Consider the following 56,541-nt stretch of genomic DNA (forward strand, 5'->3'; position numbering starts at 1 on the left):
GACCGGCGTACGGCCCGGCGGCAGTTCGTCGATCACCGAGGTGTCGAGATCGGCGTAGGCGGTCATCGCCAGCGTGCGTGGGATCGGTGTTGCCGTCATGATCAACTGGTGCGGGTGAAAACCCTGCTGCTGGCCTTTTTCCCACAGCGCCAGCCGCTGATGAACGCCAAAGCGGTGTTGTTCGTCGATAATTACCAGCGCAAGACCGTTAAACTGCACCTGTTCCTGGAAAATGGCATGGGTGCCCACCACCATTTGCACCTGACCGCTGGCAATTGCCTCTTGCTGTGCCTGGCGCGCTTTGCCTTTTTGCTTGCCCGCCAGCCAGCCCACTTCCACGCCGAGCGGCGCAAACCAGTTACGGAAATTGTTAGCGTGCTGCTCTGCCAGCAGTTCGGTGGGTGCCATCATCGCCACTTGTTTGCCATTGGCTATCGCCCGCAGCGCTGCCAGCGCGGCAACCAGCGTTTTACCGGAGCCCACATCGCCCTGCACCAGGCGCATCATCGGCATATCCAGCGTCATATCGCGCTCGATCTCCGCGACCACGCGCGCTTGTGCGCCGGTTGGTTTAAACGGTAGCGACGCCAGCAGGCGGTTTTTCAGTTCATCTTTGGCGCTGAGTGGTTGCGCATGATAACGCTGCGCGCCGGCACGCAACGCCAGCATACTGAGGTTGTGCGCCAGTAATTCTTCAAGGATCAAACGGCGCTGCGCCGGGTGCTGCCCGCTTTCCAGATCGCTTAATTGCAGTGACGGCGGCGGGCGATGCAGCGTATGCAGCGCCTCTGGCAGGCTCATCATGCCTTGCGCCAGCTCCGGCGGCAGCAGTTCGCTGATGGCGCACGTCGCCAGTAGTTCCAGCGCCTGGTCGGTGAGCTTGCGCAGTGTCGCTTGTTTGATACCTTCGGTGGTGGGGTAAACCGGCGTCAGGGTTTCCTGCAATTCCGGGGTGCTGAGATCGCCCTGTACACGGTATTCGGGATGGATCATTTCCGCGCCATACTTCCCGCGTTTCGCTTCGCCATAGGCCAGCACACGGCGACCAGTGGCGAGGCTGTTTTTCATCGCCGCGTTGAAGTTGAAAAAGCGCATGGTGAGAATGCCCGTGCCGTCGCTAATCTGGCAGGTCATCATCCGGCGACCGCCGAAGGTGATATTACAGTTCAGCACCTCGCCCTCCACCGTGGCGTAAACGCCCGGCAGCAGGTCTGTAATCGGATAAAGCTGGGTGCGATCTTCGTAGCGCAGCGGGAGGTGAAGCAGAAGATCCTGAACGGTATGCAGGCCGATTTTCGCCAGCTTGCTGCTCTGCGCCGCGCCGACACCGGTCAGCGAACTTAATGGCACCGCATCGAGCAGCTTACCTTTCATCGGTTATCCCGCCGCCTGCATGGTTGCCCACCACGTCGGGTCGGCTTCGATTTGGCCTTCCGTATTTACGTGGGGGTAAGGCAGGCCCTTGCGTTTCGCGACTCTCGCCAGCACCGGGTAGCCCCCCTCAAACAGCAGGCGTTGCTGAACTTCATCCGGCAACATGCTGTTTTCACGCTCATACATACCGGCGTTTTGCCGCTGGCGCTGTGCTTCGTAAAGGATCAAGGCAGACGCCACGGAAACATTCAGCGACTGCACCATGCCGATCATCGGGATGATAATGTCCCGATCCGCCAGATCCAGCGCTTCCTGAGTGATCCCGGTTTTCTCCTGGCCCATCAGAATGCAGGTCGGGCGGGTGTAATCGATCTCGCGGAAATCAACGGCGTTATCAGATAAGTGGGTCGCGAGGATCTGCATGCCGCGCGCTTTCAGCACGCCGACAGCATCGCCAATGGTACGGTGGGTTTTCACTTCAACCCAACTGTTGCTGCCCGCAGCAGAGGAGGCCATGGTGCGCATACGGTTGCCCGGCCAGACGGCGTGAACTTCATGCACGCCGACGGCGTCCGCAGTACGGATAATGGCGGAGACGTTATGAGGTTTGTGAACCTGCTCCATGCAGACCGTCAGGTCCGGCTGACGCCTGGCGAGCATCTCGCGAATACGCGCATAACGCTGAGAATTCATAAAGTTAGTTTCGGTTGCGGGTGACTTTAATCACATCCGGCATCACGCGGATTTTGCGCATGATATTCGCCAGATGGACGCGATCGCGCGCCGTCAGACGGATAAACGCGCTGTAGACGCGGCCATCTTTTTCTTCGGTATTCAGGCTTTGAATGTTCGAAGAGGCCGTATTAATCGCTGCTGTCAGATTCGCCAGCGCGCCCTGATGGTTGAACATATCCACCTTGATCTCGGTGATAAATTCCTGCGCGGTCTCTTTATCCCACTCGACAGCCATGAATTTCTCTGGCTCTTTCTGGTAGCCACGAATGTTGCGGCAGGACTCATGGTGAATAACCAGCCCTTTGCCGGGGCTGACGTGCGCGACAATCGGGTCGCCAGGAATGGGGCGACAGCATTTGGCAAAGGTGATCAGCACGCCGTCTGCGCCTTTAATCGGCAGATGACCGCCGTTTGCGCCAGTCGGTGTTGGCGTGCTCTGTACGGCTTCCCCTTGCTGCAGGTTTTTGGCAACAACAACGCTCATGGCGTTGCCAAGACCAATTTCTGCCAGCAAATCGTCGAGCGACGCGAGCTTCATGCGATCCAGTTCGCGCTGCACATGTTCCTGCGGGATTTCGGCCAGTTTACGGCTTCCGCCCAGCGCGTGATTCAGCAGACGGCGGCCGAGGCTCACCGAGTCGTCACGCTTGAGGTTTTTCAACATCTGGCGGATTTTGGCGCGTGCTTTCGAGCTGACGACAAAGTTCAGCCATGCGGCATTCGGGCGCGCGCCCGGTGCGGTGATAATTTCTACCGTCTGGCCGCTGGAAAGCGACTGCGACAGCGGATACGGCTGGCGGTCGACGCGCGCGCCAACGCAGGCATGGCCGATATCCGTGTGTACCGCGTAGGCGAAATCCACCGGTGTGGCGCCTGCGGGCAGCTCGACAATGCGGCCTTCCGGAGTGAAAACATAAATCTCATCGGGGAAGAGATCAGATTTAACGCTCTCGATAAATTCAAACGAACTACCGGCGCTCTGCTGCAGCTCCAGCAGGCTTTGCATCCAGCGCTGAGCGCGGATTTGTGCGGTGGTACTGCTTTCGCCATGCTCTTTATATGCCCAGTGCGCGGCAACCCCCATCTCTGCCATCTGATCCATATCTTCGGTACGGATTTGCACCTCGACCGGTACGCCGTGCGGGCCAATCATTGAGGTATGCAGAGATTGATAGCCGTTCGCCTTGGGGATGGCGATATAGTCTTTCACGCGACCAGGGCGTGGCTTGTATAAGCTGTGCATCTGGCCCAGAACGCGATAACAGGTATCCAGATCGTGAACAATTACGCGAAAGGCGTAGATATCCATAATCGAGTGGAAACGCTGCTCTTTCAGCACCATTTTGCAGTAAATAGAGTACAGGTGCTTTTCGCGACCGCTAACGCGGCAGGGAATGCCCGCTTCCTGTAAACGCCCTTCGATTTCCGAGAGGATTTTTTGAATCATCTCTTTGCGGTTGCCGCGCGCTGCTTTGACCACTTCTTTGATCACGCGATAGCGGTTCGGGTATAGCGCTTCAAAGCCCAGCTCTTCAAGCTCGGTTTTGATGTGATGAATACCTAAACGGTGCGCCAGCGGGCTATAGATTTCGAGGGTTTCACGGGCGATGCGACGACGTTTGTCCGGGCGAAGAGAGCCCAGCGTGCGCATATTGTGGGTGCGGTCGGCGAGCTTGATAAGAATGACGCGGATATCCTGCACCATCGCCATAATCATTTTGCGAAAGTTTTCGGCCTGCGCTTCTTTCTTATCCTGAAACTTGAGCTTATCAAGCTTCGACACCCCTTCCACCAGCTCGGCAACGCTTTTGCCAAACAGCTGTTCCATATCCTGGTAGGTGGCTGGGGTATCTTCAATCACGTCGTGCAATAGTGCAGCCATTAGCGTTTCGTGGTCGAGTTTCATCTCGGCCAGAATGCAGGCAACCGCTACCGGGTGCGTGATATAAGGTTCACCGCTTGAACGTGTCTGGCCCTCGTGAGCGTCACGTGCAACGAGATACGCCTGCCTGAGACGTTTGATTTGATCTTCAGGCAGATAGTGTTGAATCAGTTGATTCAGGCTTTCAAACAGATACAAGGGTGACCTGCAGGTTAATTAACGACGACCTTCAGCAATGGCGGTTACGGCCTGCAGTTCTGCGGCTTCCTGCTCTTGCTGTTCCTGGCGCTCACGGACGTCGAGGATCTGATTGTTGATCAGACCTTCTTCGATTTCGCGCAGCGCGATAACGGTGGTTTTATCGTTTTCTTCCGGGACTAACGGATCTTTACCGCCAACCTGCATCTGACGAGCGCGACGCGCGGCGACCAGCACCAGGTCAAAACGGTTACCAACTTTCTCTACAGCGTCCTGAACAGTTACGCGTGCCATACTTAAAATGCTCCACAGGTGAAGAAATGACTGGGCATGATACTGAAACCAGGCTCAGTCTGCCAATAGTTTGCTGATTAAAGCGTCATGTCGCTGCTTTTGGCGGCTCATGCGCAGACGTTCGGCGCGAATAATGGTTTTCAGATCGCCCAACGCGGTATCGAAATCATCATTCACAATCAGATAATCATATTCCGCGTAATGGCTCATTTCCGCAACTGCCTGCGCCATACGTTTCGCAATGACCTCTTCGCTATCCTGGCCGCGCCCGCGCAAGCGGCGATCGAGCTCCAGCTTCGACGGCGGCAGAATAAAGATGCTGCGCGCCTGCGGCATTCGGGCGCGAATTTGCTGCGCACCCTGCCAGTCGATATCAAGAAACACATCTACGCCGGTTGCCAGCACTTGCTCAATGGCTGCGCGCGAGGTGCCGTAATAGTTACCGAAGACTTCGGCATGCTCAAGAAACGCATCCTCGCCAATCATGGATTTAAATTCATCATGATTAACAAAGAAATAGTGTTCACCGTGCACTTCACCCGGACGCGGAGCGCGCGTGGTGTGCGAAACAGAAACCTGCGTATCGTATAACGGTTGGGTTTTTAGCAAAGCCTGAATGAGGCTTGATTTACCCGCGCCGCTAGGGGCGGAAACAATATAGAGCGTGCCTTGAGCCATGAGAGTCTTTTGTATGTGAATTGCGAAAGGAAACTTACATACGTGCCTATTATACACATCGCCGCTATGTGACGTAGCCTTTGTCACACTTTTTCCCGCTGAGTTTGACATTTTGCGGCCTGCTTTCCTGTTTTATTTGCAAATTTTCACAGCAACAGTGAATTGCCGGAACCCTCCTCGCAATCTCTCTCTTTCCATGTCGTCAGTACTGCGTAGGCCACGCTATAACAGCGGCGCTATCACAAGGAGAAGGGACAATGTGGAAAAGAACCGGATTCGCGGTGTGTCTGTTGCTATGGAGCCTGTCCAGCCCGGCGGTTTGCCCTGTCTGGTCACCATCAAGAGCGCAAGACGAGGTTAACCGTCTTCAACAACAGCTTGCCCGGTGGAATGAGCACTACTGGAAGCAGGGAGCAAGCGAGGTGAGTGACACGGTTTACGACCAGCTCAGCGCGCGGCTGGCGGCGTGGCAACGCTGTTTTGCGCTTGAACCAGCCAATTCAACACCTGCCTTACCCGGCGGCAGTGTGAAACATCCTGTCGCGCACACAGGGGTACAAAAACTGGCGGGTAAGCAAGCGCTGCAGCGCTGGATGGCAGGAAAAACCGATCTTTGGGCGCAACCAAAAGTGGATGGCGTCGCGGTGACATTAGTCTATCGCAATGGTGAACTGACGCAGGCAATCAGTCGCGGCGATGGTCTGGCTGGTGAGGACTGGACGGCAAAAATACGCGCTATCCCATCGATCCCTGAAAAGGTGAGTGGTGCGCTGGCGAACAGCGTATTGCAGGGTGAACTGTTTTTACGCACGGAAAACCATATTCAGAAACAGGCCGGTGGGCTTAACGCCCGTGCAAAAGTAGCCGGTGCGATGATGCGACGCGATGAGTCCGCCATTCTCAATGATTTGGCGTTTTTCGTCTGGGCATGGCCAGACGGCCCCGCAACACTGGCGCAAAAGCTGGTTGAACTCAGCAAAGCCGGGTTTAGTGACGAAATGCAATACAGCGTGCCAGTGAGCACGGTAGAAGACGTCGAAAACCTGCGCAGCCGTTGGTTTACCTCTGAATTGCCTTTTGTCACCGATGGCGTGGTGGTGCGCTCGGGAACCGAACCGGCGGGAAATACGTGGCTACCGGGGCAGGGTAATTGGGTGGTGGCATGGAAATATGAACCACCCGAGGAAATTGCCACCGTAAAAGATATTCAGTTTGCCATTGGACGCACCGGTAAAATCTCCGTGGTGGCTCTGCTGGAACCGGTGCAACTTGATGACAAACGCGTCCAGCGGGTCAATTTGGGTTCTGTTCGGCGCTGGCAAGAACTGGATGTTGCGCCTGGCGATCAAATCGCTGTCAGCCTTGCCGGACAAGGGATCCCGCGCATCGACAGTGTGGCGTGGCGTTCACTTGTTCGCGATAAACCTGTCCCACCAGCGCCACGTTTTACCGCGTTGACCTGCTTTTATGCCTCTACAGAATGTCAGGAGCAATTCATTGCCCGCCTGGTGTGGTTGAGTTCGGCAAAAGCGCTGGGGATTGAAGGGGTTGGCGAAAGTGGCTGGCGGGGGTTGAACCAGGCGCATCACTTTGAACATCTCTTTTCATGGCTGGCGCTGACAAAAGAGCAATTACAGTCGACGCCCGGCATTTCGCCGGAACGCGGTTTACAGCTCTGGCATCGCTTTTCGCTGGTACGAGAAAAGCCGTTTATTCACTGGCTTATTGCACTTGGAACACCGTTACCGCAGCCTGCTCTGAAAGTCACTGGCGACACAACGTGGCAGCAAATGCGCACGCGTAACGAAAAAGAGTGGCAACGTTTTCCGGCAATAGGTGCTGAAAAAGCCCGGCAGATTGTTGCCTTTATGCATGCTCCCGAAATTGAAAAACTTTCGGTTTGGTTGCGTGAACAAGGAGTAAAGGCGTTTCAGTGAGTGCTGTGCTTGTAGTGGAACACGGGCAAGCCGAGCTTCCAGCGGATAGCCAGTAATCGCGTAATGAAGCCAAACAACAACGTTGCAATTACCACCATATCGTGGCTGGGAACCATACGACCAAGGACGATATAGAGCACGGCGGAGGCGAAGGCGATCCCGGCGTACAGCTCTTTCTGAAAGACCAGCGGGATACGCTTACAAAACATATCCCGCAACACACCGCCGAACACGCCGGTGACCACAGCGGCAATCACGGCGATAACCGGGCCTTCACCCATGTCGAGAGCAATCTGCGCACCGATAATGGAAAATACCACCAGCCCAAGCGCATCAAGCACCAGAAACAGACGGCGCAGATGCGGCATCACCGGCGCGAAGATCGTCGTTAATACTGCCGCGACGGCAACAATAACGACATATTCCGGGTGTTTTACCCAGCCGAGCGGGTAGTGCCCAAGCAGGATATCGCGTACCGATCCGCCGCCCAGCGCCGTTGCTGTGGCGATAATTATCACGCCAAAGGTATCCATTCTGCGACGGCCTGCCGCCAGTGCGCCGGTCATTGCCTCGGCCGTGATGCCAATCAGATAGAGAATATGTAACAGCATGCCCGCTCCCGTAAATCAGAAGCGGCAGGGTAGCGATTTATATACAGGCAGACGATTGAGATTTTCTAAGGTGCGTTGTTTTGGATAAGTTTGACTAATGCGATATGGATGATTTTAATTGTTTTATATTATTGATTTTATTATTTAAATAGAGATTGTAATTGCTGGTAAATGGCAGCGTTTAATAAAATTAAGCATAAGTTAATTACAGGCGGCGTGATAAGTAAAAGACCACCTTCTTAGAAGGTGGCTTTTGAGAATGCCCCCTGTAAGGGGGGCTATTGTCACTTTCCGCTTACTACTCTAGCAATTCCATTTGCTGTTCATGTATTTGCTCCGTTTTCTCCTGATGCCTCACATATCGTCTGATAATTTCCTCGTTCACACCGACAGTATCTACAAAGTAGCCACGTGACCAAAAGTGGTTACCCCATAGCTTTTTTCGTATATGTGGGAAACGATTGTAGAGTCTGATTGCGCTGCGGCCTTTCAGATGCCCCATCAGAGTTGATATCGAGATTTTCGGCGGGACTATTACGACCAGATGTACATGATCTGGCTGAACATTTAGCTCCAGAACCTCACAATCCTTTATTCCGCAGAGAATGTAGATTGTCCTGTAAAGTTCCTTGCCCAACTTATCTTTCAGGATCCTGAAACGGTACTTTGGCGTCCAGACTATGTGATATTTGCAACGCCAATATACATGTGATGAACTCCTGTAAAGCCCCATGTCGGTTTGTCTCCTTTTACTTGTGGTGAGTAAGCGGAGATATTCCGGCATGGGCATTCTTCAGGCTATAGCCTTACAGGATCAATCACCACCTCCCCAGGAGGTGGTTTAAGGGTGACAATAAAAAGGCCCTGCTGGGCCTTTTCAACATGCAGCAGAGATTACTCGATGTTCTGGATCTGCTCGCGCATTTGCTCAATCAGGACCTTAAGCTCAATAGCGGAGTTAGTTACCTCTGCGTTAATCGACTTGGATGCCAGCGTGTTCGACTCACGGTTGAACTCCTGCATCATAAAGTCGAGACGGCGACCCACCGCTTCTTTTTTCTTCAGAATGTTGTAGGTTTCTTTAACATGCGCTTCAAGGCGATCCAGCTCTTCGGCGACATCGATGCGCTGTGCCATCAGCACCAGTTCTTGCTCAAGGCGGTTATTCTCAAGCTGCACCTGCGCCTCTTCCAGCTTGGCGACCAGGCGTTCGCGTTGCCATTGCAGGATTTCCGGCATATGGGCGCGGACTTTGCTGACTTCGGTGCTCACGCCTTCCAGACGCTGTTCGATCAGCCCTTTCAGCGCCTGACCTTCAGTTTCACGGGCGACGATAAAATCATCCAGCGCGCCGTCAAGTGCGGCGAGGATCTGCGCGGCGATGGCGTCCAGATCCTGCTCTTGTGCAGCCATTACGCCTGGCCAGCGCAGAATATCAACCGGGTTGATTTCCCCTTCGTCGCTCTGCATTTTGACCCAGTTCGCCGCATTCACCAGCTGTTTAGCCAGTTTTTCGTTCAGGATCAGTTCGCCCTGCGCACTGGCATCAGGCTCAAAACGGAGATTACACTCCACTTTACCGCGCGTCAGACGGCTACGGAGACGTTCACGGACAACCGGCTCGAGGCTGCGAAATTGCTCCGGCAGGCGGAAGTAAGTTTCCAGATAACGCTGGTTAACCGAGCGCAGTTCCCAGGAGGCAGAGCCCCATTCACCCTTGATTTCACGCCGGGCATAGGCGGTCATACTGCGGATCATAGACGTTCCCGTTTTCAAAGAGAGATGCGGGGATTATAGCTTTCGTGGCCTTATCAGGATAGGAATAACCTTGGTAAGCCAGTATAATGCGCAGCCACATTCGATAAGCCGGAGAAATTATCATGCGTCCAGCAGGCCGTAGCGCCAACCAGGTGCGCCCTGTCACCCTGACCCGTAATTACACAAAACACGCAGAAGGCTCCGTGCTGGTTGAATTTGGTGATACCAAAGTGCTGTGCACCGCGTCCATCGAAGAGGGTGTTCCGCGCTTTCTGAAAGGTCAGGGCCAGGGCTGGATCACCGCCGAATATGGCATGTTGCCGCGCTCGACTCACACCCGTAACGCGCGTGAAGCCGCGAAAGGCAAGCAGGGCGGGCGTACCATGGAAATCCAGCGCCTTATCGCTCGCGCGCTGCGTGCGGCGGTTGATTTGAACGCGCTGGGCGAATTCACCATTACGCTTGACTGCGATGTCATTCAGGCCGATGGCGGCACGCGTACCGCGTCAATTACCGGCGCGTGCGTTGCGCTGGCGGACGCGCTGAACAAACTGGTTGCCGCCGGTAAGCTGAAAACCAATCCGATGAAAGGTATGGTGGCGGCGGTTTCCGTGGGTATTGTTAATGGCGAAGCCGTTTGTGATCTTGAATATGTGGAAGACTCCGCAGCCGAAACCGACATGAACGTGGTGATGACTGAAGATGGTCGCATGATTGAAGTTCAGGGTACGGCGGAAGGCGAGCCCTTCTCCCATGAAGAGTTACTCACCCTGCTGGCGCTGGCCAGAGGGGGGATCGAATCGATTATCGCGACGCAGAAGGCGGCGCTAGAGAATTAATTTTAAGGGCGACTGATGAGTCGCCCTTTTTTTGCGCTTTATACTTCATGCGGCTTCTTTGTCGGCTGTCGCGAGTCATGCCTGCGCTATTCACCAGGTATGATTTACGTGGTTTGCGCGAGGTCGCGCGACGTATGTTGCGTAATCTGTAAATAATGAAAAGTGAGATGAGGAGCGGATCCATGAAAGCGTATCAGCGTCAGTTTATTGAATTTGCGCTTAACAAGCAGGTACTGAAGTTCGGCGAGTTCACGCTGAAATCCGGACGCAAAAGCCCCTATTTCTTCAACGCCGGGCTGTTTAATACCGGGCGCGATCTGGCTCTGTTAGGGCGTTTTTACGCCGAAGCGCTGGTGGATTCCGGTATCGATTTTGATCTGCTGTTTGGCCCGGCTTACAAAGGTATTCCTATCGCGACCACCACGGCCGTAGCGCTGGCGGAGCACCACGAGCGTGATGTGCCTTATTGCTTTAACCGTAAAGAAGCCAAAACCCACGGTGAAGGTGGCAATCTGGTGGGCAGCGCGTTGCAGGGGCGTGTCATGCTGGTGGATGACGTGATCACTGCCGGAACGGCGATTCGCGAATCGATGGAAATTATCCAGGCTAACGGCGCAACGCTTGCCGGCGTGCTGATCTCTCTGGATCGTCAGGAGCGTGGTCGCGGTGATATTTCGGCAATTCAGGAAGTAGAACGCGATTATGGCTGTAACGTGATTTCGATTGTCACACTCAAAGACTTGATCGCCTACCTCGAAGAGAAACCGGAGATGGCCGATCATCTGGCCGCTGTGCGCACCTATCGCGAGCAGTACGGCGTTTAAATGTGTTCCCGGCAGGCGACTGCCGGGTCCGTTTTACACCAGCTTCGCGCCCTGAGTGTTTACATAAAGTGAATAGACCGAGGTGCTGGAAGCCATAAACAGGCGATTGCGCTGTTCGCCGCCAAAGCACAAGTTAGCGCAGCGCTCCGGCAGGTGGATCATTCCAATCGCTTTGCCTTGCGCATTGAACACGCGCACGCCGTCCAGCTCCTCGGTACCCATTCCCCACCCGCACCACAGGTTGCCATGTACATCGATGGCGATGCCATCTGCCGTGCCGTTACCGCAGTCGATATGTACCCGCCGGTTTTTAAGCTGATTACCTTCGATATCCCACGCCAGAATTAAGCGATTGGGCGTCGCGCGGCTTTCCACCACAAACAGCGTTTTTTCATCCGGCGAGAAGCAGATGCCGTTTGGCCCTTTAACATCGCCCAGCACCACTTCCAGCTTGCGGGTTTCAGGATCCAGGCGATAAACGTTTTGCGGCAACTGCGGCGTAGCTTTATGCCCTTCATAAAAACCGGCAATACCAAATGGCGGATCGGTAAACCAGATGGAACCGTCGGATTTCACGGCAATATCATTCGGTGAATTCAGCGGCTTGCCGTCGTAGCTGTCTGCCAGCACGGTGATGGTGCCGTCGTATTCTGTGCGCGTAATGCGGCGGGTATCGTGCTCACAGCTGATTAGACGCCCTTGTCTGTCGCGAGCGTGGCCGTTAGCGTTATTGGAAGGCTGGCGAAAAACACTGGTTGTACCGGTGGCTTCATCCCAGCGCATGACCGCGTTGTTGGGAATATCGCTCCACAACAGCATGCGGGTATCGCCAAACCAGACGGGCCCTTCTGCCCAGCGGCATCCGGTCGCGATCTGCTCTACTTTGGCGCTGGAAACCATATAGTCGCGAAAGCTGTCATCCAGTGCGACGATGCTGGGATCGGGGTAGCGGGCTGAGGGTGCCCATGAGGCGATACTCTTTTGGCTTAGAAGCAGTGATGCGGTGGCGATACCGCTGAGTTTAAGCAGTTCCCGACGTGATGTTGCCATCAAGCGTCTCCTTATTTGTAGGGTTTTTATGAGGATATTTCGCTTAAGTGGAAAGATACTGCCAGAGGGAGGGTAGGGGATCCGCGACGCCACAACATCTGGCATCTTAACGAATTACGTTGGGCTTTTTCACAGAGTGCGGGGAAATGAGAATGCAGCCGCAAGGGCTGCATGAGGAATTACTGTAATTGTGCGGCCAACAGCGGCCAGCGGGCGTCGAAATCTTCGGTCGGGCTGTATTTAAACTCGCTGCGCACAAAACGTGACAGCATCCCTTCGCAAAACGCCAGCAGCTGGCTTGCCAGTAACGTTTCATCGGTCGCGTAGGCTTCGCCTTCGCGCATCTTGCGTTCGCGCAGTACCTGGCGCAGCTGCGCTTCAATGCGTTCGAACAGCTGGCTAATGCGCCCTTGCAGGCGGTCTTGTTCGAACATCAGCGCATGGCCGGTCATAATGCGTGTCAAACCCGGATTACGTTCACCAAAGCCCAGAATCAGCAGCACAATCAGACGCAGACGCGCGGTTGTGTCTTTCTCGTCTTTTAAAATCAGGTTGATACGGGTAATCAGGCTATCTTCGATAAATTCAATCAGGCTGTCGAACATGCGCGTTTTACTGGGGAAGTGGCGGTACAGCGCCGCTTCAGAAACGCCAACGGACGCCGCCAGTTTTGCCGTCGTAATACGCTGGCTTCCATCGCTGGATTCCAGCATCAGCGCCAGAGATTGAAGTATTTCCTCGCGACGATTCCTTTTCGCGGTTTGTTTTTCTGCCATGTTCCAAAATACCCCTGAAAATAAGCACTTGTCAGGCGAGCAACCACAGGGCGGCCGCAAACGGAGTGCGTTTGCGGTGATGTTATCGCGTTATTTCGCCGTGTGATGCGTTAAATAGGGCTGCTTATTGGCGCCCGGAATGGCCGAAGCCGCCTTCGCCGCGCTCGGTCGCGTCAAAGGATTCCACCAGGTTAAATTCTGCCTGAACGACCGGCACAAAGACCATTTGCGCGATGCGTTCACCCGGCACGATGGTAAAGCTGTCCTGGCCGCGGTTCCAGACGGAAACCATCAATTGCCCCTGGTAATCCGAGTCAATCAGCCCCACCAGGTTGCCCAGCACGACGCCATGTTTATGGCCCAGACCGGAACGCGGCAGAATGACCGCAGCCAGTGTTGGATCGGCAATATGGATTGCCAAACCGGTCGGCAGCAACGTCGTTGCGCCAGGCGCCAGCTCTACGGCGTCATCGAGACAGGCACGCAGGTCAAGTCCGGCAGAACCGGAGGTGGCATATGTCGGCAGCGGGAATTCCTTGCCAACGCGCGGGTCCAGAATCTTAACGTCGATTTTTTTCATCATAACGGGTAACGATCTCGTCCAGTAATAGGTGTCCCAGAAGTTCTTTGCGCTCCAGCGGCAAGCGTTTGTCGCCATCCTGCCAGAAAAGGTGTAATGCATTGTTGTCGCTGTTAAATCCCTGATTCGATTGCGAAACATCGTTGGCGCAAATCAGATCCAGGTTTTTGCGGGCGCGTTTTTGCCGGGCATATTCTTCCACATTATTTGTTTCGGCAGCAAACCCAACAACATAAGGTCGGTGAGCAGAAAGTGCGGCAACGCCAGCGACGATATCCGGGTTTTTCACCATTTTTATCGTGATTTCATCGCCTTGCTTTTTGATTTTTTCTTCCGCGACGCTGGCGGCGCGATAATCCGCAACGGCGGCGCAACCGATAAAAATATTCTGCTGCTGAACGCGGCTCTGGACCGCAGCCTCCATTTCCAGTGCCGTAGTCACATCCACACGTTGTACCAGCGGCGGCGTTGCCAGCGAGACAGGGCCGGAGACCAGCGTGACATTCGCACCGCGGCTTGCAGCAGCGGCGGCAATGGCGAAGCCCATCTTACCGGAACTGAGATTAGTGATGTAACGCACCGGATCTAGCGGTTCACGCGTCGGACCGGCGGTAATCATGATGTTCAGATGTTGCAGATCTTTGACCGGCGAGAAATGCGCGGCGGCCATATCCACAATGGTCAGCGGATCAAGCATTCTTCCTGGACCAACATCGCCACAGGCCTGGCTACCGCTGTCCGGGCCCCACAGCAACAGCCCGCGCGAGGCCAGCACCTGCAAATTATGCTGGGTGGCGGCGGCGCGGTACATCTGCTGATTCATCGCGGGAACAACGGCGACAGGCGACGGTGTGGCAAGGCAAATCGTGGAGACCAGGTCGTTTGCCATACCGGCAGCAACGCGGGCGATCAAATCCGCGGTGGCGGGGGCGAGAATCACTAAATCAGCCCATTTGCCCAGCTCAATATGGCCCATTGCCGCTTCAGCGGCGGGATCAAGCAGGCTGTCAGACACCGGATAACCGGAAACGGCCTGCAGGCTCATCGGCGTAATAAAGGCTTTTGCCGCCTCGGTCATTGCGACACGGACTTCTGCTCCGCGATCGCGCAAACGGCGCACCAGTTCGGGCGCTTTATAGGCCGCAATACCGCCGCTCACGCCGAGGACAATCTTTTTACCCGCCAGACTGATCATGATTCTTTCCTGTTGGATTTCACCAGAAGCTGGGCATTTTATCACAATCCTGGTGTTGTCGTGCTGTTGCCCATAAACCACTTTGCGAGGCACTACGCAGAGATATGACTCCCTGGTCGAAGCGAGATGGCAGCTATGGCAGCATTGGCGGGAGCGAAGGAGAAATGAATATGGATATTGTTTTTACGCCTCAAAAACCGCGTGAAAAAATGATGAAGTTCGGTATTGAGTCACTGACTGACGTGGAACTCCTGGCGCTTTTTTTGCGCACCGGAACACAGGGAAAAAGCGTGCTCACCGTCGCGCGTGAAATGCTCAAGCAGTTTGGTTCGTTGTATACACTGCTCTCCGCCGATCTTGATGATTTTAAAGAGGTGCATGGCATTGGCCTTGCCAAATACGCTCAACTGCGGGGTATCGGCGAACTGGCGCGGCGCTATTATAATGCGCGCCTGCTGGAAGAGAGCTCACTGCTGAGCCCGGAAATGACGCGCGAGTTTTTACAAAGCCAGCTTGCGGGCGAAGAGCGCGAGATCTTTATGGTGATCCTGATGGATAACCAGAACCGGATACTTAAACATTGTCGGCTTTTTACCGGCACGATTAACCAAGTTGAGGTGCATCCGCGAGAAATTTTGCGTGAAGCGTTAAAAGTCAATGCGGCCGCCGTGATCCTCGCGCATAATCACCCCTCTGGTAACGCTGAGCCGAGCAAAGCGGACAGGCAGATCACTGAGCGGGTAATAAAATGCTGCCAGTTCATGGACATCCGGGTGCTCGATCATCTGGTTATTGGTCGCGGTGAATACGTTTCTTTTGCCGAACGTGGCTGGATTTAGACCACTTTGCGCGATCCATCGGGATCTTTGTCTGTTCGGGACTTGAGCACACCGCCGACTCAGCGTATACTACGCCACCTTTGAGAATCTCGGGTTTGGCATTTGGGCCTGGCAATCGAGAGTTCACATAGAACTGCGATGACCGGGCTGTAAAGCCTGACGAGGCGCCGATACCCCATACGAAGCTCGAGCTAATTTGATTTTTGGAGAATAGACATGTCCCGAGTCTGCCAAGTTACTGGCAAGCGTCCGGTGACCGGTAACAACCGTTCCCACGCACTGAACGCGACTAAACGCCGTTTCCTGCCGAACCTGCACTCTCACCGTTTCTGGGTTGAGAGCGAAAAGCGTTTTGTCACCCTGCGTGTATCTGCTAAAGGTATGCGTGTAATCGATAAGAAAGGCATCGATACAGTTCTGTCTGAACTGCGTGCCCGTGGCGAAAAGTACTAAGTACTTAAAGGATATAAATCATGGCTAAAGGTATTCGTGAGAAAATCAAGCTGGTTTCTTCCGCTGGTACTGGTCACTTCTACACCACCACGAAGAACAAACGTACTAAGCCGGAAAAACTGGAACTGAAAAAATTCGATCCAGTTGTCCGTCAGCACGTGCTGTACAAAGAAGCTAAAATCAAATAATTTTAGTTTTCTTGCACAAAAACCCCGCTCTGTCGGGGTTTTTGCATTTCTGACCACCCATAAACCGGAGACGAGATGCCTGAATTACCCGAAGTCGAAACCAGCCGCAGAGGTATTGAACCGCACCTTGTTGGCGAAACCATTCTTCATGCGGTGGTGCGCAACGGGCGATTGCGCTGGCCGGTTTCCGAAGAGATCCACAGCCTGAGCGACAAACCGGTACTGAGTGTTCAGCGCCGCGCCAAATATTTGCTGCTCGAATTGCCCGACGGCTGGATCATTATTCACCTTGGCATGTCCGGTAGCCTGCGTATTCTTCCCCATGAGTTACCTGCTGAAAAACACGACCACGTCGATTTGGTGATGAGCAATGGCAAAGTGCTGCGCTACACCGATCCACGTCGTTTTGGCGCGTGGCTGTGGACGAAAGAGCTGGAAGGCCACAATGTGCTCGCGCATCTCGGCCCGGAGCCGCTCAGCGACGCTTTCAACGCTGAATATTTCCAGCAGAAATGCGCGAAGAAGAAAACCGCCATTAAACCCTGGCTCATGGATAACAAGCTGGTGGTCGGCGTGGGAAATATCTACGCCAGCGAATCGCTGTTTGCCGCCGGGATCCATCCCGATCGGCTGGCTTCGTCACTCTCGGCGCAGGAGTGCGAAATTCTGGTGCGGGTGATCAAAGCGGTGCTGCTGCGCTCTATCGAACAGGGCGGAACCACGCTAAAAGACTTTTTACAAAGCGACGGTAAACCGGGCTATTTCGCCCAGGAGTTACAGGTATATGGTCGGGAAGGGGAACCTTGTCGCGTCTGCGGCACGCCGATTGTTGCCGCAAAGCATGCACAGCGCTCAACGTTTTACTGCCGACGCTGCCAGAAATAAGAGCCAGAAAGCTTACTTAAGCTTCTCTAACAGCGCCTGGTGAACGTCAGGCGGCAGAAAGTGGGTGACATCGCCCTGATGGCGCGCCACTTCTTTGACCAGCGTGGACGAGATAAACGACCACTCTTTCGACGGCATAAGAAAGACGCTTTCCAGCTCCGGCATCAGGTGGCGGTTCATATGGGCCAGCTGCATCTCATATTCGAAATCCGCTACCGCCCGCAAACCGCGAATAAGGATATTTGCCTGCTGGGCACGGGCAAAATTGGCCATCAAATCGCTAAACCCCACCACGGAAACATTCGGCAGATGTGCCGTCGCTGCTTGCGCCAGTGCCACGCGCTCTGGCAGGTCAAACAGCGGTTTTTTGCTTGGGCTGGCGGCAATCGCTAACACCACCTCATCAAACATCGTGGCTGCGCGGGTCACAATATCAATATGCCCGTTAGTGATGGGGTCAAAGGTGCCGGGATAAATCGCTTTTGTGCTCATCGCTTATTCTTTCTCTGAATAACCGTGGTTCAGCGCCCACAGCTCGGTGTATTTATTGAAAGTATACTGCGCATTAACCACTGCCAGCAGCCAGCCCTGTTTGCCATCCAGCACGCCGCCGCGCAGTAACAATGTTTTGACGAAGGCGCCCAAAGTATGCGCGAAAATTCCCGGTAGCGACGTTTTTTTACCGCGCTGATGGCGTTCCTGCGCCCACGCCGTGGCGTAATTGAACTGTTTACGCTGAAAGCTGGCGAAATCCCGGCAGGTCAGATGCAGCAAATCACCACTGAGCGCAATGACCGGCGCTTGCGGCGCTTCCAGCGATTCATGCACCAGATTACCGTTGTACTGATAGCGCTCGCGCTCGTACAGGCGGGTAACGCGATCCGGATACCAACCACTGTGGCGCATAAAGCGGCCAAGGAAATAGTTACGGCGGGCAATGCTGTAAACGGCACCCGGCTGCGGTGCGGCGAGTGTCGCGCGAATGTGCTCTGCGAGTTCCGGAGTGACGCGCTCGTCGGTATCGAGCATCAGGATGTAATCGCCGCTGGCGTAGCGCTGTGCCAGCTGGCGCTGTACGCCGTAACCCGACCAGTCAGTATGGGTGAAGACTTTGGCGCCCGCGCGGCTGGCAATGCCCACTGTATCGTCGCTGCTGCCGGAATCCAGCAGCACAATTTCATCCGCCCAGGCAACGGATGCCAGACAATCGGGCAGCAGATCCGCCGCGTTTTTGGCGATCATCACCACCGACAAACGTTTGGACATTAATGGCTCCGCTGAGGCAAATACGGTTGCAGAAGTTGCAGCAGGCGCGCCAGCGCGCCCTGGTTCTGGTGCAGCACTTCCACCGCGTGGCGGCCGTACCATAAACGGTAATCTTCATCCGTCAGCAGGGTCGACACCTCTTTCACCAGCGAATCCGCATCGGTGACGGTGATCAACCCTTCCGCTTCCTGCAGACGTGCGCAGATATCTTTGAAATTAAACGTATGTGGCCCCATCAGCACGGGAATCGCGTGCGCGGCGGGCTCCAGCGGGTTGTGGCCGCCGCGTTCAACCAGGCTGCCGCCGACAAACGCCAGATCGGCGATACCATACAGCAACATCAGTTCACCCATCGTGTCGCCGATCACTACTTGTGTGCTGCTGGACGGGATTTCGCCCGAGCTGCGCAAGGTGTAGCTGAAACCGGCTTTCTGCGCCAAATTGCGCGCATCCGGGAAGCGTTCCGGGTGGCGGGGCACCAGAATCAACAGTAAATCAGGGAAGGTTTCCAGCAGCTTGCGGTGCGCTTGTAAAATAATCGCTTCTTCGCCGTCGTGCGTGCTGGTAGCAATCCACACCTGGCGGCGTGGTGCCCACTGGCGGCGCAGCGTTATTGCGCGTGCAGCGAGTTCTGGCGTTACGGAGATATCAAATTTCAGGCTGCCGGTCACGGTCAACTGGCTGCGCTTTAAGCCTAATTGCAGAAAACGGTCGGCATCTTCCTGGTTTTGCGCGGCAATTAGGGTGATTTTGCTCAGCAGGCGGCGCATAAATTTGCCCAACTTGCCGTAACCTTTTGCCGAGCGTTCTGACAGCCGTGCATTAGCGATAACCAAGGGGATTTGGCGCGCTTTCAGCGCGGAAATCATGTTCGGCCACAGTTCGGTTTCCATCACGATCACCAGCTTTGGGCGAACATTGTTGAGAAAACGGTTCATGGCGCAGGGCAGATCGTAAGGGAGATAAACATGATGTACGTCTTTGCCGAACGCCGACATCACCCGTTCCGAGCCGGTTGGCGTCATGGTGGTCACAGTGATGGGCAGCGAAGGGTAGCGATGGCGCAGTGCGCGTACCAGCGGGATCGCCGCCAGCGTTTCTCCCACGGAGACGGAATGCAGCAGAATACCGTCCGGCTTCACTTTGTTACGACAAAAACCATAGCGTTCAGCCCAGCGTTTGCGGTAAGCGGGGGCTTTGCGGCTGCGAAGTAATAATCGCAACCACACCAGAGGCTGAATTAAGTAAAGCAGGGTGGTATACAACAATTCCAAGCGACTATCCGTTTTTTTAAGATTCGGCGGGCAAATTCTAAGCATTTAGGGCGGCTAAAGCTATACCTTTGGCGCGCCAGCCACTTCTTTTGAGGGTGTAACGTCCAGTAGGGAAATGATTCTGGTAGGAAATTAAGAAAAGACGGGCATTTCTGCCCGTCCCGGGCGGTGATTATGGTTTAACGTCCGAAAGTGAATCCAGATGATAAGTCACTTTTTCGGAAAGGCCGCGGATATCGCCGCCGGTGATGTAGTAGCTATCATCTTTTTGATTGGGGTTGCTCACATCAAAACCGATCATTTTGTTTATCAGGGTTGCCAGTTGGTAATGGTTGCGTGGCGCTTGTGGCGAAATAGCGCTTAGCGACATTGTGGGGTCGTTACTGAAATAGATAAATGGCACCTCAGCGATCGGCATCTCAACGACCGAATGCCCAAATAAACCACCTTCTCCAACCCGCTCGCCGTGGTCGGAAGTAATAAAGACCAGCACAGGTAGCTTCGATTTCGCCATAACAGTACGGATGGCGGATGCCAGCTCTTTGTCATAGAAGCGCACAGCGTCGTCATATTCATTTTTTTTCTGTGCCACGGTATCGCTAAGCGCTGGCGTCGAGAATTTAGCAAACCCTTGCGGGATATTGCTATCGTAAGGAATATGCGGTGCACGGCTGTTTAAGACCATTAAGAACGGCTTATCCCAATTCATTCCAGCGTCTTCAACCGACGGAGTTAACACTTTATCCGCGCCGATATCGGGTGCCGGGCGAATCTGCGTGTCTTCCCAGAGATCGATATCGTGAATACCGATCCAGTTACTCAAGCCTTCAAGTCCCTGCGCCGAAATAAACGCTGTTTCAAACCCCTGCTTGTTCGCATTAGCGAATATATTGGTCGCTTTCGACTTGTATGCAAAATAGTTATCTGGCTCGCGCAAATTATTCACCAGCATCGGGATCGCGACACGGGTAGAAACGGCATTGGAGACGATCAGTTTGCTACTGCCATGATATTGCTCCATCAATACCTTCAGCTCCGGCGTGGTATCGCGCTCATAGCCGAGAGCACTGATACGGTGCGGGTTCAGGCTTTCGCCAATCGCCAGAATGATTGAGTATTTACCAAACTGGAAATCACTTCTTGGTGTCACCTGATAAGGCTCGTAACTCGCGATATTCTGATTTTCACCGGATATGGCTTCAGGGATCAGGCGCATGGCGCTGAAGCTTACCGCAGACAAACCATTACGTAGCAATGAGTGGCGCAGATCCGGGTTGAATTTGTACATCTGCCCATCTTTGGCCTTATAAAACTGACCGACAAACATCACCGTAATAGCTAACATGCACGGTACCGCCAGTGAATTTCGCCACTGTGGCGCAAGGCGGCGAGCAAAACCGAGAATGAAGACAAGCGCGATCGCCAGGATAGAAAAGAAAATTCCCAGTGAACCCAGGCTGTCAAGCATGCCTCTGGCGATATCGTTTGTTTCAACAAAAGCCAACCAGACTTCGCTTGGCCCATAGAACTGACCGTAAAATTGGTAGTAAATGGCCTCTGTAACCTGAACGATAAAGGTTACGGACAGCAATAAACGCGTAATGATGAAACGCGCGCTGATAGCGGCCAGCAGAGCAATGATGAGATAAAGCGCAATATCATCACTTTTGGGGCGATAGACATGATCCTTCGCGATAACAATGAGTTCAGAAAAAGAAAAAAGCAGTACAAAAGATAACGTCAGGAGCAGAGTCCGTACGCTATCGCGCCCCACTTTTCCGTGGGCCGATAAAGAGTTACTTAACATTTAACTACCTGGCTTTTTATTAAAACTTCCTGGTAAGCGGACGAATCGCCTTACTCAATACGAAGCGCAAAGCGCGCCCGGCGGTAGTGCGGTTGTGTAGCCCTTTTTTCCAGATACTTTCAAACAAGGCATTCCAGTTAGCTGCAACAGCTTCATGTGAATGCGCAAGTCGCCGTTTATCTCCTTGTTCACGCATGCGGGCAAACAAGTCAGGAGAATTTTTCAACTTCATAATGGCGGCAAAGGTTTCATCGGGCGTTTTGGCGATCAAATAATCCAGTTCGCTTTCGCGTATAGCCCGAAAAGAGGGTTCGTCATCGCAGATCATGACGGTTTTGCCCAGCCAACTATTAATTAATTTACTGGCCGGTTTACGCGCCAGCCGGTGATCGTGGTTTTTGCGAAAACTCAGACATACGTCCACATCGCGGTAATCTGTCCAGTTATCAAACGAGATGCGCAGCGTAATACCTTGATCCGTCAAACGTTGTTTAAATTCTTCGGTCTGGTACGCATCCGGAAAGCTGTCTTTACTGCCGAAGTAGGCAACGGTACGCACGGTGTTATCGTCACGTTCACGTGGTTGCAAACCCGGTTGAGGCCAATGTGGGATGAATATTCGTCCTGGTGTCGATAAGACGGCCGGATTTTGTTCAACCACATAATCTGCGCCGAGCACGGGTGGGCGATCGGTTCGGGCGACCACGGTGAGACCATTCCACGGTTTTATCCGGTAACCGAAATGATCGTTATGCAGCAAATTAATGGCGTCTGCACGACACTGAGTGCCCCATGAAAATCCTATTTCACCAGGGTAGTAATAATTCAGGCTGAGCATGGTTTGAAATGTCCATACGCCCCGGCCCCCACAATAAAACCGTTGGGGTATATCATCCGGATTGACGCTTTCATCCATCAGGGTCTGAAAATCGGCAAAATTTGCTGCGATAAAGTCGTCATGTGAGACGATATGTAACCTAAATCTGGTCATGGTTTAGTTATTTAATAAGTTTTTTAAGCCGAAAGTAGCGACGCCCAAGTCGCCAGCGCTGGCGGAATCCACGTGCGTTCTGCCAAATCATTGACCAAATCCCACGGTCAAAAAGCTCCTGCGTGATCTCACGTTTTTTTGCCAGATCATCAATGTTGTTAATCTCATGCAAAATGCCCAACCCTTCTTTGGCGATTTGCCACTGACAAGCCGGAACACGTTTGACTTGTTCCGGATATCGACGGTTAATCGCGTCGAGCATTTCGAGGATTTTCATATAATGACGCGCTGAACGCATGCGCGTGTCATTGGTACCAGGAATATGTGATACCGATGCAGAATGGATCAAATAGTCGTAAAACGTTTCATCCACATATTGAACACGCTTCGCGGTAAGCAATATTTCAGTTGTCCAGGGAATATCCTGATGGCGCAAACCGTGTTCAAACGTAAAACCATGCTCTTTGATAAACGCATGACGGTAAATATTCAGCCAGGTGACATGCAGAAATTTGCGTGACGAGAGCGCCATTTGCAGCCAAACCGGCCCTTCCAGTACGCCTGTTGAGGAGAGTTTATCGGACGGAAAAATTTTCTTTGCCGGACGGCCGTCATCATAGATGTAAGTGCCATTACAGGTAGCGACATCCAGATTACCTTGCGTCGCTATCTCCAGCAGACGCGGATACATGCCGGGATAGATCACATCATCGATATCGGGGAAAGCAAGATATTCACCGCGCGCGACGGCAAGGCCGGTATTTCTCGCCGCTGAAACGCCCTGATTCGCCTGGTTGATCACCTGAAAGTGAGCAAACTCACTGGCGTAACGCGCGATCACTTCGGCAGAACCATCGGTTGAACCGTCGTTAACAACAATCATCTCGAGACTTTCAAGCTGTTGCTTCTTGATACTGTCAAAGAATGCGCTGAGGAATTTTTCGCCATTATAAACAGCAATAACGAGGCTCAGTTGCGGTGTATCAGACATGCTTTCTCCGTTAAAAGCGGGCTGTGCGAGGGATTTACCCTGATAGTTAATGGCCTTTTAAAGACCATCGAAGCGGCAGATTTGTTCCGTGGTGGTTGCGCCAGCGGTGCTCATTATCTACGAAGCGATAAAGAAAGCTACTGGCGCACGGGGAGACTGTTAGATTTTAGGGGGATCAGAGCGCAGCTGCTGTAAAGCACACATGCCAATCAAGAGGCCAGTAAGAAACATATATTGCTCAAGGTAGTGATCCAGCAAGTTATGATCAACCAACGTGCGTGAGAAGAAACCAATGGTAAACAGCAGCAAAAACATACCGATCATCGTGTTGCCATGACGAAAATGCCGCCAACCGATATACCAACATCCCGCCAACAGAATTAACCAACCCGCGATGCCCGCGAAGCCATTTTGCAGACCGAATTCAATCAAACCGTAATGGCTGTGTGGGATAGTGATGCGATTGGTATGTAAATCGCGATTCAAAATATAGTTGAAAGCTTCTTTGTGGGGACCCATCCCTGCAGGATACTTGAAGACCAATTTCCATCCCTGATGGAAGAAGCTGGCCCGGCAACCATTAGAGTGGTTCATCGGCGTATCCATGTCGTTTATGGGGGCTGCTGCGCTCTTGATATAGCAGAAACTGTCAAAAGGGGCATTCCAGCCGGCAATCGCATCGCTTTCCAGACTTTGCCAGCGCGGGTCTGTTTTCCACGAGGCGTAGCCCAGCGCCGCGGATGCCGCGATAATGGCGACTAAAATGCCACAGGTCAGCACTACCCGGCTGCGCTGCATATTGTGCAGCGTGATAAGGATGAAGGCGGAAAACAGGCCGCCAACCAGGCCGATAGTCCCCCAGCGTGTGTCCACTAATGCGGTACAGACAAGGTTAGACAGCAGTAATAAGCCAAGCACCGGTGTGTTAAGACGTAGAAAACGCTGGTGCATTAAACCGCGCGCCAACAGTTCTGCCAGAATAAAACCGGTGATCATATTGATCTGGAAACTCATGCGCGTGCGGTTAAACACAATACGTGTCTCACCCCAATGGATTATCCCATCACGCCAGTAAAGCCAAACCGTATCCAGCAAGTGAATGAGAATAACGCCCCAGAAAGAGAGCACAATCAACGTAAATAGCCGGGCAGCGGAAAAATTGGGGAAAGCCGATTGTACGGCTGGCAACAACACGATACCTGCACAAAAAAGTAGTGCAGGACGCACCCATTGCCCATCCCAGGTACCGATCATCTCTTTCAAATCTGGTGCGACAAACAAGCCGTTGATCAGCAGGAACAGGGTTAACGCGCCAAGCGTATAAAGGACAAAGCGCAACTGTTTGCCGTGCAACTGAGCGCGAGCTTGTGGAGAGGTGAAAAACAGGCCGAGTGAAAGCGCGATAACCGGATAGATGAATCCATTTCTGTGGAAAGGTAATTGACCGTTAGGCATTGGCCAGACAAAACACAAAGCGAGGGTAAACAGGACCAGGATCCCTGCCAAAAAAGTGCGAGTTTTAGTCATAATTCTCAGGCTGATTAATAAATTTGTGGCCTTATCGGCAAATTAACGTTCCAGAATGCATTCCCCAGGATCGCCAGGTCAGTGTGATGAAGCCCGGGGAAAACTACCACAGAAAAATTATGTTAAGAAGTGGCTTCTTTGTAACCAGGGCTTTCTCCTGGAAATAGCTCGCCGTGCACTTCGGCGCTACCGATGTATATAATGCCCCCATTTATGGCGTCTGTAAGCCAGGTTACAGGAAATCTATGCATATTGTTCACACCGAAGCAGATGGCGGGAAAGGCGGGCAGCCGCTGCGGATTATCAATGAATCGTTAGGCATGCTGGAGCGCGGCCATCAGGTGACTATCCTGTGCCCGAAAACCGCGCCGCTGCACCAGATGGCGAGCGATGCCGGGCTAACGGTAGTGACTATGCCGCTGAAACGTAAGAATATCGCCAACCTGCTTGCGCTGCGCCGCTGGTTGCGAGCGAACCGCGACAGCATTGATGTGATTAATAGCCATAATTCTGCCGATACCTGGCTGGTGGCGCTGGCGAACCTCACGCTGTCGCGCCCGGTGCCGCTGGTGCGTACCCGCCATGCTTCCGGTACGCCGCGCGATAACTGGACCACGCGCTGGCTGTTCCGCCGTGCCTGCGCGCATATCGTCAGTACCGGAGAAGCGCTGCGCTATCAAATGGTCGACCTCGGCGTGCCGCTGGAACAAACCACCTCCGTGCCAAGCGGTGTTGATACCCGACGTTTTCATCCTGCTGATAAAATGGCTGCGCGTGAACAGTGCGGGTTAGCGCAGGATGCCCTGTGGCTGGGTGTGGTGTCCCATCTGCGCCCGAACAAAGGGCATAGCGTGTTGCTCAAAGCGCTGGCGCAAATTAACGACCCGGCGATCAAACTGGCGATTGTCGGTGAAGGGCCGCATCGGGCGACGCTGGAACAGGAAATCGTTCAGCTTGGTTTGCAGGATCGCGTGGTGATGGCGGGCCATCAAAGCAATCCTTCGCAGTGGTTTCCGGCGTTCGATATTGCGTTAAGTCCGTCGCACGATATGGAAGGTGTACCGCAAGGCGTACTGCAATCGCTGGCTTGCCGCATCGCGACTATCGCCACAGATGCAGGGGGCACGGCGGATGCCATTATCAATGAACAAACCGGCTTGCTGGTGGCACAGCGCGATATTGAAGCCCTGCGCGGTGCGATTGTTCGCCTGGCTGGCGACGCCGCGTTACGCGATACGCTGGCGCAACAGGGTTATGATTACCTGTGCGCCCACTTAACGCGTGAATGTATGCTGGCGGCGATGGAAAAGGTGTTCGCCGACGCCGCTCAGCGCAGCAGGTCGCGGTAAAGCGCCTGCAACTCCTGTGCCATCCGGTCCAGCGTCCAGGGTTCTGCGGTGGCGCGCGCCGCCGCCGCATAATCCACGCCGCGCGTACGGCCAGTCAGCCACTCACCGACAGACGCGCTGTAACCTTCGCAATCCAGCGCATCGCGCACCCAGCCGTTTTCCCCTTCGACCACCCATTCGGCAGCACCGCAGCCAGGGCTGGTAAACAGTGGCAGCCCGCAAGCCAGCGCTTCAACGCAGACGTTCGGGAATGGATCGTAGAGCGTTGGCAGGATCAGCGCATCCGCTGAACCGTAGACCTGGCGAATATCCGCCACCGGGCCAAGAAAACGCACACGCTTCGCCACGCCCAACTGGCGCGCCAGCTTTTCAAACTTACGGGCGTGTTTATCGCGACCAGCTATCAACAGCCAGACGGATGGATGCGCGACAAGCGCACGCAGCGCCGTCGCGACACCTTTACGGGTAAAACCGGAACCGACATACGCCAGTACCGGCGCGTTAGTGGGTATTGCCAGTGCCGTTCGCAGGGACAACTCACGCACGCTGGGGTGGAAATGGGCAGTATCGACACCGTTATAAATCACCGTCAATTGATCGTCGCGCAATTGAAAACGACGGGCGATATCATCGCGCACCATCCGCGAATTACAGATAACCTTGCGCAGCGCAGGATGCGCGAACATCTGGCGCTCCGCCTGCAAAATGTAGTGGTGATAGGGGCTGAAATTCTGCGACCAGCGTTTTAGCGGTGACAGAATGCGGCTGTACTGCTCAAGCCAGGTGGCATGTACGCCGTCGCCGGCGCGGAAAATGGTCGCACCGGGAATGCGCTCATGGCTTTGCACAATATCGAAATCGGCAAAATGCGCCGCTGCGGCGTCAGCAAAACCCGCTTCGCGCATTTTGCGGTTACGAAACGGTGGATTGACCGTCAGGGTGTGCCAGCCAGCGGCGTTTTCCCATTCGCGGGCGATTAGGGTGACATCCAGCGAGGTATCCTGCGCCAGCACATTCAGGGCGCGGGAAACGAAACGTTCTGCGCCGCCGTTCGGGTTATAGGTTTGTCTGACGATAGCCAGCTTCATGCGGGGTTTTCCAGCAGTAAGGTATCAATCGCGCCGAGCACCTGCGCAGGCGTAATGGCGGTAATGCAATCAGAAACCTGGCTGTCGCCGCAGCCCGCTTTGCCACAAGGCTGGCAGGTAAAACCGGCGGTAATGACCCGGTAAGTGACACCCCAGGGCGCCCATTTTATCGCGCCCGTCGGGCCGAAAATGGCGACGGTGGGCGTACCCACGGCGCTGGCCAGATGCATTGGCATGGAATCCACGCCGAAGTAGAGCCGCGCATGTTTCATCAACGCGCCAAGCTCTTTCAGATTCAGTTGCCCGCTTAAATCAAACACCGGCTGCGTCAGTGCGGCGCGCAGCTTATCCATATAATCGCTCTCTTCTTTCGACGGCGCGGCTGAGAGAATGATCGGTAAGCCACGGGCTGCCAGCGTGTCGATGGTCGCCGCCAGCTTGTCGATTTGCCAGGCTTTGAACATCCAGCGCGATGTCGGGTGCACCAGAATGTAGGATTTGCTGGCGAGACCAAAGCCCGCCAGTTTTTGCAAAATGGTGTTTTCCGCTTCCTCGCCTGGCGTAAACAACGTGCGTTTGTCCTCCGCGCTGGCCGGGTGGATGCCAATGCGGCGCAGGGCGTCCAGGTTCACTTCCACCATATGGCGGCTGTTATCCTGAATTGCCGGGTAGAGCGTGGTGAAGGATTTCACCCAGCGCCAGCGGGCGAGGCCGCCGCGCTTATCCGGTTTGAAGCCGACAGAGACGCGGGGTTTCAGCTTGCGCGCCAGACGCGCACCGTGCCAGTGTTCAGTGAGATTTATCAGTACATCGTAATTGCGCGCTTTGAGCCGGTTGCGCAGGCCGCGATAGAGGCTTAACTGTTTCAGCCAGCCCTGTTTGCGCCATTTGCGCCCGATGGTATGCACCTGATCGATATACGGATGGTTGGTTAACATCGCCTGGGTATCGTCGTACACCAACGCATCCACTTCGACGCCGGGCCAGTTTTTCTTCAGTACGGTAAACATCGGCGAGGTCAGCAAGACATCACCGTGGTGACGCAACTTGATAATCAGCACCCGTTTCGGCGGGCGTTCGGGTGAGAAGAAATCAGACATGGACACGCTCAGCTGTCAGCAAAGGCTGTAATTGGCGATAAACCGCAGCGGCGGAAAGGCTGCTCAGCTGCGAAGAGTTTTCCGGGCGGCAAATGGTTTGGTTTTTTCCGTATCCACCGATAAGGCCAGGATCCGTTGGGCCATAAAGCGTGACGTTCGGCCTGTCCAGCGCGGCGGTCAGATGGCTTAAACCGGTATCAACCGAGACGACAAACCGCGCGCCGGCCAGTTCTCGCGCCACATTCTCAAGGCTCATCCGCGGCAAGACGTCGACAAAATCCAGCCCTTGCGCCAGCCGTTTCGCGCGGGCTTCTTCATGCGGCGCGCCCCACGGTAACTTTATGCGTAAGCCGCTGTCAGCCAGCAAATTAAGTAGCTCGCGCCAGTGCGCTTCCGGCCAGTGTTTATCATCGCGGGTGGTGGCGTGTAAGAACACGGCATAGGGCGAATGCGCCGCGTCGGCGACGGCAAAATGGCGGGCGATGGCGTAATCACCCTGCGTTTGCGGTTTGGTATAACCGAGGCTTTTGGCGAATAATTCGCGGGTGCGCTCAACCGCATGTTGCTGTTTAGCAACGTGATGACGGCGATTGTAAAACAGGCTTGCTAAGGGCTCGCGCGCGGTGCGCCAGTCCATGCCGTGCTTCACACCATGCGCCAGTCGGGTGACCAGCGCGGCGCTTTTCACCAGCCCTTGTGCATCAATAATCGCGTCGTACCGCTCAGCCTGTACCGCCAGGCGAAAGGCTTTACGCTCGGCGGCAATGGGGGCGGAAAACCAGGCTTTGCGCCAGCGGCGGATCGCCACCGGAATAACGCGCTCAACGGCGGCGTGCCAGGCGGGGATCTGGGCGAAACCCTCTTCCACCACCCAGTCAAAACGGATGCCGGGAATCGCCTGCGCGGCGTCGGTGAGCGCGGGCAGCGTATGCAGCACATCACCCATCGACGAAGTTTTAACGATCAATACCCGCATCGGTTATCCTTCCGCGTCCAGCAACAGCGCGTTCAACTCTTCCAGTACGCGCTGCGGGGTAATGTCGATCAGACTCTGGTGATAACCTTCAGCGGCGTCGCCTTTGCGCACTTTGTGGTAGCCGGAAATCAGGCGGATCACGCGGGCTTTGTGCGACAACGGCGGAGTGAAATCCGGGCTGCTTGGGCCGTAAAGCGCCACCAGCGGACGATTAAGCGCGGCGGCGACATGCATCAAACCGGAATCATTGGTAACGATCGCTTTACAGGCGGCAATTAGCACTACGGCTTGTTCCAGCTGCGTTTCACCGGCCAGATTGCGGCACCAGGCTTGCTGCCCGGTGCTCAGCGAGGCCAGAATCTCGTTGCCCGCTTCGTGATCTTTCGCCGAACCAAACAGCAACACCTGATAGCCTTCATCAATCAGTTGCTTGGCCAGTTCTGCGTAATGGTAGTGCGGCCAGCGTTTGGCCGGGCCGAACTCTGCGCCGGGGCAAAAACCAATCACCGGGCGTTCGGCAGAAATATCAAACGTCGCGCAAACTTGTAATTTCTCGCTGTCGTTAACCTGCAACTGCGGCCACAGCAGCGGCTGCGGCAGATCCTGCGCCGAGCGCATCACACCTTTGTCATAGGCCAGCGCCACATAGCGCTCCACCATTAACGGCCAGGCTTGTTTATCCAGTACGCGAGCGTCATTGAGCAGACCGTAACGCATTTCACCGCGCCAGCCGGTACGGTGCGGCACGTTGGCAAAGAACGGTACCAGCGCGGATTTAAACGAATTGGGCAGCACGTAGGCGCGGTCATAACGGCGCTCGCGCAGGCTGTGGCCCAGCTTACGGCGTGCGCCAATTTCCAGCGCACCGTGGCCGAGCGGCATTGGGATCGCTTCGTTAACTTCCGGCATGCGTGATAAAAGTGGACGGCACCACGCGGGTGCCATCACATCGATTATCGCCTGGGGAAAGCGCGCTTTAAGCGTGCGGTAAAGACTCTGCGACATCATCATATCGCCGACCCAGGACGGGCCAATGACCAAAATTTTCATACTTACGCGTCGCGGTTCAGCCAGGCCATATACTCGGTTACGCCTTCGGCGACGGTTTTAAACGGTTTGTCGTAACCCGCCGCGCGCAGGTTGGTCAGATCCGCCTGGGTAAACGCCTGGTAGCGGCCTTTCAGTTTGTCCGGGAACGGAATGTATTCGATGCTGCCTTTTTTGTGGAAGGCCAGAGTGGCGTCGGCAACGGCCTGGAAAGATTCCGCGCGACCGGTACCCAGATTGTAGATACCGGAAACACCGTTTTCCCAGAACCACAGGTTGACCGCCGCGACATCGCCCACGTAGACGAAATCGCGTTTGAAGTTTTCGCTGCCTTCGAACAGTTTCGGGCTTTCGCCGTTGTTCAACTGGGTATTGAGATGGAAGGCCACGCTCGCCATGCTGCCTTTATGCCCTTCGCGCGGGCCATACACGTTGAAGTAGCGGAAGCCGACGATCGGGGAGTTCGCTTCCGGCAGGATGCCGCGCACATACTCGTCGAACAGCATTTTTGAGTAGCCGTAAACGTTAAGCGGCTTTTCGTATTCACGGGATTCGATAAAGTCCGAAGTACGGCCACCGTAAGTCGCGGCAGAAGATGCGTACAGGAACGGGATTTCGCGCTCCAGGCAGTAGTGCAGCAGCTCCTTGGAGTACTGATAGTTGTTATCCATCATGTACTTGCCATCCCACTCGGTGGTGGATGAACACGCACCTTCGTGGAATACGGCTTCAATATCACCGAACTCTTCACCAGACATAATCTGGATCAGAAAATCTTCTTTATCCATGTAGTCGGCAATGTGCAGGTCGACCAGATTGACGAATTTGGTGCCGTCTTTCAGGTTATCCACCACCAGAATATCGGTGATGCCTTTATCATTCAGGGCCTTAACGATGTTGCTACCGATAAAACCCGCGCCGCCGGTCACGATGATCATAACTGTACCTTTGAAAAGTGGAGCGTTGAGACGATCTCAGACACTAATGTCTCTTATCATATCATCACATTGACGACCCTTCAGCCATTCACCCAGTGAACGATATGCCTATGCGTGATTTATGCTACAAAATGAAGAATGGATGCTGTGTCATCTCGTATCACCGTATACCTTTCGGTAATATGTGCCGAAATTTGCCCAGTCTGGAGAATTGCGATGCGTGGGGATTTTTATAAACAGTTAACGAACGACCTGGAAACCGCGCGGGCGGAAGGGTTGTTTAAAGAAGAACGCATTATTACGTCGGCCCAGCAGGCTGATATCACCGTGGCCAATGGCGACCATGTCATTAACTTCTGCGCCAATAACTATCTTGGCCTTGCCAACCACCCTGATTTGATTGCTGCCGCGAAAGCCGGTATGGACAGCCACGGCTTTGGTATGGCCTCCGTGCGCTTTATCTGTGGCACGCAAGATAGCCACAAAGCGCTGGAGAAGAAGCTGGCCGATTTCCTCGGTATGGAAGATTCCATTCTCTACTCCTCCTGCTTTGATGCGAACGGCGGCCTGTTTGAAACGCTGCTTGGTGCGGAAGACGCCATTATTTCCGACGCGCTGAACCATGCTTCTATCATCGACGGTGTGCGTCTGTGTAAAGCGAAGCGCTATCGCTACGCCAATAACGATATGCAGGAGCTGGAAGCCCGCCTGAAAGAGGCGCGTGAAGCGGGCGCGCGTCATGTACTGATTGCGACCGATGGCGTGTTTTCCATGGACGGCGTGATCGCTAACCTGCAAGGCGTGTGCGATCTGGCGGATAAATATGACGCGCTGGTGATGGTCGATGACTCTCACGCGGTCGGTTTTGTTGGGGCGAATGGTCGCGGTACGCATGAATATTGCGACGTGATGGGGCGCGTGGACATCATCACCGGCACGCTCGGCAAAGCGCTTGGCGGCGCGTCCGGCGGTTACACCGCGGCGCGTAAAGAGGTGGTGGAGTGGCTGCGTCAGCGTTCCCGCCCGTATCTTTTCTCCAACTCACTGGCTCCCGCCATTGTTGCCGCGTCCATTAAAGTGCTGGAAATGCTTGAGTCCGGTGCTGAGCTGCGCGATCGCCTGTGGGCAAATGCCCGTTTGTTCCGCGAAAGAATGACCGCCGCAGGCTTTACGCTGGCAGGGGCAGACCACGCCATTATCCCGGTGATGCTGGGCGATGCAGTGGTGGCGCAAAACTTCGCGCGTGAGCTGCAAAAAGAGGGGATTTACGTCACCGGTTTCTTCTTCCCGGTGGTGCCAAAAGGTCAGGCGCGTATCCGCACACAGATGTCTGCGGCGCATACGCCTGAACAAATTGAGCGTGCGGTTGCTGCCTTTACCCGCATTGGTAAACAACTGGGTGTGATTGCCTGAGGGCGTGAAATGAAAGCGTTATCCAAATTGAAAGCAGAAGAAGGCATCTGGATGACCGACGTACCGGAGCCGGATGTTGGTCATAACGATCTGCTGATTAAAATTCGCAAAACCGCGATTTGTGGCACTGACGTGCATATCTACAACTGGGACGACTGGTCGCAAAAAACCATTCCTGTACCGATGGTCGTCGGCCATGAATATGTCGGCGAAGTGGTGGGCATCGGCCAGGAAGTGAAAGGTTTTAAAATTGGCGATCGCGTTTCCGGTGAAGGCCATATTACCTGTGGTCATTGCCGTAACTGCCGCGCCGGGCGTACGCATCTGTGCCGTAACACCACGGGTGTGGGCGTCAACCGTCCGGGCTGTTTTGCCGAATACCTGGTGATCCCGGCGTTCAACGCTTTCAAAATCCCCGACAATATTTCTGACGATTTGGCGTCGATTTTCGATCCGTTTGGTAACGCGGTGCACACGGCGCTCTCCTTTGATTTGGTGGGAGAAGATGTGCTGGTCTCCGGCGCAGGCCCGATTGGTATTATGGCCGCAGCGGTGGCAAAACACGTTGGTGCACGCCATGTGGTTATCACCGATGTGAATGAGTACCGCCTCGATCTGGCGCGCAAAATGGGAGTTACCCGCGCGGTTAACGTCGCCAAAGAGAATCTGGCGGATGTGATGGCAGAACTGGGTATGACCGAAGGGTTCGACGTGGGTCTGGAGATGTCCGGCGCGCCGCCAGCGTTTCGCACGATGCTCGACACCATGAACCACGGCGGCCGTATTGCGATGCTGGGTATTCCGCCGTCCGATATGTCTATCGACTGGACTAAAGTCATCTTCAAAGGGCTGTTTATCAAAGGCATTTACGGTCGTGAGATGTTCGAAACCTGGTATAAGATGGCGGCGTTAATCCAGTCTGGTCTGGATCTTTCGCCGATTATTACCCATCGTTTCAGCATCAACGAGTTCCAGCAGGGCTTCGACGCGATGCGCTCGGGGCAGTCCGGCAAAGTGATTCTGAGCTGGGATTAATAACGAAAAAGGCGCCTGTGGCGCCTTTTTAATGCTTAAGGGTGGGTTGTTTTCCACCCTTGCCACTGATTCTGCATATAACGCACCAGCGTACTCTCGCCAACACTTTCACTGATTACGCTAAAGAAGCGGCTGGCGTAAACCGGTTCAGGTTTGTGCTTCGCTTTACACAGTTTTGCGCCGCGAAACGGATTACGCGGTGGCTGAACGGTACCGCCTGGTGGTGTGGCGTTGGGCGTTGAGGTATCTGTCTGCGGTTCATTGAGCAGATCGCTCGGGCGCACCAGCGTAATATCCGCCGGCAAATTGTAGAGAGACTGTTGCAGAACACGAACAGTGGCGGGATGCGGGTGACCAATAGCAATGGCGGAACCATTGCGACGCGCTAACTGTACGGCGCGGTCAAACTGACGGCGGATATCGCCTTCGTTTTGCGTATCGTCGAGGAACACCTTGCGCTTAATGACTTTTACCCCGGTGCCGGAAGCGGCGCGCAGCGCCTGGCTATTGCCGATAGTCATGCTATCAAGGAAATAGAGGTTATAGCGCTCCAGCGCCTGCATCACTTTCTGCATGCCAAACAGACTGGACGTCATGGCGCTACCCATATGGTTATTCAGCCCGACGGCATACGGCACTTTGTTGACTGCATCGCTGATGATGCGCTTAATCTCTGCGCTACTCATCTCCGGGCGCAGCGTGTCTTTTTCCAGCGGCTGTTTACTCAGCGGTGCCATTGGAAGATGGATCAACACTTCATGGCCACTGTTGTGCGCTTTGGTCGCCATTTCGCGAGCATGTGTTGCATTGGGCAGCACCGCGACGGAGACCGCCTGCGGCATGGCCAGCACCTGGTTTTCAGTTTGTGGGCGGTAGCCGAAATCGTCGATCACGATGGCCAATTTCCCGGCGAATACCGGAGCGGAAAACGCCAGCGCACTGGCGAGCGTCAAAACAATACGACGAAATTGAAGCAAACCTTATCTTCCCAACCACGGCTGTGGATTGACCGCCTGACCCTGACGGCGAATTTCGAAATAGAGTGAAGGCCGGCCCTGACCGCCACTGCTCCCTACGAGGGCTATCGGCTGACCGGCGCGAACCTGGGTGCCTACGCTCACCAGCGCGCTCTGGTTGTAACCGTAAAGGCTCATGTCGCCCTTGCCGTGTTCCACCACCACCACCAGGCCATAACCTTGCAGCCAGTCGGCGAGGATCACACGCCCGTCGGCGATAGCTTTCACTTCACTGCCTTCAGACGCGCCGATAACAATCCCTTTCCAACGTAGCTCACCCTGCAGTTGTTCGCCATAACGATGCAGTAACGGGCCGCGAACCGGCCAGACGGCCTGGCCAGACGGCGAACCTAAACCGCCGGTGCGGGACATCAGTGAGCGTTCGCTCTCGGTAGGTTTATACGTGGTGCCTTTGCGGCTGGCTTCATTCTGGCGGTCACGCACGGCTTGCGCTTCGCGGGCTTCACGTTCGGCACGGGCTTTAGCTGCCGCTTCCGCGCGGGCGAGGCGATCGCGCAAGCGAGATTCGTTGGCGCGCATTTCACTGAGCTGTTGCTGGCCTTCCTGAATGGAGGATTCCAGACCAGAAAGGGTTTTCTGCCGCTCACTGCGCGCTTGTTCAAGTTTGGCCTGCTGCGCTTTTTGCTCATACAGCAGCGTTTGTTGCTGGCTCTGCTTCTCTTCCAGCTCGGATTTTTGCGTGGCGACCTCTTCGCGCGTCTGTTTCAACTGAGCGATGGTTTCCTGTCGCGCCTGGTTAAGATAACCAAAGTAGGCCTGCAAACGCTGGCCGCGCTGGCTCTCTTCACCGCTCAGAATCAGCTGGATCCCGGTGTGTGGCCCCTGGCGGAACGCCGCATCAAGCTGCGCTGCCAGGTTGTGTTCCTGCGTGGTGCGCTGACGTTCCAGTTTGGCAATCGAGGCGTTCATCTCGGCGATCTGCTTATTGAGCTGGGCGAGGGTGTTTTGCGTTTCCCGCAGCTGGCGAGTGGCGGCAGAGATGGCTTCTTCCTGTGCCTTTAACTGGGCAAGAAGGCCCGCGCGTTGCTGCTGTTGCTGGCGTACCGCGCGCTCTTTTTCAGCGATATCGGCCTGAATAGATTTGAGCTGATCGCGGTCATCCGCGTGGGCGGAAACGGCGCACAGCAATGCGCCAGCGCTGAGTGCGCTGGCGCAAAGAAAGGGTCGGAGCCCGACCCATGTAATTGAAAAAATCGCCTTTCCCCTCATGGGGAGCGATTATTCCACGATGAACAGCGGCTTACCAGTCATCTCTTGCGGGATTTCCATGCCCATCAGCGTCAGCATAGTCGGCGCGATGTCGGAAAGTTTACCGCCGGAAACGGCTTTCAGCGCTTTGTCGCCAACATAGATCAGCGGCACCGGCAGGTTGGTATGCGCAGTGTGTGCCTGACCGGTTGACGGGTCACGCATCTGCTCGGCGTTACCGTGGTCGGCGGTGATCAGCATCTGGCCACCTACGGATTCCACCGCTTTGCTCACCTCTGCAACACAGTGGTCCAGCGCTTCAACAGCGGCGACAGCAGCTTCAAACACGCCGGTATGACCGACCATATCACCGTTCGGGTAGTTACAAATAATGGTGTCGTACTTCCCGCTGGTGATCGCACCCACCAGTTTCTCGGTCAGCTCTGCGGAGCTCATTTCCGGTTGCAGATCGTAAGTCGCCACTTTCGGCGAGTTGATCAGAATGCGGTCTTCGCCCGGGAACGGCTCTTCTACGCCGCCGTTAAAGAAGAAGGTGACGTGGGCATATTTTTCCGTTTCGGAAATACGCAATTGAGTTTTGTTGTGCTTCGCCATCCACTCACCGAGCGTATTCGCCAGAGAAGCCGGTGGATAGGCGACGGCAGTTTTGATGTCGGCGGCATATTCGGTCAGCATAACGAAATCGCCCAGCTTAACCACTTTCTTACGTGCGAAACCGTCGAAGTCTGCGTTAACGAACGCGCGGGTAATTTCGCGTGCGCGGTCGGCGCGGAAGTTCATGAAAATCAGCGCATCGCCATCTTCCATTGCCGCATCGGGCTGGCCTGCGGCGCGAATAACCGTCGCTTTTACAAACTCGTCATTTTCGTCGCGAGCGTAAGCCGCTTGCAGACCCGCAACGGCGCTATCAAAGGTGAACTCGCCTTTGGCCTCGGTCATCAGGTTGTAAGCTTGTTCCACGCGATCCCAGCGGTTGTCACGATCCATCGCATAGTAACGACCAATAATGCTCGCAACACGGCCTTTACCAAGCGCGGCGAACTTGTCTTCGAATTTTTTCAGCGAGGATTCAGCGCTGCGCGGCGGCGTGTCACGCCCATCGAGGAAAGCGTGCAGATAGATTTTTTCCGCACCGCGTTCTGCGGCCAGTTCCACCATCGCCATAATATGATCTTCATGGCTGTGCACGCCGCCTGCGGAGAGCAGACCCATAATGTGCACGGCTTTGCCAGCGGCAACCGCTTTGTCTACCGCACCGGCCAGTACCGGGTTGCTAAAGAACGTACGCTCTTTGATCTCTTTATCCAGGCGAGTCAGATCCTGGTAAACAATACGTCCTGCACCCAGGTTAACGTGGCCGACTTCGGAGTTGCCCATCTGGCGATCCGGCAGGCCGACTTCGAGGCCTGACGCGTCAATCAGCGTATGCGGGCGGGTTGCCCACAGTTTGTCCATTACCGGGGTTTTAGCGTTGAAAATAGCGTTATCCTGCTGGTCTTCACGGTAGCCGTAGCCATCCAGAATCACCAGTACCATAGGTTTTTTAGAAACCGACATTGCGACAACCTCATGCTCAGAAGACAAAAAATTTGCGTAATTTTACTACAGCTGAATCGATAAAATAGCCGCAGAAGATCAAAGAAAGCGGCTGACCAGCCCCTTGTTTGCGCAGCGAGTCTTTATTTTTTTTGTAACACTCCGCAGAAAATGCATTCCGTCGCGCTCGCTGGCTGTATTTGCCCCACTGCGCAGGTATACTCCTTGCTGGTTTTTAATCACTAAGTCCGGAGTTGTAACCCCAGATGCAAGAAATTATGCAATTTATTGGCCGCAACCCAATCCTGTGTATCGCCTGGATTGCGTTGTTCGGTGCTGTGCTGTTTACCACTTTCAAGGGCATTGCGTCTAAAGTGAAAGTGATTTCTCGCGGCGAAGCTACGCGCCTCATTAATAAAGAAGATGCCGTGGTAGTGGACTTACGCCAGCGTGATGATTTCCGTAAAGGTCACATCGCAGGCGCGGTGAATTTGCTGCCAAACGAGATCAAAGCCAATAATGTAGGTGAGCTTGAAAAACACAAAAGCGCGCCGATTATCGTTGTTGATGGTACCGGCATGCAGGCCCAGACCCCGGCGAACGAGCTGGTGAAAGCCGGTTTCGAGAAGGTCTTTGTGCTGAAAGACGGTATCTCTGGCTGGATGGGCGAAAACCTGCCGTTAGTTCGCGGTAAATAATTTACCCACGGGTAAACATCGGAGAAGAGATATGGCCAATATTGAGATCTACACGAAAGCGACTTGCCCGTTTTGCCACCGCGCAAAAGCGCTGCTGAACAGCAAAGGTGTTGCTTTTGCTGAGCTGCCGATCGACGGTGATATGGTAAAACGCGAAGAGATGATTCAACGTAGTGGCCGTACGACGGTTCCGCAGATTTTCATTGATGCGCAGCACATTGGTGGCTGCGACGATTTATATGCGCTGGACGCGCGTGGCGGGCTGGATCCGCTGTTGCGTTAATGCTTTTAGAGCACTACAACACTTAAGGGTTATTCACTCATGTCTGAACAAAACAACACCGAAATGACTTTCCAGATTCAGCGTATCTACACGAAAGATATCTCTTTCGAAGCGCCGAATGCGCCACACATCTTCCAGAAAGAGTGGCAGCCGGAAGTGAAACTGGATCTCGACACCGCCTCCACCCAACTGGCGGAAGGTGTTTATGAAGTGGTTCTGCGCGTTACCGTGACCGCTTCTCTGGGCGAAGAAACTGGCTTCCTGTGCGAAGTACAGCAGGGCGGTATCTTCTCTATCGACGGTATCGAAGGAACGCAGATGGCGCACTGCCTGGGTGCATACTGCCCGAACATTCTGTTCCCGTATGCCCGCGAGTGCATCACCAGCCTGGTTTCCCGCGGTACTTTCCCGCAACTGAACCTTGCGCCAGTGAATTTTGATGCGCTGTTCATGAACTACCTGCAACAGCAGACTGGCGAAGGTGCCGAACAACATCAGGATGCCTGATGAACGCACTTAATGCTGCAATGACTGTGATCGGTGCCGGCTCTTACGGCACCGCTCTTGCCATCACGCTGGCAAGAAATGGCCACCCGGTTGTGCTGTGGGGCCATGACCCAAAACATATCGCGACCCTGCAACACGACCGTTGCAACGCCGCGTTCCTCCCCGATGTGCCTTTCCCCGACACGCTGCAATTAGAGAGCGATCTTGCCCGCGCGCTGTCCGCCAGCCGTAATATCCTGGTGGTGGTACCAAGCCACGTCTTTGGCGATGTGCTGGCGCAGATCAAGCCGCTCATGCGCGATGACGCGCGTATCGTCTGGGCGACAAAAGGGCTGGAAGCCGAAACCGGGCGTCTGCTCGAAGAGGTGGCGCGCGAAGTGTTAGGCCCGGATATTCCGCTGGCGGTGATTTCCGGCCCGACATTTGCCAAAGAACTGGCGGCGGGTCTGCCAACGGCGATTTCCCTCGCTTCTGCGGATCCCCAGTTCGCTGAGGATTTACAGCAGCTCCTTCACTGCGGCAAAAGTTTCCGCGTCTACAGCAACCCGGATTTCATCGGCGTGCAACTGGGCGGCGCGGTGAAAAACGTCATTGCGATTGGCGCGGGCATGTCCGACGGCATTGGCTTTGGCGCCAATGCGCGTACAGCGCTGATCACCCGTGGTTTGAGCGAAATGTCACGTCTCGGTGCCGCGCTGGGTGCCGATCCAGCTACCTTTATGGGCATGGCGGGTTTAGGCGATTTAGTGCTGACTTGTACCGACAACCAGTCGCGCAACCGCCGCTTCGGCATGATGCTTGGCCAGGGCATGGACGTACAAAGCGCCCAGGACAAGATTGGCCAGGTGGTCGAAGGTTACCGCAATACCAAAGAAGTGCGCGCACTGGCGCACCGGTTTGGCGTCGAAATGCCAATAACCGAGGAAATTTATCAGGTATTGTATTGCGGAAAAAATGCGCGCGAGGCAGCATTGACCCTATTAGGTCGTGCCCGCAAGGAAGAGCACTAACCCCTTAGTCGCAGGGACTCTTTTTGAACTCACGATAAGGCTGGCGCAGACCAGCCTGTCGTCTTATCACGTCTGGAGTAAGCAATGCCGTGTGAAGAACTGGATCTGGTCTGGAAAAATATCAAAGCCGAAGCCCGGGCACTGGCGGAGTGTGAGCCAATGCTGGCCAGTTTTTACCACGCGACATTACTCAAGCACGAAAACCTCGGCAGCGCACTGAGCTATATGCTGGCGAACAAGCTTGCCTCGCCGATTATGCCCGCGATTGCCATTCGTGAAGTCGTCGAAGAAGCCTATGCTGCCGACCCGGAAATGATCGCCTCCGCCGCCTGTGATATCCAGGCCGTGCGCACGCGCGACCCGGCGGTGGATAAATATTCCACGCCGCTACTCTATCTGAAAGGTTTCCATGCGTTACAGGCATACCGTATTGGGCACTGGCTGTGGACGCAGGGACGCGAGGCGCTGGCGATTTTCCTGCAAAACCAGGTGTCGGTCAGTTTCCAGGTCGATATTCACCCGGCGGCGCGAATTGGCCGTGGGATTATGCTCGACCACGCAACAGGCATCGTGGTGGGCGAAACGGCAATCATTGAAGATGACGTGTCGATCCTGCAATCGGTCACGCTTGGCGGGACCGGCAAAACCAGCGGCGATCGCCATCCGAAAATCCGCGAAGGGGTGATGATTGGCGCGGGTGCCAAAATTCTCGGCAACATCGAAGTGGGCCGTGGGGCGAAAATTGGCGCGGGTTCGGTGGTATTGCAACCGGTGCCGCCGCATACCACGGCAGCAGGCGTGCCGGCGCGGATTGTCGGTAAACCGGAAAGCGACAAACCGTCAATGGATATGGATCAGCATTTCAACGGGATAAACCACGGGTTCGAGTACGGCGACGGGATTTAATTGTCTGGCTATTTTACTCGCCAGTCTGAACCAGAGCCGTGCGCGAAACGCGACAGCGCGTTGAACATCAGCAGGAGGCGCGAAGCAAATAATCCCCAGGATTCTGTGTTCGCGCCGGTTTTCTTCGCTGCTCGTTTCGCCAGTAGCGCAGAAAAATAAATGCGTCCGTCATGACAGGCATCGCTATCCGCAGGTCGGATAACGTGTTGACGTCGCCCGTTAATTTCCCTTCAGCTACGCAGCACCGCGCCCGGGTAACCGAGCTGGCGCCAGGCTTCATATACCACCACTGACACTGCGTTTGACAGGTTCATGCTGCGGCTGTCCGGCATCATCGGAATGCGGATTTTTTGCTCTGGCGGCAGTGCGTCAAGGATAGTCGCTGGCAGACCGCGCGTTTCCGGGCCAAACATCAAATAATCACCATCCTGGTAGCTCACCGCACTGTGTGCTGGCGTACCTTTAGTTGTGAGGGCAAATAAGCGTTGCGGCTGTTCGGCGTCGACAAACGCGGCGTAATCATGATGGCGCTTTACCGCAGCAAACTCATGGTAGTCCAGCCCTGCGCGGCGCAGGCGCTTGTCGTCCCAGGTGAAGCCCATCGGTTCAATGATATGCAGACGAAAACCGGTATTGGCGCACAAACGGATGATATTCCCGGTATTTGGCGGGATTTCAGGTTCGAATAAAACGATGTTTAACATACTGCCCCCTTAATAGCGGGGGCAGGATAGCACTCTCTAGGCGGCGTCGCCATGTGACAACGGTGCTAGCCCGGCAGGTAACTGGTTCAGCCCCTGTACCAGTGAATCTTTGCTGATGTCGCGAATCGATTTCGCGCTGGTCAGCGTCATCGCCACGCGCATCTCTTTCTCAATCAGATCCAGCAGATTCGCCACGCCCTGGCGACCATGCGTTGCCAGCGCATACAGATACGCGCGGCCCAGCAGGACGGAATCTGCGCCAAGCGCCAGCATCCGCACCACATCCAGCCCGTTACGGATGCCGCTGTCGGCCAGGATGGTGATATCGCCTTTCACCGCATCGGCAATCGCCGGAAGCGCGCGGGCGGAAGAGAGCACACCGTCGAGCTGGCGGCCGCCGTGGTTAGAAACCACAATGCCGTCTGCGCCAAAACGTACCGCGTCGCGGGCATCTTCCGGATCGAGGATCCCTTTGATCACCATCGGGCCATCCCAGAATTCACGGATCCACTCCAGGTCTTTCCACGAAATCGACGGATCAAAATTCTTCGCCAGCCAGCCAATGTAATCCTCCAGCCCGGTCGGCTTGCCGAGATAGGCGGAGATATTCCCCAGGTCATGCGGCCGCCCGTTAACGCCGACATCCCACGCCCACTGCGGATGCAGCACCGATTGCAGATAACGGCGCAGCGCCGCATTCGGGCCGCTCATACCGGAATGGGCATCGCGGTAGCGCGCGCCTGGGGTAGGCATATCCACGGTGAATACCAGCGTTGAGCAACCGGCGGCTTTCGCCCGCTCCAGCGCATTACGCATAAAGCCGCGATCGCGCAGCACATATAACTGGAACCACATCGGGCGTTTAATCGTCGGCGCGACCTCTTCAATCGGACAGACGGAAACTGTCGAGAGCGTAAAAGGAATGCCTTTCGCATCCGCCGCGCCCGCCGCCTGCACTTCACCGCGCCGGGCGTACATGCCGCACAAGCCAACCGGGGCCAGCGCCACCGGCATCGATAACTTTTCATTAAATAACGTGGTTTCGAGGCTCAGTTCAGACATGTCTTTCAGCACCCGCTGGCGCAGCGCCACCTGGGACAGGTCTTCAACGTTGCGGCGCAGGGTGTATTCGGCATACGCGCCGCCATCGATATAGTGAAACAAGAACGGCGGCAAAATGCGTTTAGCCGCCGCGCGATAGTCGCTGGCTGCGGAAATAATCATGCTTTTTTCTCCCTGGAGTGAATGTGCTGCTCGTCGGGCAGGCGGGTGATGCGTGCCTGGCGGGCCTGATCTTCATCGAATTTGCGAATAGTGGTATGCACGAAGCCGAGATGCGCCATCATCGCCTGGCGCGCGCCATCGGCGTCTCCGGCAAGAATGGCGTTCATCACCGCCTGGTGCTGTTCGGTCAGTTGTGAAAACACTGGCGGAACGAGGTACATACGCTGGCGGCTCTGTTTTACCGAGGATTGCAGCAGGTCGAAGAACCCGCGCATGGTTTGCAATAACACCACGTTATGCGAAGCCTCGGCGATGGCGAGATGGAAACGCACATCGGCCTGCGAGGCGAGATCCGGGTCGTCGGATTGTGTGGCTTCAAAGCACAGCACAATTTTCTCTTTATCGGCCTCGGTGGCGCGCATCGCCGCGTGCCAGGCGGTGCTGGCTTCAATGGCGTGGCGCGCTTCAAGAATATCGAAACTGTAATCCGGGTCATCATGCAGCAGCGTTTTCAGCGGCTGGACGATGTTTTGCTCCGACCAGTCGTCATGCTGCCAGCGCACAAACGTACCGCCGCCGCGACGGCTGAGCAGCAGGCCTTCGCTGACCAGTTTTGATAACGCTTCACGCAACGAGTTGCGAGACACGCCAAGCTGTACGGCGAGCTGGCGCTCTGCGGGCAATTTCATGCCCGCTTCCAGCTGTTGTTCAGCAATCAGCGCCCGCACACGATCGGCAACCTCGTCTGTCAGGCGTCTGGGTAACACTTTCATGGGATCATCCAGGTCAGAACATAGGCCTGAAGTGTGGTAATCACCCCCACCATGCAGGTGAAAATCAGGCTGTGTTTAACAGTAAAACGGAACAGGTCGGACTCTTTGCCCACCAGCCCCACCGCCGCACAGGCAATGGCGATCGACTGCGGCGAAATCATCTTGCCGGTAACGCCACCCGTGGTATTCGCCGCCACCATCAGCACATCCGACACACCAATTTGCTGCGCTGCCGTGGCTTGCAGCGCCGCGAAGAGCGCGTTGGATGAGGTATCTGAACCGGTCAGGAAGACGCCCAGCCAGCCGAGGAATGGCGAGAAGAAGGGGAAGGCACTGCCGGTGTGCGCCAGTGCCAGTGCCAGCGTCGATGACAACCCGGAGTAGTTAGAGATAAAGGCGAAGGCCAGCACCATACCAATCGAGTAAATCGGCAGCGCCAGATCGCGCAGCGTGCTGGTAAAGGTCGTGACGGCATCTTTCGGCTTCATGCGCAGCCAGATAATCGACAAAATGGCGGCAAACAGAATGGCGGTGCCGGTTGCGGAGAACCAGTCAAATTTATATACCGCAGCGTAAGGCGTGGCGGCGCTCACCACCGGCGGCATACGCGCGACCAGCTTGTCGAGGTGCGGTACAGAAAGGGTCAATACCCAGTCATACAGCGCACCACCAGGGGCGAATAGCGCCTTAAACGGCGGCACGCTCCACAGCGTCACGGTAGCGGTCAAATACAGGAACGGTGACCAGGCGCGCAGGATCTGCCCGCCGCTGTATTGGGTGCGTTTTAAATCGAGATCCACCTGCGATGCGCCCATATCGCCGAAGCGGAAGATGCGCACCGGACGCCAGCGTTTGAGGAACAACGTCAGGCAGACCAGCGAAACCAGCGATGAGATGATGTCCGGCAGTTCCGGGCCGATAAAGTTGGAGCTCAGATACTGGGCGATAGCAAACGAGCCACCCGCGACAATCACCGCCGGCCAGGTCTCTTTAATGCCGCGCCAGCCGTCCATAATCGCCATGATCCAGAACAGCACGATAATGGTCAGGAACGGTAACTGGCGGCCAACCATCTGGCCGATTTCAAAGCTGTCCAGCCCGGTAACCTGTCCGGCAACCAGGATCGGAATACCCATTGCGCCAAAGGCAACCGGCGCGGTGTTGACGATCAGACACAAGCCCGCGGCATACAGCGGGTTAAAACCTAAGCCCACCAGTAACGCGGCGGTAATGGCGACCGGCGCGCCAAAGCCCGCGGCCCCTTCCAGAAACGCGCCGAAAGAGAAGCCGACAATCAGCATTTGCAGGCGCTGGTCGGGGGTAATCGACAAAATCGAAGACCGGATAATGTCGAACTGCCCGGTTTTGACCGAGATTTTGTAGACAAAAACGGCGGCGATAATGATCCACGCAATCGGCCACAGTCCGTAAAAGAAGCCATAAACCACCGAGGCCAGCGCGTGATCAAGCGGCATATGGTAAAACATCAGCGCCACGCCAAGGGCGATAACGACAGTCCAACTGGCGGCCACATAGCCTTTCAGTTTGAGCTTTATCAGCGCAAAAAAGAAAAACAGGATCGGTAGCGATGCAATTAAGCTGGAAAGCCAAAGGTTGCCAGCCGGGTCGTAATTCTGTTGCCAGAGATTCATGCAGGTCTCCTGAGAACCACAACAAAACCGGCGAGCGGCAAGTCTGCGCTTAGCTCTGCGTCACATGTTCTGTAAAAGTGGTCCTGCCAGTTGGGTTGTGTAGGGGTTGTGATAACGAATGGTTATCCAGATGTTGCTGGCAAGCAATATATCTGTGACGGGATTTAATGGATTTGTGAACCAGGGAGAGGAACAGCAGGAATTGGTAGGGCCAATTAAACAGCCCTGGCGCTAGCGTGTGGCCAGGGCTATTAAAGAAAGGATCAGAACTCGCTGTTGGCGAAGCCGGTCATTGCATCGAGACCCATTTCGCGGCCCAGCGCAGTCATCGGGTGTACGACCACCAGACCACGGACGCTTTTTTTCAGCTTGCCGAGGTCGGCCTGCTCTTTTTTGGTGATGGCGCGGCGAAACGGCATTTTCATCAGTTTCTGCGCTTCTTTGCTCAGCTTTTGCGTGTACTGCTCACGCAAACGGGCGATTTCGCTTTCCAGCGTGGTTTTCTCTTTTTCCAGTTCCGCGTATTTTTCTGCTGCGTCAACTAAGGAGAGATCCGCCTGCTGGTGGCGAATTGCGTCGAGGCGGTCGCTCAGACGCTTGATTTCGTTTTTTTCGACTTCTTTCATGGGGCTCAATTCGTTGGGGAGTAAAACGATAAGGATACAGTATTTATGGCGCAGGTTATTTCTGGAATGCTTTTTTTAAGCTGATACGGGAAATAAGCTCGGTCAGAGAGAGCACCATGGTTGAACGCACGACTTGCTGGTAGCGCTGTTTTTGCATGGCTAAAAGCCTGGCGTCACTGGTATCAAACACCGGCGTTGGCGGCAGGGCGGCAACACAGTGCAGCTCACCAAATGGCCCGAGGATCTCATCATCGGTAAATGCGTACTCTGTGCCATCGTGGTTGAGCTCTTCACGCAGCGCCATCAACAGCTCGGCGTCTTCGTATTCCGGGCGGGAAATGACACCCAGACCGTAAATCAACTTTAAACGCACGGACAAATTGCCCAGCGGTCCATCTCCGTCAAGCAGCGGCTCTACAGCGTATTTCACCGCGTAGTCATCTTTGCGAAATACCTGCAACACCAGAATATTGATAGCTTCGTTGAGTAGCTCAACGGCGGCGATCAAAAAGCTTCGCACGGTTTTGCCAGCATTCAGACGCTCGAGAACACGGTTTTCGAAAGCCTGCGTTTTTTCCATTATTGCCTGCATATCTGACAATTTCGTTAACTGGCGCGGGATCTCCCGCGCCATCGTCGGCATCATGCCATGGCGTTATAGGCGCTGACGGCTTCGTTAACGACCGGACTGTTAGCATCCAGGCCGGAAACCTGCGCCAGCGCGGCTTGCGGGCCTTTCTCTTCGATAAGCTGAGCCAGCTCCTGCGCCTGCGGATCCTGCTCGCTGCGGTAATGCATGGCAGCGGCAATGCCTTTCACCAGGTTGGCGTGCGGCAGGTTGTACTCCAGCGTGCCGAGCAGGGGTTTGATCAGGCGATCGCCCGCGCTCAGTTTACGCAGCGGTTGACGACCAACGCGCTCAACATCGTCTTTCAGATAGGGGTTTTCAAAACGGCCCAGGATTTTCTGAATGTACGCAGCATGCTTGTCGGCATCGAAGCCATAACGTTTGATCAGCACCGCGCCGCTCTCTTCCATTGCGCCTTTCACAACCGCACGGATATTGGCATCCAGAATTGCGTCGCGAATGGTTTGATGGCCGGTCTGTTTTCCAAGGTACGCGGTTATAGCATGCCCGGTATTCAGCGTGAAGAGCTTACGTTCAACAAATGCCATCAGGTTATCAGTTAATTCCATACCCGGAATGTTCGGCAGCGCGCCCTTGAACTGGGTTTTATCGACAATCCACTCGCTGAAGGTTTCAACCGTTACTTCCAGCGGATCGTTAGTCGCGGATGCCGACGGCGGAACAATACGGTCAACGGCGGAATCTACGAAGCCAACGTGTTCTTCAACCCAGGCTTTGTCGGCATCCGCCAGTGCGTTGATGACATGCCCTTTCAACTGCGTGGTGCCGCGCACCATATTTTCACAAGCGATAATGTTCAGCGGTGTGTTAATGCCCTGCGCTTTACGTTTTGCCAGGCCTTTGGCGATAGCCGGGGCGATGCGTTCCAGCACCACCGGGCCGACCGCCGTGGTCACCAGATCAACGTGTGCAATCAGGTCGACAACTTCGTCGCCAATGCTGCTCACGGCGTTAACGCCGGAGACGGTATCGACCTGCTCTTTTTCACCAACCACATGCACCTGATAGCTATGACGGGCATTAAGGGCGTCGAGCACCACCTGATTCACATCGGCGAACGTCAGTTCAATCCCCGCGTCGGCGAGCAACTTGCCGATAAAGCCACGTCCGATATTACCTGCGCCAAAATGTAATGCTTTCATAGTCTTAACCTTTATCAATGTTTTTACCCGAGAGGGCTGGGGTGAGGAACCGCAAATATTTCCCCTCACCCTAGCCCTCTCCCCGTGGGGAGAGGGAGGAAAACCGATTACTTGCCGAGCAGTGCCAGCACTTCTTCAACGCTGGTGGTGTGCGCCAGACGCTGAATCACGGTCTCGTCATCCAGCGCGTTAGTGAGGCTGGTGATGACCTGGATGTGCTCATTGTTACGTGCCGCGATGCCGATCACCAGACGGGCGATGTCATCTTCGTCTTCACCGAAGCGAACACCTTCCGGGTACTGGCAGAACACCACGCCAGTTTTCAGTACGCGATCTTTCGCTTCCACTGTGCCGTGCGGTACCGCGATGGACTCACCCAGATAGGTCGGGGTCAGTTTTTCGCGTTCCAGCATCGCATCAACATATTCCGGCTGAACGTAGCCGCCTTTCACCAGTTGCTCACCGGCAAAACGGATGGCTTCTTCTTTAGTGCTCGCCGTGCGGCCAAGGAAGATGTTATCCGCGCTCAACTTGAACAGGTTGCTGTCAGGCGCATCAAAGCTGTCCTGCAGGCTGCTGGTCACTTTGGCTTCGTTGTCCGTATGGCGCTGAGCAGCAACCAGACGTTCTGTCAGGCTGGTGTACAGGCCGCTGTCGAGGAAGTTGGTCAGCGAAATATGCTGGGCCTGCGGCGCCTGGCGCATTGCGCGTTCGGTCAGATCGCGGTGCGTAATCACCAGATCAACGTCAGACGGCAGGCTGTTAATCGCGCTGTTGGTGACAGAGATGTTGCTCAGACCCGCATCCTGCACTTTCTTACGCAGCACGCCCGCGCCCATGGCGCTGGAACCCATACCGGCGTCACATGCGACGATGATTTTACGCACGTGGCTCAGGTCGTTGGTCACGTCGCCCGCCGCCAGCGGGGTCGCGCCTTTAGACTGTGCTTTCATGTCCTGCATACGACGGGTTGCCGCTTCGATGTCTTCGTCTTCTTCTTTCACTTTGCTGGTTTTCAGCAGGATAGAAGAGATGACGAAAGAGACAATCAGGGCAGCAAAGATTGCCGTCAGGTTCGCGAAGTACGCGCCTTTTGGCGTCATCGCCAGCACCGCCAGGATGGAACCCGGAGAAGCCGGAGAGACCAGGCCGCCGTTCAGTACGCTCAGGGTGAACACGCCAGTCATACCACCGAGGATTACGGCAAGCAGCAGACGCGGGTTCATCAGCACATACGGGAAGTAAATTTCGTGGATACCACCCAGGAAGTGGATGATAGCCGCGCCGCCAGCAGACTGTTTAGCGCTGCCGCGACCAAAGAACATATACGCCAGCAGTACGCCCATCCCCGGACCCGGGTTCGCTTCGATCAGGAAGAAGATAGACTTGCCGAGTTCATGCGATTGCTGAATACCCAGCGGCGAGAAGATACCGTGGTTGATGGCGTTGTTGAGGAACAGGATTTTCGCCGGTTCAACAAAGATAGACGCCAGCGGCAGCATTTCGTGCGCCACCATGAAGTTAACGCCGGCCGCCAGAATTTTGGACAGCACTTCAACCGCAGGGCCAATGCCGAGGAACGCCAGAATGGCGAGGATCATACCGATGATGCCAGCGGAGAAGTTATTCACCAGCATTTCGAAACCGGATTTGATCTTACCGTCGACCCAGCTATCAAAGTGTTTAATCGCCCAGCCGCCCAGCGGACCTGCGATCATCGCGCCGAGGAACATCGGCATATCCGCACCAACGATAACGCCCATGGTGGTGATCGCGCCGACAACGCCGCCACGATCGCCGCCCACCAGACGACCACCGGTGTAACCGATGAGCAGCGGCAGCAGATAAGTAATCATTGGGCCAACGAGTTTCGCCAGCGTCTCGTTAGGCAACCACCCTGTAGGAATAAACAATGCGGTGATGATCCCCCACGCGATGAACGCGCCGATGTTCGGCATCACCATATTGCTGAGAAAACGACCAAAGCTTTGCACCTTGATCTTGATATCGGATGACATAAAACACCCCTTCTTATGTTTGCTATCGCACAGGCCGGAAGCCCGAGGTTTGTTGTTAACGTGGCGGCAGAGGTAGCCGGACCTGGGTTATCTGTGAGGCGAAATCTCGCACCGAATCACGTGACTGTCCAGATGGTGGGTTTTTATGTGATTCATATCACACTAAAGCAGGGGGTATGCCACCATTTAGTGTGATATCCATCACATAAAATCAGTGTAAAAAAAGAACAAAGCGCAAAATCTGGACGTTATGAGCCTGTAAGTGTGATGTTATTCACATTTTATCCTCGACGGTTTGTTATGTATTTGTGATATAGATCACAAGATATTTTCGTCAGGACTTTACCGAATGTGATCGCCAGCAAACTGTGTTTTTGACGACCAGCAGAACCTGTAACTTCCTTTCACAGCCTGCGGCAATACGTACGTTAGCGGCAGAAGTTTTCATCGTGATGAAACATTCTGCGCCCGCTCGTTCATACTTAGGTTTTTGTTGGCGGAAACGGAGAAGGCAATGAAACTGATCGGCAGCTATACCAGCCCTTTTGTACGCAAAATATCGGTGATCCTGCTGGAAAAGGGCATCACCTTCGAATTTATCAATGAACAGCCTTATAACGCCGTTAATAGCGTGGCGCAGTACAACCCGCTTGGCAAAGTTCCGGCGCTGGTAACCGATGATGGCGAAGTGTGGTACGACTCGCCGATCATCGCGGAATACATTGATTTACTGAATATCGCTCCGGCCATGCTGCCCACCGATCGCAAAGCGGCATTGAAAATTCGCCAACTCGAAGCGCTGGCCGATGGCATTATGGATGCGGCGCTGGTCTCGGTTCGCGAGCTGGCGCGCCCGGTCGAACAGCAGTCGGAGACTGAACTGTTACGCCAGCGGGAAAAGGTTTCGCGCGGGCTGGATGCGCTGGAAAACTATCTTAAAGATGGCACGCTGGGCGTGGACGACCTGAATCTGGCGACAGTGGCAATTGCCTGCGCCATTAGCTATCTCAATTTCCGCCATGTTTCACCCGGCTGGTGTGTTGATCGTCCACTGCTGGTAAAGCTGGTGGAAAATCTGTTCCAGCGCGAGAGTTTCGCCCGCACCGAACCGCCGAAGGCTTGATAAGCATGATGTTCGCCTGAGCAAGTCACTGTACAATCCCCTCACGTCAAACCCCCTGACGGGAGGGGGCAACTCATAGCCAGGCCTTTTCATGACAACTCTTTACAGCCAGATCCCTTCGACCGATCGCCTGTTACGTGACGAGGCGTTCGCCACTTTATTAGCCACTTTCGGCCACAGTCGCGTGGCGCAAACGCTGCGTCAGCTTCAGGACGAGGCGCGCGCGCAGATCCGTGAAGCACAAACGTTACCCGCCTGGTGCTCCGACTGGGCAGCGGCGGCGCAACAGCGGCTGGAACAGCGCGACAGCAGCGCGCTGCGCCCGGTGTTTAACCTGAGCGGTACGGTGCTGCACACGAATTTAGGCCGCGCGGTACAAGCGCAGGCCGCTATTGATGCCGTCGCGCAGGTAATGGGCTCGCCGGTGACGCTCGAATATGATCTCGACGGCGCGGGGCGTGGTCATCGCGATCGCGCCCTGGCCGATCTTCTCTGTCAGCTTACCGGCGCGGAAGATGCCTGCATCGTTAATAACAATGCCGCAGCGGTGTTACTGATGCTGGCAGCCACGGCGGCTGGCCGCGAAGTGGTGGTGTCGCGCGGCGAACTGGTGGAAATTGGTGGCGCGTTTCGCATTCCGGACGTGATGCGCCAGGCGGGCTGTGTACTGCACGAAGTCGGCACCACCAACCGCACGCATGCGAAAGACTATCGCCAGGCGATTAACGACAGCACCGCGCTGCTGATGAAAGTCCACACCAGTAATTATCATATCGAAGGCTTTACCAAAGCGGTGGATGAAGCGGAGCTGGTGGCGCTGGGTGAAGAGCATGCGCTACCAGTGATTGTCGATCTCGGCAGTGGTTCGCTGGTCGATTTAAGCCGCTACGGTTTGCCGCAGGAACCGATGCCGCAAACGCTGATTGCCGCTGGTGTCAGCCTGGTGAGTTTCTCCGGCGATAAGCTGCTCGGCGGCCCGCAGGCGGGCATTATCGTGGGTAAAAAAGCGTTGGTTGAGCAGTTGCAGCAACATCCGTTAAAACGCGCGCTGCGGGCGGATAAAATGACGCTGGCGGCGCTGGAGGCGACGTTACGCCTCTATCTGCACCCGGAAAAACTCGCTGAGAGACTGCCGACGCTGCGTTACTTAACCCGCCCGGAGGCGGAAATTCGCGAGCAGGCGCAGCGCTTATGCACGGCGTTGACGGCGCGTTATCACGAATTTGATCTGCGCGTGGAAGCCTGCCTGTCACAAATTGGCAGCGGTTCGCTGCCGGTTGACAGGTTGCCGGGCGCGGCGCTGACGTTTACTCCGCGCGATGGCAGTGGCCGTCGTGTGGAGGCGCTGGCTGCGCAGTGGCGAGCGCTGCCGCAGCCGGTGATTGGCCGTATTTACGATGGTCGCCTGTGGCTGGACTGTCGCTGTGTTGATGATGAATCCCGCTTGCTGGAGATGTTGCTGAAATGATTATTGCCACTGCCGGGCACGTCGACCACGGCAAAACCACCCTGATTGAAGCGATTACGGGCGTGAATGCCGATCGCCTGCCGGAAGAGAAAAAACGTGGCATGACCATCGATCTCGGTTATGCCTACTGGCCGCAGCCGGATGGCCGCGTGCCGGGCTTTATTGATGTGCCAGGACATGAAAAATTCCTCTCTAATATGCTGGCGGGCGTTGGCGGCATTGACCACGCCCTGCTGGTGGTGGCGTGTGACGATGGCGTGATGGCGCAGACGCGTGAGCATCTGGCGATTTTACAACTGACCGGCAACCCGGCGCTGACGGTGGTGCTAACGAAGGCCGATCGCGTGGATGAGGCGCGCATTGCCGACGTGCGCGCGGAAGTACAAAACACGCTCCAGGCCTTTGGTTACCCGCAGGCGACGCTGTTTGTCACCGCCGCCACGGAACAGCGCGGCATTGCTGAGCTGCGTGAACATCTGTTGCAGTTGCCAGAACGCGCCCATCCTGAGCATCAGCGTTTCCGCCTGGCGCTCGATCGTGCTTTCACGGTGAAAGGTGCGGGGTTGGTGGTAACGGGAACGGCACTTTCCGGCGATGTCCGCGTAGGCGATACGCTGTGGCTGACCGGGGCGAATACACCGATGCGCGTGCGTGGGTTACATGCGCAGAATCAACCAGTTGAACACGCTCATGCCGGGCAACGCATCGCCCTGAATATTGCCGGTGATGCGGAAAAAGAGGCGCTCGGCCGCGGTGACTGGCTGTTGTCGCAGCAGCCCGACGAACCGACTGAGCGGCTGATTGTCGCTCTGCAAACTCATGTTCCACTGACGCAATGGCAGCCATTGCATATTCATCATGCCGCCAGCCACGTTACCGGGCGCGTGTCGCTGCTGGAAAATGGTCTTGCCGAACTGGTGCTCGATACGCCGCTGTGGCTGGCGGACAACGATCTGCTGGTGCTGCGCGATATCTCCGCGCGCACGACGCTTGCGGGGGCGCGCGTGGTGACGCTGAACTCGCCGCGTCGCGGTAAACGCAAGGCAGATTACCTGGCGTGGATTGGTGAACTGGCGCAGACCAAAGACGACGCCCAGGCGCTGGCCGTGCATTTATCGCGCGGCGCGATGGATCTGCGCGCGTTTGGCTGGGCGCGCCAGTTAAGCAGCAGCGGTCTGGCGGCGTTACTCGATAACCCCGGTTTTATCCGGGCGGGTGATAACCTGCTTAATGCGCCGGTGGCGGCGCGCTGGCAGCGTAAGTTGCTGGACACGCTGGCGACTTACCATGAACAGCACCGTGAAGAGCCGGGTCCAGGGCGCGAACGCCTGCGACGTATGGCGCTGCCGATGGAAGATGAAGCACTGGTATTAACCCTGATTGAACTGATGCGGGAGAGCGGCGATATCCACAGCCACCACGGCTGGCTGCACTTGCCGGAGCATAAAGCGGGTTTCAGCGACGAGCAGGCCCAGCTTTGGCAAAAAGTCTCACCACTGTTTGGCGACGAACCCTGGTGGGTGCGGGATTTAGCCCGTGAAATCGGTGTGGATGAACAGGTGATGCGCGGCGTATTACGACAGGCGGCACAGCAGGGGCTAATTACGGCGATCGTCAAAGATCGTTATTACCGCAACGATCGCATTGTGACTTTTGCCAGCATGATCCGCGATCTTGATGAAGCGCGCGGCTCGACCAGCGCGGCGGATTTTCGCGATACGTTGAATGTGGGGCGCAAACTGGCGATTCAGATCCTGGAATATTTCGACCGCATTGGTTTTACCCGCCGCCGTGGCAATGACCACATCCTGCGCGACAAGGCGTTATTCCTCAAAGAGTGATCAACTCTCAGGCTGGCGATTTTTCGCCAGCCGCATCCCCCTCGCAAAAGCGCCTCACCGTCAGGACGCGCCGATTATCACCTTCAATCATTCCCCCCGATCCCAACGGAAAATCTGATGTTAAGCGCAAGTAAGCCGGTATCGGGGGCGAATTCTCTGGAACGTGATAAGCAGGTGCCAAGCACCCTGGCGAACGTTTTCTGCGTACATTTAGCAACATTTTGAGCGCGTGATACAGATTGCCGGAAATGTTCAGGCAAATGACAAAACTGGCGGCTTTCCCGCTTGCGATCAAAGCATTGCGGCGGTTTTTTCTGGCACCCTTGTCGTTTTCGTGCCCGGTGGAGTGGGGAATGAACCGTTTTATTATCGCTGATGCGGCCAAATGCATTGGTTGTCGCACCTGCGAAGTGGCGTGTGTGGTGTCGCATGAAGATAATCAGGACTGCTCGGGTGTGAAGCCCGCGACCTTTTCTGCACGCATCCGCGTGGTGAAAACAGGCGATTTCTCCACTGCCGTCACCTGCCATCATTGTGAAGACGCACCCTGCGCCAATGTCTGCCCGGTCGGTGCGATCGGTCGGGCCAATGGGGCGGTGCTGGTTGAGCAATCGCGCTGTATCGGCTGCAAAAGCTGCATGATTGCCTGCCCGTTTGGTGCTATGCAGGTGATGCGCGTTGAGAACCGGGCGCAGGCGCTGAAGTGCGATCTGTGCCAGCATCGCGAAAACGGCCCGGCCTGTGTCGAAGCCTGCCCGACCAACGCGCTGCGTTGCATAAACCCGGCACAACTTCGCGAGAACCGGCTACAAAGCCAGCGGCTCTAGCCAGCAAATCGGTGTGAATGGCGCAAAGCAGCGGAAAACCCGCCAACCGTAAAGAAAAGCTGCTGCCGGTTCTGCGCGCGTTAAATCCGCAGGCGTCAGGCAAAGCAAACTCGATACTGATGCGCCCGTTTTCGTTAGTGATAAAAAAAGCCCTCGACAGAGGGCTTAATTCAGCATGTTTGCTTTAGTTTTCCTGCCAGGCTTTTTCAATCTCTTCGGCAAGGATCTTCACGCCCGCTTCGATAAGCTCCGGCTCCGGCACATAGTTCATGCGCATGCACTGATGCGTGTGCGGCCAGGGTTTATCCAGCCCCGGGAAGAAGTAGTCGCCAGGCACCATCAGCACGCCGCGTTTTTTCAGCCGTTGATACAGCAGCTCGGTGCTGATCGGCAGGTCTTTAAACCACAGCCAGAGGAAAATCGCCCCTTCCGGTTTGTGAATAAGGCAGCGCTCTTCCGGTAAATAGCGACGCAGCGTGGCGATCGTTTCCTGTACCCGCTGGTAATAAAACGGTTTGATCACCTCTTCAGAGAGGCGCAGCAAATCTTTACGCTTAATCATTTCGCACATCATCGCCGGGCCAATGCCGCCTGGCGCGAGGCTGATAATGCCGTTCATATTGCGAATGGCGGAGATGATTTTTTCGCTGGCGATGATGATGCCGCAGCGGCTGCCCGGCAGGCCCAGCTTCGACAGGCTCATGCACAGAATAATGTTCGGATTCCACAACGGGCGCGCTTCGCTAAAGATAATGCCCGGGAAAGGGACGCCGTAAGCGTTATCAATCACCAGCGGAATGTTGTGCTGATTCGCCAGCACATCCAGCTTCATCAGCTCTTCGTCGGTGATCACGTTGCCGGTGGGGTTGGTCGGGCGTGAGACGCAGATCATGCCGGTCTCTTCGCCAATATGCAGGTGTTCAAAATCGACATGGTACTTAAACTGCCCGTCCGGCAGCAGTTCAATATTGGGGCGTGCGGAGACAAACAGATCTTCTTCCAGCCCGGAATCGGCATAGCCGATGTACTCCGGTGCCAGCGGGAAAAGCACTTTTCTGGTGCTTCCATCGGCGCGACGGCCAGCAAACAGGTTGAACAAGTAGAAAAACGCGCTCTGGCTGCCGTTTGTTAGTGCAATATTCTGTGGCTCAATATCCCAACCTAACTCTTCACGCAGCATACCTGCCAGCGCCGTCAGTAGCTCCGTTTTACCCTGCGGGCCGTCATAATTGCACAGCGCATCAGTCGCTTTGCCGTTTTCCACCATGTCTGCAAGCAGGTTGTGGAAGTAATCGGTCATCGCCGGGATTTGTGCCGGATTACCGCCGCCGAGCATGATAGCGCCAGGGGTGCGTAAACCGTCGTTGAGATCCTCCATCAGGCGCGTAATGCCTGCATGGCGGGTAAATT

General features: G+C 55.2%; 55 protein-coding genes (2 of these 55 running past the window's edge). 19 read left to right on the top strand and 36 right to left on the bottom strand.

What is annotated here, in order from left to right; genetic code table 11:
• The 5 genes in view from recG to gmk are tightly spaced (at most 54 nt apart) and all read right to left on the bottom strand, a layout consistent with a single transcriptional unit that may run on beyond the window.
• On the bottom strand, positions 1-1,374 hold the 5' portion of the coding sequence (gene recG / locus DFO56_RS18290) for an ATP-dependent DNA helicase RecG (protein WP_045507465.1). It extends 708 nt beyond the left edge of the window; only the first 1,374 of its 2,082 coding nucleotides appear in the window; the start codon lies at positions 1,372-1,374; its stop codon lies off the left edge, out of view.
• Between the two features lie 3 nt (positions 1,375-1,377).
• Positions 1,378-2,067 (bottom strand): tRNA (guanosine(18)-2'-O)-methyltransferase TrmH, encoded by a 690-nt coding sequence (gene trmH, locus DFO56_RS18295; RefSeq protein ID WP_020455763.1) that lies wholly within the window; start codon positions 2,065-2,067, stop codon positions 1,378-1,380.
• 4 nt (positions 2,068-2,071) lie between these two features.
• Positions 2,072-4,189 (bottom strand): bifunctional GTP diphosphokinase/guanosine-3',5'-bis pyrophosphate 3'-pyrophosphohydrolase, encoded by a 2,118-nt coding sequence (gene spoT / locus DFO56_RS18300; protein WP_020455762.1) that lies wholly within the window; start codon positions 4,187-4,189, stop codon positions 2,072-2,074.
• An 18-nt stretch (positions 4,190-4,207) separates the two neighbouring features.
• Positions 4,208-4,483, bottom strand: a complete 276-nt coding sequence (gene rpoZ, locus DFO56_RS18305) for a DNA-directed RNA polymerase subunit omega (RefSeq protein WP_007369481.1) — start codon at positions 4,481-4,483, stop codon at positions 4,208-4,210.
• A 54-nt stretch (positions 4,484-4,537) separates the two neighbouring features.
• A complete protein-coding gene (gene gmk / locus DFO56_RS18310; protein WP_020455761.1) occupies positions 4,538-5,161 on the bottom strand; it encodes a guanylate kinase in 624 nt (207 codons plus the stop codon).
• A gap of 257 nt (positions 5,162-5,418) precedes the next feature.
• On the opposite strand from gmk, the gene ligB reads away from it, so the two are divergent.
• Positions 5,419-7,098: an NAD-dependent DNA ligase LigB gene (ligB, locus tag DFO56_RS18315; protein WP_045507474.1), complete on the top strand. Its 1,680-nt coding sequence runs from the start codon at positions 5,419-5,421 to the stop codon at positions 7,096-7,098.
• Here the strand turns inward: ligB and DFO56_RS18320 are convergent.
• From DFO56_RS18320 to DFO56_RS18330, 3 genes are all read right to left on the bottom strand, one after another.
• Positions 7,092-7,709: a trimeric intracellular cation channel family protein gene (locus DFO56_RS18320; protein ID WP_045507478.1), complete on the bottom strand. Its 618-nt coding sequence runs from the start codon at positions 7,707-7,709 to the stop codon at positions 7,092-7,094. The two genes, ligB and DFO56_RS18320, sit on opposite strands and share 7 nt — an antisense overlap.
• Before the next feature lie 298 nt (positions 7,710-8,007).
• On the bottom strand, positions 8,008-8,442 hold the full coding sequence (gene tnpA, locus DFO56_RS18325) for an IS200/IS605 family transposase (protein ID WP_007369221.1): 435 nt from the start codon (positions 8,440-8,442) through the stop codon (positions 8,008-8,010).
• A 161-nt stretch (positions 8,443-8,603) separates the two neighbouring features.
• A complete protein-coding gene (locus tag DFO56_RS18330; RefSeq protein ID WP_020455758.1) occupies positions 8,604-9,467 on the bottom strand; it encodes a YicC/YloC family endoribonuclease in 864 nt (287 codons plus the stop codon).
• Between the two features lie 122 nt (positions 9,468-9,589).
• Here DFO56_RS18330 and rph point away from each other — a divergent pair, with 122 nt between their 5' ends.
• Positions 9,590-10,306, top strand: coding sequence for a ribonuclease PH (gene rph / locus DFO56_RS18340; protein ID WP_017458165.1), 717 nt, complete (start codon positions 9,590-9,592; stop codon positions 10,304-10,306).
• Positions 10,307-10,488: 182 nt separating this feature from the next.
• A complete protein-coding gene (gene pyrE, locus DFO56_RS18345; protein ID WP_045507481.1) occupies positions 10,489-11,130 on the top strand; it encodes an orotate phosphoribosyltransferase in 642 nt (213 codons plus the stop codon).
• Positions 11,131-11,163: 33 nt separating this feature from the next.
• Here pyrE and DFO56_RS18350 read toward each other — a convergent pair whose 3' ends face one another.
• The 4 genes from DFO56_RS18350 to coaBC form a co-directional block, all read right to left on the bottom strand.
• Positions 11,164-12,180 carry an SMP-30/gluconolactonase/LRE family protein gene (locus tag DFO56_RS18350; RefSeq protein ID WP_082071755.1) on the bottom strand — a complete coding sequence of 339 codons (1,017 nt, stop codon included), beginning with the start codon at positions 12,178-12,180 and terminating at the stop codon, positions 11,164-11,166.
• A gap of 179 nt (positions 12,181-12,359) precedes the next feature.
• A complete protein-coding gene (slmA, locus tag DFO56_RS18355) occupies positions 12,360-12,956 on the bottom strand; it encodes a nucleoid occlusion factor SlmA (protein ID WP_017458168.1) in 597 nt (198 codons plus the stop codon).
• Between the two features lie 124 nt (positions 12,957-13,080).
• Entirely contained in the window at positions 13,081-13,539 is a 459-nt protein-coding gene (dut, locus tag DFO56_RS18360; protein ID WP_045507484.1) for a dUTP diphosphatase, read from the bottom strand.
• The gene (gene coaBC / locus DFO56_RS18365) at positions 13,517-14,728 is read right to left on the bottom strand and encodes a bifunctional phosphopantothenoylcysteine decarboxylase/phosphopantothenate--cysteine ligase CoaBC (RefSeq protein ID WP_025263794.1); all 1,212 of its coding nucleotides are present in this window, start codon (positions 14,726-14,728) and stop codon (positions 13,517-13,519) included. The genes dut and coaBC overlap by 23 nt, the downstream gene beginning before the upstream one ends.
• A 173-nt stretch (positions 14,729-14,901) precedes the next feature.
• On the opposite strand from coaBC, the gene radC reads away from it, so the two are divergent.
• The 4 genes from radC to mutM all read left to right on the top strand — a co-directional run bounded on the left by radC (position 14,902) and on the right by mutM (position 17,096).
• The gene (gene radC, locus DFO56_RS18370; RefSeq protein ID WP_020455753.1) at positions 14,902-15,570 is read left to right on the top strand and encodes a DNA repair protein RadC; all 669 of its coding nucleotides are present in this window, start codon (positions 14,902-14,904) and stop codon (positions 15,568-15,570) included.
• 216 nt (positions 15,571-15,786) lie between these two features.
• On the top strand, positions 15,787-16,023 hold the full coding sequence (gene rpmB, locus DFO56_RS18375) for a 50S ribosomal protein L28 (protein WP_002436699.1): 237 nt from the start codon (positions 15,787-15,789) through the stop codon (positions 16,021-16,023).
• A gap of 20 nt (positions 16,024-16,043) precedes the next feature.
• Positions 16,044-16,211 carry a 50S ribosomal protein L33 gene (gene rpmG / locus DFO56_RS18380; protein ID WP_003024094.1) on the top strand — a complete coding sequence of 56 codons (168 nt, stop codon included), beginning with the start codon at positions 16,044-16,046 and terminating at the stop codon, positions 16,209-16,211.
• A gap of 75 nt (positions 16,212-16,286) precedes the next feature.
• Positions 16,287-17,096: a bifunctional DNA-formamidopyrimidine glycosylase/DNA-(apurinic or apyrimidinic site) lyase gene (gene mutM / locus DFO56_RS18385; RefSeq protein WP_045507493.1), complete on the top strand. Its 810-nt coding sequence runs from the start codon at positions 16,287-16,289 to the stop codon at positions 17,094-17,096.
• Positions 17,097-17,108: 12 nt separating this feature from the next.
• Here the strand turns inward: mutM and coaD are convergent, their stop codons facing one another.
• The 7 genes from coaD to DFO56_RS18420 form a co-directional block, all read right to left on the bottom strand.
• Positions 17,109-17,588 (bottom strand): pantetheine-phosphate adenylyltransferase, encoded by a 480-nt coding sequence (coaD, locus tag DFO56_RS18390; RefSeq protein WP_020455751.1) that lies wholly within the window; start codon positions 17,586-17,588, stop codon positions 17,109-17,111.
• Positions 17,589-17,591: 3 nt separating this feature from the next.
• The gene (locus DFO56_RS18395) at positions 17,592-18,362 is read right to left on the bottom strand and encodes a glycosyltransferase family 2 protein (RefSeq protein WP_045507496.1); all 771 of its coding nucleotides are present in this window, start codon (positions 18,360-18,362) and stop codon (positions 17,592-17,594) included.
• On the bottom strand, positions 18,362-19,636 hold the full coding sequence (gene waaA / locus DFO56_RS18400; RefSeq protein ID WP_020455749.1) for a lipid IV(A) 3-deoxy-D-manno-octulosonic acid transferase: 1,275 nt from the start codon (positions 19,634-19,636) through the stop codon (positions 18,362-18,364). Before waaA ends, DFO56_RS18395 begins: the two co-directional genes overlap by 1 nt.
• Before the next feature lie 172 nt (positions 19,637-19,808).
• Positions 19,809-21,443, bottom strand: a complete 1,635-nt coding sequence (locus DFO56_RS18405) for a sulfatase-like hydrolase/transferase (protein ID WP_045507500.1) — start codon at positions 21,441-21,443, stop codon at positions 19,809-19,811.
• A gap of 19 nt (positions 21,444-21,462) precedes the next feature.
• Positions 21,463-22,434, bottom strand: a complete 972-nt coding sequence (locus tag DFO56_RS18410) for a hypothetical protein (protein ID WP_045507502.1) — start codon at positions 22,432-22,434, stop codon at positions 21,463-21,465.
• A 7-nt stretch (positions 22,435-22,441) separates the two neighbouring features.
• Positions 22,442-23,425, bottom strand: a complete 984-nt coding sequence (locus tag DFO56_RS18415) for a glycosyltransferase (RefSeq protein WP_045507505.1) — start codon at positions 23,423-23,425, stop codon at positions 22,442-22,444.
• Between the two features lie 159 nt (positions 23,426-23,584).
• On the bottom strand, positions 23,585-24,952 hold the full coding sequence (locus DFO56_RS18420; protein ID WP_045507507.1) for an O-antigen ligase family protein: 1,368 nt from the start codon (positions 24,950-24,952) through the stop codon (positions 23,585-23,587).
• Positions 24,953-25,197: 245 nt separating this feature from the next.
• Here DFO56_RS18420 and DFO56_RS18425 point away from each other — a divergent pair, with 245 nt between their 5' ends.
• Entirely contained in the window at positions 25,198-26,301 is a 1,104-nt protein-coding gene (locus tag DFO56_RS18425) for a glycosyltransferase family 4 protein (protein ID WP_045507510.1), read from the top strand.
• On the opposite strand, the gene DFO56_RS18430 is transcribed toward DFO56_RS18425, so the two are convergent.
• From DFO56_RS18430 to rfaD, 5 genes are read right to left on the bottom strand one after another with little or no spacing between them, the layout of a single operon-like run.
• Positions 26,280-27,389, bottom strand: a complete 1,110-nt coding sequence (locus DFO56_RS18430) for a glycosyltransferase family 4 protein (RefSeq protein WP_045507513.1) — start codon at positions 27,387-27,389, stop codon at positions 26,280-26,282. The genes DFO56_RS18425 and DFO56_RS18430 overlap by 22 nt on opposite strands.
• The gene (rfaQ, locus tag DFO56_RS18435) at positions 27,386-28,489 is read right to left on the bottom strand and encodes a putative lipopolysaccharide heptosyltransferase III (protein WP_045507516.1); all 1,104 of its coding nucleotides are present in this window, start codon (positions 28,487-28,489) and stop codon (positions 27,386-27,388) included. The genes DFO56_RS18430 and rfaQ overlap by 4 nt, the downstream gene beginning before the upstream one ends.
• Positions 28,482-29,465, bottom strand: a complete 984-nt coding sequence (gene rfaC / locus DFO56_RS18440) for a lipopolysaccharide heptosyltransferase RfaC (protein WP_045507519.1) — start codon at positions 29,463-29,465, stop codon at positions 28,482-28,484. The genes rfaQ and rfaC overlap by 8 nt, the downstream gene beginning before the upstream one ends.
• A gap of 3 nt (positions 29,466-29,468) precedes the next feature.
• Positions 29,469-30,515 (bottom strand): ADP-heptose--LPS heptosyltransferase RfaF, encoded by a 1,047-nt coding sequence (gene rfaF, locus DFO56_RS18445; protein WP_045507521.1) that lies wholly within the window; start codon positions 30,513-30,515, stop codon positions 29,469-29,471.
• 2 nt (positions 30,516-30,517) lie between these two features.
• Positions 30,518-31,450, bottom strand: a complete 933-nt coding sequence (gene rfaD, locus DFO56_RS18450; RefSeq protein WP_017458185.1) for an ADP-glyceromanno-heptose 6-epimerase — start codon at positions 31,448-31,450, stop codon at positions 30,518-30,520.
• Positions 31,451-31,666: 216 nt separating this feature from the next.
• Here rfaD and kbl point away from each other — a divergent pair, with 216 nt between their 5' ends.
• Positions 31,667-32,863 carry a glycine C-acetyltransferase gene (gene kbl, locus DFO56_RS18455; RefSeq protein WP_045507523.1) on the top strand — a complete coding sequence of 399 codons (1,197 nt, stop codon included), beginning with the start codon at positions 31,667-31,669 and terminating at the stop codon, positions 32,861-32,863.
• Between the two features lie 9 nt (positions 32,864-32,872).
• Positions 32,873-33,898 carry an L-threonine 3-dehydrogenase gene (gene tdh, locus DFO56_RS18460; RefSeq protein WP_020455738.1) on the top strand — a complete coding sequence of 342 codons (1,026 nt, stop codon included), beginning with the start codon at positions 32,873-32,875 and terminating at the stop codon, positions 33,896-33,898.
• A gap of 35 nt (positions 33,899-33,933) precedes the next feature.
• On the opposite strand, the gene DFO56_RS18465 is transcribed toward tdh, so the two are convergent.
• The 3 genes from DFO56_RS18465 to gpmM are packed head-to-tail and all read right to left on the bottom strand — an operon-like array spanning position 33,934 to position 37,701.
• Entirely contained in the window at positions 33,934-34,875 is a 942-nt protein-coding gene (locus DFO56_RS18465; RefSeq protein WP_045507525.1) for a divergent polysaccharide deacetylase family protein, read from the bottom strand.
• A 3-nt stretch (positions 34,876-34,878) separates the two neighbouring features.
• Positions 34,879-36,144 carry a murein hydrolase activator EnvC gene (gene envC / locus DFO56_RS18470; RefSeq protein ID WP_044489525.1) on the bottom strand — a complete coding sequence of 422 codons (1,266 nt, stop codon included), beginning with the start codon at positions 36,142-36,144 and terminating at the stop codon, positions 34,879-34,881.
• A 9-nt stretch (positions 36,145-36,153) separates the two neighbouring features.
• A complete protein-coding gene (gpmM, locus tag DFO56_RS18475) occupies positions 36,154-37,701 on the bottom strand; it encodes a 2,3-bisphosphoglycerate-independent phosphoglycerate mutase (protein ID WP_020455734.1) in 1,548 nt (515 codons plus the stop codon).
• A 245-nt stretch (positions 37,702-37,946) separates the two neighbouring features.
• Here gpmM and DFO56_RS18485 point away from each other — a divergent pair, with 245 nt between their 5' ends.
• The 5 genes from DFO56_RS18485 to cysE all read left to right on the top strand — a co-directional run bounded on the left by DFO56_RS18485 (position 37,947) and on the right by cysE (position 41,084).
• On the top strand, positions 37,947-38,378 hold the full coding sequence (locus DFO56_RS18485) for a rhodanese-like domain-containing protein (RefSeq protein ID WP_017458191.1): 432 nt from the start codon (positions 37,947-37,949) through the stop codon (positions 38,376-38,378).
• A 31-nt stretch (positions 38,379-38,409) separates the two neighbouring features.
• Complete coding sequence (gene grxC / locus DFO56_RS18490) at positions 38,410-38,661, top strand: glutaredoxin 3 (RefSeq protein ID WP_020455733.1); 252 nt, start codon at positions 38,410-38,412, stop codon at positions 38,659-38,661.
• 39 nt (positions 38,662-38,700) lie between these two features.
• On the top strand, positions 38,701-39,168 hold the full coding sequence (gene secB / locus DFO56_RS18495) for a protein-export chaperone SecB (RefSeq protein ID WP_017458193.1): 468 nt from the start codon (positions 38,701-38,703) through the stop codon (positions 39,166-39,168).
• Positions 39,168-40,178: an NAD(P)H-dependent glycerol-3-phosphate dehydrogenase gene (gpsA, locus tag DFO56_RS18500; protein ID WP_045507528.1), complete on the top strand. Its 1,011-nt coding sequence runs from the start codon at positions 39,168-39,170 to the stop codon at positions 40,176-40,178. Before secB ends, gpsA begins: the two co-directional genes overlap by 1 nt.
• Before the next feature lie 84 nt (positions 40,179-40,262).
• Positions 40,263-41,084, top strand: coding sequence for a serine O-acetyltransferase (gene cysE / locus DFO56_RS18505; protein WP_045507531.1), 822 nt, complete (start codon positions 40,263-40,265; stop codon positions 41,082-41,084).
• Positions 41,085-41,314: 230 nt separating this feature from the next.
• Here the strand turns inward: cysE and trmL are convergent, their stop codons facing one another.
• From trmL to DFO56_RS18545, 8 genes are all read right to left on the bottom strand, one after another.
• The gene (gene trmL, locus DFO56_RS18510; RefSeq protein ID WP_020455732.1) at positions 41,315-41,788 is read right to left on the bottom strand and encodes a tRNA (uridine(34)/cytosine(34)/5-carboxymethylaminomethyluridine(34)-2'-O)-methyltransferase TrmL; all 474 of its coding nucleotides are present in this window, start codon (positions 41,786-41,788) and stop codon (positions 41,315-41,317) included.
• Between the two features lie 36 nt (positions 41,789-41,824).
• Positions 41,825-43,012, bottom strand: coding sequence for an FMN-dependent L-lactate dehydrogenase LldD (gene lldD / locus DFO56_RS18515; protein ID WP_020455731.1), 1,188 nt, complete (start codon positions 43,010-43,012; stop codon positions 41,825-41,827).
• The gene (lldR, locus tag DFO56_RS18520) at positions 43,009-43,785 is read right to left on the bottom strand and encodes a transcriptional regulator LldR (RefSeq protein WP_045507534.1); all 777 of its coding nucleotides are present in this window, start codon (positions 43,783-43,785) and stop codon (positions 43,009-43,011) included. The genes lldD and lldR overlap by 4 nt, the downstream gene beginning before the upstream one ends.
• A complete protein-coding gene (lldP, locus tag DFO56_RS18525; RefSeq protein ID WP_045507537.1) occupies positions 43,782-45,437 on the bottom strand; it encodes an L-lactate permease in 1,656 nt (551 codons plus the stop codon). The genes lldR and lldP overlap by 4 nt, the downstream gene beginning before the upstream one ends.
• A gap of 263 nt (positions 45,438-45,700) precedes the next feature.
• Positions 45,701-46,063: a YibL family ribosome-associated protein gene (locus tag DFO56_RS18530; protein ID WP_045507540.1), complete on the bottom strand. Its 363-nt coding sequence runs from the start codon at positions 46,061-46,063 to the stop codon at positions 45,701-45,703.
• A 55-nt stretch (positions 46,064-46,118) separates the two neighbouring features.
• Positions 46,119-46,706, bottom strand: coding sequence for a mannitol operon repressor MtlR (gene mtlR, locus DFO56_RS18535; RefSeq protein WP_044489524.1), 588 nt, complete (start codon positions 46,704-46,706; stop codon positions 46,119-46,121).
• Positions 46,706-47,854, bottom strand: a complete 1,149-nt coding sequence (gene mtlD / locus DFO56_RS18540; protein ID WP_020455726.1) for a mannitol-1-phosphate 5-dehydrogenase — start codon at positions 47,852-47,854, stop codon at positions 46,706-46,708. Before mtlD ends, mtlR begins: the two co-directional genes overlap by 1 nt.
• A gap of 107 nt (positions 47,855-47,961) precedes the next feature.
• Positions 47,962-49,872, bottom strand: coding sequence for a PTS mannitol transporter subunit IICBA (locus DFO56_RS18545; protein ID WP_020455725.1), 1,911 nt, complete (start codon positions 49,870-49,872; stop codon positions 47,962-47,964).
• 514 nt (positions 49,873-50,386) lie between these two features.
• Here DFO56_RS18545 and DFO56_RS18550 point away from each other — a divergent pair.
• From DFO56_RS18550 to DFO56_RS18565, 4 genes are all read left to right on the top strand, one after another.
• The gene (locus tag DFO56_RS18550) at positions 50,387-50,995 is read left to right on the top strand and encodes a glutathione S-transferase (protein WP_020455724.1); all 609 of its coding nucleotides are present in this window, start codon (positions 50,387-50,389) and stop codon (positions 50,993-50,995) included.
• Between the two features lie 91 nt (positions 50,996-51,086).
• Positions 51,087-52,463 carry an L-seryl-tRNA(Sec) selenium transferase gene (gene selA / locus DFO56_RS18555; protein ID WP_045507542.1) on the top strand — a complete coding sequence of 459 codons (1,377 nt, stop codon included), beginning with the start codon at positions 51,087-51,089 and terminating at the stop codon, positions 52,461-52,463.
• On the top strand, positions 52,460-54,304 hold the full coding sequence (gene selB, locus DFO56_RS18560; RefSeq protein WP_045507545.1) for a selenocysteine-specific translation elongation factor: 1,845 nt from the start codon (positions 52,460-52,462) through the stop codon (positions 54,302-54,304). Before selA ends, selB begins: the two co-directional genes overlap by 4 nt.
• Positions 54,305-54,657: 353 nt before the next feature.
• On the top strand, positions 54,658-55,131 hold the full coding sequence (locus tag DFO56_RS18565; protein WP_045507951.1) for a 4Fe-4S dicluster domain-containing protein: 474 nt from the start codon (positions 54,658-54,660) through the stop codon (positions 55,129-55,131).
• Between the two features lie 184 nt (positions 55,132-55,315).
• Here DFO56_RS18565 and avtA read toward each other — a convergent pair whose 3' ends face one another.
• Positions 55,316-56,541: the 3' portion of a valine--pyruvate transaminase gene (gene avtA / locus DFO56_RS18570; RefSeq protein ID WP_349350383.1), read on the bottom strand. 25 nt of this gene lie beyond the right edge of the window; only the last 1,226 of its 1,251 coding nucleotides appear in the window; its start codon lies beyond the right edge, outside the window; it ends in the stop codon at positions 55,316-55,318.

This window comes from Kosakonia sp. AG348 (assembly GCF_003337365.1).
Lineage (GTDB): Bacteria > Pseudomonadota > Gammaproteobacteria > Enterobacterales > Enterobacteriaceae > Kosakonia.

What these genes read in the sequence shown, in the direction of transcription:
- rfaQ (WP_045507516.1), bottom strand. Translation starts at nt 28,489, where the DNA reads ATGTCTGATTTCTTCTCACCCGAACGCCCGCCGAAACGGGTGCTGATT.
- trmH (WP_020455763.1), bottom strand. Translation starts at nt 2,067, where the DNA reads ATGAATTCTCAGCGTTATGCGCGTATTCGCGAGATGCTCGCCAGGCGT.
- DFO56_RS18410 (WP_045507502.1), bottom strand. Translation starts at nt 22,434, where the DNA reads ATGACCAGATTTAGGTTACATATCGTCTCACATGACGACTTTATCGCA.
- DFO56_RS18530 (WP_045507540.1), bottom strand. Translation starts at nt 46,063, where the DNA reads ATGAAAGAAGTCGAAAAAAACGAAATCAAGCGTCTGAGCGACCGCCTC.
- tnpA (WP_007369221.1), bottom strand. Translation starts at nt 8,442, where the DNA reads ATGGGGCTTTACAGGAGTTCATCACATGTATATTGGCGTTGCAAATAT.
- lldR (WP_045507534.1), bottom strand. Translation starts at nt 43,785, where the DNA reads ATGAAAGTGTTACCCAGACGCCTGACAGACGAGGTTGCCGATCGTGTG.
- dut (WP_045507484.1), bottom strand. Translation starts at nt 13,539, where the DNA reads ATGATGAAAAAAATCGACGTTAAGATTCTGGACCCGCGCGTTGGCAAG.
- slmA (WP_017458168.1), bottom strand. Translation starts at nt 12,956, where the DNA reads ATGGCAGAAAAACAAACCGCGAAAAGGAATCGTCGCGAGGAAATACTT.
- DFO56_RS18430 (WP_045507513.1), bottom strand. Translation starts at nt 27,389, where the DNA reads ATGAAGCTGGCTATCGTCAGACAAACCTATAACCCGAACGGCGGCGCA.
- mtlD (WP_020455726.1), bottom strand. Translation starts at nt 47,854, where the DNA reads ATGAAAGCATTACATTTTGGCGCAGGTAATATCGGACGTGGCTTTATC.
- cysE (WP_045507531.1), top strand. Translation starts at nt 40,263, where the DNA reads ATGCCGTGTGAAGAACTGGATCTGGTCTGGAAAAATATCAAAGCCGAA.
- rfaC (WP_045507519.1), bottom strand. Translation starts at nt 29,465, where the DNA reads ATGCGGGTATTGATCGTTAAAACTTCGTCGATGGGTGATGTGCTGCAT.
- gmk (WP_020455761.1), bottom strand. Translation starts at nt 5,161, where the DNA reads ATGGCTCAAGGCACGCTCTATATTGTTTCCGCCCCTAGCGGCGCGGGT.
- envC (WP_044489525.1), bottom strand. Translation starts at nt 36,144, where the DNA reads ATGAGGGGAAAGGCGATTTTTTCAATTACATGGGTCGGGCTCCGACCC.
- DFO56_RS18405 (WP_045507500.1), bottom strand. Translation starts at nt 21,443, where the DNA reads ATGTTAAGTAACTCTTTATCGGCCCACGGAAAAGTGGGGCGCGATAGC.
- DFO56_RS18485 (WP_017458191.1), top strand. Translation starts at nt 37,947, where the DNA reads ATGCAAGAAATTATGCAATTTATTGGCCGCAACCCAATCCTGTGTATC.
- DFO56_RS18395 (WP_045507496.1), bottom strand. Translation starts at nt 18,362, where the DNA reads ATGTCCAAACGTTTGTCGGTGGTGATGATCGCCAAAAACGCGGCGGAT.
- DFO56_RS18320 (WP_045507478.1), bottom strand. Translation starts at nt 7,709, where the DNA reads ATGCTGTTACATATTCTCTATCTGATTGGCATCACGGCCGAGGCAATG.
- pyrE (WP_045507481.1), top strand. Translation starts at nt 10,489, where the DNA reads ATGAAAGCGTATCAGCGTCAGTTTATTGAATTTGCGCTTAACAAGCAG.
- rpoZ (WP_007369481.1), bottom strand. Translation starts at nt 4,483, where the DNA reads ATGGCACGCGTAACTGTTCAGGACGCTGTAGAGAAAGTTGGTAACCGT.
- mutM (WP_045507493.1), top strand. Translation starts at nt 16,287, where the DNA reads ATGCCTGAATTACCCGAAGTCGAAACCAGCCGCAGAGGTATTGAACCG.
- DFO56_RS18420 (WP_045507507.1), bottom strand. Translation starts at nt 24,952, where the DNA reads ATGACTAAAACTCGCACTTTTTTGGCAGGGATCCTGGTCCTGTTTACC.
- DFO56_RS18550 (WP_020455724.1), top strand. Translation starts at nt 50,387, where the DNA reads ATGAAACTGATCGGCAGCTATACCAGCCCTTTTGTACGCAAAATATCG.
- DFO56_RS18415 (WP_045507505.1), bottom strand. Translation starts at nt 23,425, where the DNA reads ATGTCTGATACACCGCAACTGAGCCTCGTTATTGCTGTTTATAATGGC.
- selA (WP_045507542.1), top strand. Translation starts at nt 51,087, where the DNA reads ATGACAACTCTTTACAGCCAGATCCCTTCGACCGATCGCCTGTTACGT.
- lldD (WP_020455731.1), bottom strand. Translation starts at nt 43,012, where the DNA reads ATGATTATTTCCGCAGCCAGCGACTATCGCGCGGCGGCTAAACGCATT.
- DFO56_RS18330 (WP_020455758.1), bottom strand. Translation starts at nt 9,467, where the DNA reads ATGATCCGCAGTATGACCGCCTATGCCCGGCGTGAAATCAAGGGTGAA.
- radC (WP_020455753.1), top strand. Translation starts at nt 14,902, where the DNA reads ATGGATATTGTTTTTACGCCTCAAAAACCGCGTGAAAAAATGATGAAG.
- tdh (WP_020455738.1), top strand. Translation starts at nt 32,873, where the DNA reads ATGAAAGCGTTATCCAAATTGAAAGCAGAAGAAGGCATCTGGATGACC.
- rfaF (WP_045507521.1), bottom strand. Translation starts at nt 30,515, where the DNA reads ATGAAAATTTTGGTCATTGGCCCGTCCTGGGTCGGCGATATGATGATG.
- DFO56_RS18565 (WP_045507951.1), top strand. Translation starts at nt 54,658, where the DNA reads ATGAACCGTTTTATTATCGCTGATGCGGCCAAATGCATTGGTTGTCGC.
- ligB (WP_045507474.1), top strand. Translation starts at nt 5,419, where the DNA reads ATGTGGAAAAGAACCGGATTCGCGGTGTGTCTGTTGCTATGGAGCCTG.
- rpmB (WP_002436699.1), top strand. Translation starts at nt 15,787, where the DNA reads ATGTCCCGAGTCTGCCAAGTTACTGGCAAGCGTCCGGTGACCGGTAAC.
- trmL (WP_020455732.1), bottom strand. Translation starts at nt 41,788, where the DNA reads ATGTTAAACATCGTTTTATTCGAACCTGAAATCCCGCCAAATACCGGG.
- kbl (WP_045507523.1), top strand. Translation starts at nt 31,667, where the DNA reads ATGCGTGGGGATTTTTATAAACAGTTAACGAACGACCTGGAAACCGCG.
- mtlR (WP_044489524.1), bottom strand. Translation starts at nt 46,706, where the DNA reads ATGCCGACGATGGCGCGGGAGATCCCGCGCCAGTTAACGAAATTGTCA.
- secB (WP_017458193.1), top strand. Translation starts at nt 38,701, where the DNA reads ATGTCTGAACAAAACAACACCGAAATGACTTTCCAGATTCAGCGTATC.
- DFO56_RS18545 (WP_020455725.1), bottom strand. Translation starts at nt 49,872, where the DNA reads ATGTCATCCGATATCAAGATCAAGGTGCAAAGCTTTGGTCGTTTTCTC.
- DFO56_RS18350 (WP_082071755.1), bottom strand. Translation starts at nt 12,180, where the DNA reads ATGGCAACATCACGTCGGGAACTGCTTAAACTCAGCGGTATCGCCACC.
- coaD (WP_020455751.1), bottom strand. Translation starts at nt 17,588, where the DNA reads ATGAGCACAAAAGCGATTTATCCCGGCACCTTTGACCCCATCACTAAC.
- lldP (WP_045507537.1), bottom strand. Translation starts at nt 45,437, where the DNA reads ATGAATCTCTGGCAACAGAATTACGACCCGGCTGGCAACCTTTGGCTT.
- rpmG (WP_003024094.1), top strand. Translation starts at nt 16,044, where the DNA reads ATGGCTAAAGGTATTCGTGAGAAAATCAAGCTGGTTTCTTCCGCTGGT.
- selB (WP_045507545.1), top strand. Translation starts at nt 52,460, where the DNA reads ATGATTATTGCCACTGCCGGGCACGTCGACCACGGCAAAACCACCCTG.
- rph (WP_017458165.1), top strand. Translation starts at nt 9,590, where the DNA reads ATGCGTCCAGCAGGCCGTAGCGCCAACCAGGTGCGCCCTGTCACCCTG.
- rfaD (WP_017458185.1), bottom strand. Translation starts at nt 31,450, where the DNA reads ATGATCATCGTGACCGGCGGCGCGGGTTTTATCGGTAGCAACATCGTT.
- DFO56_RS18425 (WP_045507510.1), top strand. Translation starts at nt 25,198, where the DNA reads ATGCATATTGTTCACACCGAAGCAGATGGCGGGAAAGGCGGGCAGCCG.
- gpsA (WP_045507528.1), top strand. Translation starts at nt 39,168, where the DNA reads ATGAACGCACTTAATGCTGCAATGACTGTGATCGGTGCCGGCTCTTAC.
- grxC (WP_020455733.1), top strand. Translation starts at nt 38,410, where the DNA reads ATGGCCAATATTGAGATCTACACGAAAGCGACTTGCCCGTTTTGCCAC.
- gpmM (WP_020455734.1), bottom strand. Translation starts at nt 37,701, where the DNA reads ATGTCGGTTTCTAAAAAACCTATGGTACTGGTGATTCTGGATGGCTAC.